Source organism: Stutzerimonas stutzeri, from assembly GCF_002890895.1.
Lineage (GTDB): Bacteria > Pseudomonadota > Gammaproteobacteria > Pseudomonadales > Pseudomonadaceae > Stutzerimonas > Stutzerimonas stutzeri_AB.
The window spans coordinates 565,532-623,202 of record NZ_POUL01000001.1 but is presented as its reverse complement, the minus strand read 5'-3'; the positions used below and the strand labels follow the sequence as shown (position 1 = coordinate 623,202).

Annotated in this window: 47 protein-coding genes (2 of these 47 running past the window's edge); 28 read left to right on the top strand and 19 right to left on the bottom strand. The window is 61.4% G+C overall.

All coding sequences use genetic code 11. The features are described 5' to 3' along the window. From CXK96_RS02895 to CXK96_RS02875, 5 genes are all read left to right on the top strand, one after another. On the top strand, positions 1-625 hold the 3' portion of the coding sequence (locus CXK96_RS02895) for an NAD(P)-dependent oxidoreductase (protein ID WP_102834980.1). 263 nt of this gene lie to the left of the window's left edge; 625 of the gene's 888 nt are visible here — the last part of the coding sequence; the start codon falls outside the window, past its left edge; its stop codon occupies positions 623-625. Next, positions 622-1,404, top strand: a complete 783-nt coding sequence (locus CXK96_RS02890) for a hydroxypyruvate isomerase family protein (protein WP_102834979.1) — start codon at positions 622-624, stop codon at positions 1,402-1,404. The genes CXK96_RS02895 and CXK96_RS02890 overlap by 4 nt, the downstream gene beginning before the upstream one ends. Before the next feature lie 126 nt (positions 1,405-1,530). Continuing rightward, positions 1,531-2,877 carry a spinster family MFS transporter gene (locus CXK96_RS02885; protein WP_102834978.1) on the top strand — a complete coding sequence of 449 codons (1,347 nt, stop codon included), beginning with the start codon at positions 1,531-1,533 and terminating at the stop codon, positions 2,875-2,877. 128 nt (positions 2,878-3,005) lie between these two features. Continuing rightward, on the top strand, positions 3,006-4,271 hold the full coding sequence (locus CXK96_RS02880; RefSeq protein WP_102834977.1) for an Hsp70 family protein: 1,266 nt from the start codon (positions 3,006-3,008) through the stop codon (positions 4,269-4,271). A 55-nt stretch (positions 4,272-4,326) separates the two neighbouring features. Beyond that, the gene (locus CXK96_RS02875) at positions 4,327-5,223 is read left to right on the top strand and encodes a CHAD domain-containing protein (RefSeq protein WP_102834976.1); all 897 of its coding nucleotides are present in this window, start codon (positions 4,327-4,329) and stop codon (positions 5,221-5,223) included. A 30-nt stretch (positions 5,224-5,253) separates the two neighbouring features. On the opposite strand, the gene CXK96_RS02870 is transcribed toward CXK96_RS02875, so the two are convergent. The 3 genes from CXK96_RS02870 to CXK96_RS02860 all read right to left on the bottom strand — a co-directional run bounded on the left by CXK96_RS02870 (position 5,254) and on the right by CXK96_RS02860 (position 7,284). Beyond that, positions 5,254-5,667 (bottom strand): DUF6306 domain-containing protein, encoded by a 414-nt coding sequence (locus tag CXK96_RS02870; RefSeq protein WP_102834975.1) that lies wholly within the window; start codon positions 5,665-5,667, stop codon positions 5,254-5,256. A gap of 69 nt (positions 5,668-5,736) precedes the next feature. Continuing rightward, a complete protein-coding gene (locus tag CXK96_RS02865) occupies positions 5,737-6,288 on the bottom strand; it encodes a peptidylprolyl isomerase (protein ID WP_102834974.1) in 552 nt (183 codons plus the stop codon). Between the two features lie 63 nt (positions 6,289-6,351). Continuing rightward, positions 6,352-7,284: a LysR family transcriptional regulator gene (locus CXK96_RS02860; protein WP_102834973.1), complete on the bottom strand. Its 933-nt coding sequence runs from the start codon at positions 7,282-7,284 to the stop codon at positions 6,352-6,354. Between the two features lie 66 nt (positions 7,285-7,350). Between CXK96_RS02860 and CXK96_RS02855 the strand changes: the two genes are divergently transcribed. Further along, the gene (locus CXK96_RS02855) at positions 7,351-7,671 is read left to right on the top strand and encodes a 3-phosphoglycerate kinase (protein ID WP_102834972.1); all 321 of its coding nucleotides are present in this window, start codon (positions 7,351-7,353) and stop codon (positions 7,669-7,671) included. 180 nt (positions 7,672-7,851) lie between these two features. Continuing rightward, positions 7,852-9,192 carry a DEAD/DEAH box helicase gene (locus tag CXK96_RS02850; RefSeq protein ID WP_102834971.1) on the top strand — a complete coding sequence of 447 codons (1,341 nt, stop codon included), beginning with the start codon at positions 7,852-7,854 and terminating at the stop codon, positions 9,190-9,192. Positions 9,193-9,237: 45 nt separating this feature from the next. Here CXK96_RS02850 and CXK96_RS02845 read toward each other — a convergent pair whose 3' ends face one another. Next, entirely contained in the window at positions 9,238-9,534 is a 297-nt protein-coding gene (locus CXK96_RS02845) for a hypothetical protein (RefSeq protein ID WP_102834970.1), read from the bottom strand. A gap of 154 nt (positions 9,535-9,688) precedes the next feature. Between CXK96_RS02845 and CXK96_RS02840 the strand changes: the two genes are divergently transcribed. Then, positions 9,689-10,069, top strand: a complete 381-nt coding sequence (locus tag CXK96_RS02840) for a transcriptional regulator (protein WP_102834969.1) — start codon at positions 9,689-9,691, stop codon at positions 10,067-10,069. A 54-nt stretch (positions 10,070-10,123) separates the two neighbouring features. Here the strand turns inward: CXK96_RS02840 and CXK96_RS02835 are convergent, their stop codons facing one another. The 6 genes from CXK96_RS02835 to CXK96_RS02810 all read right to left on the bottom strand — a co-directional run bounded on the left by CXK96_RS02835 (position 10,124) and on the right by CXK96_RS02810 (position 17,978). After that, positions 10,124-12,226 (bottom strand): glycoside hydrolase family 5 protein, encoded by a 2,103-nt coding sequence (locus CXK96_RS02835; protein WP_102834968.1) that lies wholly within the window; start codon positions 12,224-12,226, stop codon positions 10,124-10,126. A 494-nt stretch (positions 12,227-12,720) separates the two neighbouring features. Next, entirely contained in the window at positions 12,721-14,472 is a 1,752-nt protein-coding gene (locus CXK96_RS02830) for a S8/S53 family peptidase (protein ID WP_423835176.1), read from the bottom strand. Continuing rightward, positions 14,469-15,434 (bottom strand): L-histidine N(alpha)-methyltransferase, encoded by a 966-nt coding sequence (egtD, locus tag CXK96_RS02825; protein WP_102834967.1) that lies wholly within the window; start codon positions 15,432-15,434, stop codon positions 14,469-14,471. The genes CXK96_RS02830 and egtD overlap by 4 nt, the downstream gene beginning before the upstream one ends. Positions 15,435-15,437: 3 nt before the next feature. Beyond that, complete coding sequence (gene egtB / locus CXK96_RS02820) at positions 15,438-16,733, bottom strand: ergothioneine biosynthesis protein EgtB (protein ID WP_102835041.1); 1,296 nt, start codon at positions 16,731-16,733, stop codon at positions 15,438-15,440. Positions 16,734-16,946: 213 nt separating this feature from the next. Then, the gene (locus CXK96_RS02815) at positions 16,947-17,642 is read right to left on the bottom strand and encodes an SDR family oxidoreductase (protein WP_102834966.1); all 696 of its coding nucleotides are present in this window, start codon (positions 17,640-17,642) and stop codon (positions 16,947-16,949) included. Positions 17,643-17,666: 24 nt separating this feature from the next. Beyond that, the gene (locus CXK96_RS02810; protein WP_102834965.1) at positions 17,667-17,978 is read right to left on the bottom strand and encodes a hypothetical protein; all 312 of its coding nucleotides are present in this window, start codon (positions 17,976-17,978) and stop codon (positions 17,667-17,669) included. A 133-nt stretch (positions 17,979-18,111) separates the two neighbouring features. Between CXK96_RS02810 and CXK96_RS02805 the strand changes: the two genes are divergently transcribed. After that, positions 18,112-22,686, top strand: a complete 4,575-nt coding sequence (locus CXK96_RS02805; RefSeq protein WP_102834964.1) for a DEAD/DEAH box helicase — start codon at positions 18,112-18,114, stop codon at positions 22,684-22,686. A 186-nt stretch (positions 22,687-22,872) separates the two neighbouring features. Here CXK96_RS02805 and rapA read toward each other — a convergent pair whose 3' ends face one another. After that, the gene (gene rapA / locus CXK96_RS02800; RefSeq protein WP_102834963.1) at positions 22,873-25,722 is read right to left on the bottom strand and encodes an RNA polymerase-associated protein RapA; all 2,850 of its coding nucleotides are present in this window, start codon (positions 25,720-25,722) and stop codon (positions 22,873-22,875) included. A gap of 233 nt (positions 25,723-25,955) precedes the next feature. Between rapA and CXK96_RS02795 the strand changes: the two genes are divergently transcribed. The 6 genes from CXK96_RS02795 (at position 25,956) to CXK96_RS02785 (ending at position 29,918) form a co-directional block, all read left to right on the top strand. After that, positions 25,956-26,255: an aspartate-semialdehyde dehydrogenase gene (locus CXK96_RS02795; protein ID WP_102834962.1), complete on the top strand. Its 300-nt coding sequence runs from the start codon at positions 25,956-25,958 to the stop codon at positions 26,253-26,255. 7 nt (positions 26,256-26,262) lie between these two features. After that, positions 26,263-26,868, top strand: a complete 606-nt coding sequence (locus CXK96_RS02790) for an alpha-ketoglutarate-dependent dioxygenase AlkB family protein (RefSeq protein ID WP_102834961.1) — start codon at positions 26,263-26,265, stop codon at positions 26,866-26,868. After that, positions 26,865-27,026 carry a hypothetical protein gene (locus tag CXK96_RS20715; RefSeq protein ID WP_180981477.1) on the top strand — a complete coding sequence of 54 codons (162 nt, stop codon included), beginning with the start codon at positions 26,865-26,867 and terminating at the stop codon, positions 27,024-27,026. The genes CXK96_RS02790 and CXK96_RS20715 overlap by 4 nt, the downstream gene beginning before the upstream one ends. Before the next feature lie 223 nt (positions 27,027-27,249). Further along, on the top strand, positions 27,250-27,360 hold the full coding sequence (gene ccoM / locus CXK96_RS21120; protein ID WP_045425123.1) for a cytochrome c oxidase subunit CcoM: 111 nt from the start codon (positions 27,250-27,252) through the stop codon (positions 27,358-27,360). Positions 27,361-27,958: 598 nt separating this feature from the next. Beyond that, on the top strand, positions 27,959-28,384 hold the full coding sequence (locus CXK96_RS20870) for a hypothetical protein (protein ID WP_146030687.1): 426 nt from the start codon (positions 27,959-27,961) through the stop codon (positions 28,382-28,384). Between the two features lie 55 nt (positions 28,385-28,439). Further along, positions 28,440-29,918, top strand: a complete 1,479-nt coding sequence (locus CXK96_RS02785; protein ID WP_256061696.1) for a methyl-accepting chemotaxis protein — start codon at positions 28,440-28,442, stop codon at positions 29,916-29,918. 129 nt (positions 29,919-30,047) lie between these two features. Here CXK96_RS02785 and CXK96_RS02780 read toward each other — a convergent pair whose 3' ends face one another. After that, positions 30,048-30,518 carry a MaoC family dehydratase gene (locus CXK96_RS02780; RefSeq protein ID WP_102834960.1) on the bottom strand — a complete coding sequence of 157 codons (471 nt, stop codon included), beginning with the start codon at positions 30,516-30,518 and terminating at the stop codon, positions 30,048-30,050. A gap of 269 nt (positions 30,519-30,787) precedes the next feature. On the opposite strand from CXK96_RS02780, the gene fadD2 reads away from it, so the two are divergent. From fadD2 to CXK96_RS02755, 5 genes are all read left to right on the top strand, one after another. After that, entirely contained in the window at positions 30,788-32,476 is a 1,689-nt protein-coding gene (fadD2, locus tag CXK96_RS02775) for a long-chain-fatty-acid--CoA ligase FadD2 (protein WP_102834959.1), read from the top strand. 212 nt (positions 32,477-32,688) lie between these two features. Next, a complete protein-coding gene (fadD1, locus tag CXK96_RS02770) occupies positions 32,689-34,377 on the top strand; it encodes a long-chain-fatty-acid--CoA ligase FadD1 (protein ID WP_102834958.1) in 1,689 nt (562 codons plus the stop codon). Between the two features lie 180 nt (positions 34,378-34,557). Continuing rightward, complete coding sequence (locus CXK96_RS02765; RefSeq protein WP_102834957.1) at positions 34,558-36,243, top strand: methyl-accepting chemotaxis protein; 1,686 nt, start codon at positions 34,558-34,560, stop codon at positions 36,241-36,243. A 166-nt stretch (positions 36,244-36,409) separates the two neighbouring features. Next, entirely contained in the window at positions 36,410-38,095 is a 1,686-nt protein-coding gene (locus CXK96_RS02760) for a methyl-accepting chemotaxis protein (protein ID WP_102834956.1), read from the top strand. 255 nt (positions 38,096-38,350) lie between these two features. Next, complete coding sequence (locus CXK96_RS02755) at positions 38,351-39,955, top strand: M28 family metallopeptidase (RefSeq protein ID WP_102834955.1); 1,605 nt, start codon at positions 38,351-38,353, stop codon at positions 39,953-39,955. Positions 39,956-39,998: 43 nt separating this feature from the next. Here CXK96_RS02755 and CXK96_RS02750 read toward each other — a convergent pair whose 3' ends face one another. Beyond that, the gene (locus tag CXK96_RS02750) at positions 39,999-40,880 is read right to left on the bottom strand and encodes a hypothetical protein (protein ID WP_146030686.1); all 882 of its coding nucleotides are present in this window, start codon (positions 40,878-40,880) and stop codon (positions 39,999-40,001) included. Between the two features lie 8 nt (positions 40,881-40,888). Continuing rightward, entirely contained in the window at positions 40,889-41,587 is a 699-nt protein-coding gene (locus CXK96_RS02745; RefSeq protein ID WP_256061623.1) for a hypothetical protein, read from the bottom strand. A 253-nt stretch (positions 41,588-41,840) separates the two neighbouring features. Here CXK96_RS02745 and hrpA point away from each other — a divergent pair, with 253 nt between their 5' ends. Next, positions 41,841-45,980 (top strand): ATP-dependent RNA helicase HrpA, encoded by a 4,140-nt coding sequence (gene hrpA, locus CXK96_RS02740; protein WP_102834952.1) that lies wholly within the window; start codon positions 41,841-41,843, stop codon positions 45,978-45,980. A gap of 141 nt (positions 45,981-46,121) precedes the next feature. Here hrpA and CXK96_RS02735 read toward each other — a convergent pair whose 3' ends face one another. Next, complete coding sequence (locus CXK96_RS02735) at positions 46,122-48,239, bottom strand: TonB-dependent receptor (protein ID WP_102834951.1); 2,118 nt, start codon at positions 48,237-48,239, stop codon at positions 46,122-46,124. Positions 48,240-48,376: 137 nt separating this feature from the next. Further along, complete coding sequence (locus CXK96_RS02730) at positions 48,377-49,366, bottom strand: ribonuclease Z (protein ID WP_102834950.1); 990 nt, start codon at positions 49,364-49,366, stop codon at positions 48,377-48,379. A 198-nt stretch (positions 49,367-49,564) separates the two neighbouring features. Here CXK96_RS02730 and CXK96_RS02725 point away from each other — a divergent pair, with 198 nt between their 5' ends. The 3 genes from CXK96_RS02725 (at position 49,565) to CXK96_RS20710 (ending at position 51,391) form a co-directional block, all read left to right on the top strand. After that, the gene (locus CXK96_RS02725) at positions 49,565-50,347 is read left to right on the top strand and encodes a sulfite exporter TauE/SafE family protein (RefSeq protein WP_102834949.1); all 783 of its coding nucleotides are present in this window, start codon (positions 49,565-49,567) and stop codon (positions 50,345-50,347) included. A gap of 75 nt (positions 50,348-50,422) precedes the next feature. Continuing rightward, a complete protein-coding gene (locus CXK96_RS02720; RefSeq protein ID WP_102835040.1) occupies positions 50,423-51,166 on the top strand; it encodes a Mut7-C RNAse domain-containing protein in 744 nt (247 codons plus the stop codon). Between the two features lie 48 nt (positions 51,167-51,214). Next, complete coding sequence (locus CXK96_RS20710) at positions 51,215-51,391, top strand: hypothetical protein (RefSeq protein WP_180981476.1); 177 nt, start codon at positions 51,215-51,217, stop codon at positions 51,389-51,391. A gap of 28 nt (positions 51,392-51,419) precedes the next feature. Here the strand turns inward: CXK96_RS20710 and CXK96_RS02715 are convergent, their stop codons facing one another. After that, positions 51,420-52,037: a cysteine hydrolase family protein gene (locus tag CXK96_RS02715; RefSeq protein WP_102834948.1), complete on the bottom strand. Its 618-nt coding sequence runs from the start codon at positions 52,035-52,037 to the stop codon at positions 51,420-51,422. A gap of 138 nt (positions 52,038-52,175) precedes the next feature. Between CXK96_RS02715 and CXK96_RS02710 the strand changes: the two genes are divergently transcribed. After that, positions 52,176-53,129 carry a helix-turn-helix domain-containing protein gene (locus CXK96_RS02710; protein WP_102834947.1) on the top strand — a complete coding sequence of 318 codons (954 nt, stop codon included), beginning with the start codon at positions 52,176-52,178 and terminating at the stop codon, positions 53,127-53,129. Between the two features lie 54 nt (positions 53,130-53,183). Here CXK96_RS02710 and CXK96_RS02705 read toward each other — a convergent pair whose 3' ends face one another. Further along, a complete protein-coding gene (locus CXK96_RS02705; RefSeq protein WP_102834946.1) occupies positions 53,184-54,347 on the bottom strand; it encodes a DUF1624 domain-containing protein in 1,164 nt (387 codons plus the stop codon). Between the two features lie 811 nt (positions 54,348-55,158). On the opposite strand from CXK96_RS02705, the gene CXK96_RS02700 reads away from it, so the two are divergent. From CXK96_RS02700 to CXK96_RS02690, 3 genes are all read left to right on the top strand, one after another. Then, positions 55,159-55,689 carry a DUF3455 domain-containing protein gene (locus CXK96_RS02700; protein WP_102834945.1) on the top strand — a complete coding sequence of 177 codons (531 nt, stop codon included), beginning with the start codon at positions 55,159-55,161 and terminating at the stop codon, positions 55,687-55,689. A 112-nt stretch (positions 55,690-55,801) separates the two neighbouring features. Further along, positions 55,802-56,362, top strand: coding sequence for a sigma-70 family RNA polymerase sigma factor (locus CXK96_RS02695; protein WP_336442431.1), 561 nt, complete (start codon positions 55,802-55,804; stop codon positions 56,360-56,362). Further along, on the top strand, positions 56,359-57,087 hold the full coding sequence (locus tag CXK96_RS02690; RefSeq protein WP_102834943.1) for an anti-sigma factor: 729 nt from the start codon (positions 56,359-56,361) through the stop codon (positions 57,085-57,087). The genes CXK96_RS02695 and CXK96_RS02690 overlap by 4 nt, the downstream gene beginning before the upstream one ends. A 4-nt stretch (positions 57,088-57,091) precedes the next feature. Here CXK96_RS02690 and CXK96_RS02685 read toward each other — a convergent pair whose 3' ends face one another. Next, positions 57,092-57,671, bottom strand: the 3' portion of a protein-coding gene (locus CXK96_RS02685; RefSeq protein WP_102834942.1) for a glutathione S-transferase N-terminal domain-containing protein. It continues 125 nt past the right edge of the window; only the last 580 of its 705 coding nucleotides appear in the window; its start codon lies off the right edge, out of view — the gene reads right to left on this strand; its stop codon occupies positions 57,092-57,094.

Sequence of the window (57,671 nt, the reverse complement as noted above, 5' to 3'; positions counted from 1 at the left end):
TCGGACCGGGCAGCTCTTGGTCGATCATTCCAGTCTGGAGCCAGCCACTACGCGCGCCATGGCTGCCGAACTCGAGTCCCGGAGCGGCATGCGCTGGGTCGATGCGCCGGTGTCCGGCGGTACCGCAGGCGCCGAGACGGGCAGCCTGGCGATCATGGCAGGCGGGCGCAGCGAGGATATCGAGCGGGTTCGAACTGTATTGGCGCACCTCGGTCAGCGGCTGACCCACATGGGCGATGTCGGTGCCGGCCAGGTCACCAAGGCCTGTAATCAGATGATCGTCGCCTGCAATGCGCTGGTCATCGCCGAGGTGGTGGCCTTGGCCGAACGCTCAGGTGTTGATGCCAGCCTCATCGCGCCAGCCTTGGCCGGTGGTTTCGCTGATTCCAAACCGCTGCAGATCCTCGCTCCGCAGATGGCTAACAGCGCGTTCGAACCGGTGAAATGGCGGGTTCGCACCCTGCTCAAGGATCTCGACACGGCCGTGCAGCTCTCCCGCGAAGCAGGCAGCGCCACGCCCATGACAGGGCTCGCCGCACAGTTGATGCGCCTGCATGGCAGTGGGGGCGAACTTGAAAATGATCCTTCTACTCTGGTCAGGATGTTTCGGGAGCAAAAGCAATGAGGATCGCCGCCAACCTGTCCATGCTGTTCAACGAACTGCCCTTGGCAGAGCGAGTCATGGCCGCCCGTGTTGCCGGGTTCGACGGTGTGGAAATTCAGTTCCCTTATGAGCTTCCGGCGATTCGCCTGAAGGAGCTGCTTGAGCGTGCGGGTTTGCCGCTGGTGCTGATCAATCTGCCGGCCGGTGATTTCATGCAGGGCGGTGCCGGGCTGGCGGCGGTGCCGTCGCGGCAGGCTGAGTTCGACGCGGCCCTACAGGAGGCATTGACCTACGCGGCCATGGCGCGGCCGATGTGCGTCAACGTACTGCCCGGCCGGCTGGCCGAAGGCGTGACCCGTGAGCAGGCCCTGGAAACCCTGGCATGCAACCTGCGCAAAAGCGCCGAGGCGTTTGCACCTCTGGGGGTGCGAGTGGTATGCGAGGCGATCAATCCGCTGGACATGCCGGGTTTTCTGATCAACACCCCGGAGCATCTGCAAGCGCTGCTGGAGCGCGTCGATCATCCCAATTGCCAGGCACAGCTGGACCTCTATCACATGGCCCGACAGGAGCTGGATGTTGCCGCTGGGATAGCACTGCTTGGCGCCCGGACCGGGCATGTGCAGTTTGCCGACTGTCCTGGCCGCGGGGCGCCCGGCACGGGCTCGATAGCTTTCGGGCCGTTGCTCGACGCCTTGCGATCGGTGGGCTACACCGGCTGGTTGGCGGCGGAATACCGCCCCGACAGCCCGGATACTTCGACCGGCCTTGGCTGGCTGGAGGCTTGGCAGCAAAGCTGAACCGTCGCATCGACCGGCATCAGCGAAAATGATGGTGACAGACAGACGCCTGCGAGAACCCTAGAGTCAGTTTCGAGAACCGGTCGGCACACGGCCGGTGCATAACAATAAATCGAGAGCGACGTCATGCAGCCATCCACCCAAGCCGCGAACGCCTGGCGCGTCCTGTTCCTGCTGTTTCTGGCCAACCTGTTCAATTTCTTCGACCGCACCATCCCGGCGATCATTGCCGAGCCGATCCGCCTGGAGTGGGACCTCAACGATTTCCAGTTGGGCCTGATCGGCACTGCCTTCACCATCATCTATGCGATCGCCGGCGTGCCGCTGGGCCGCATGGCCGACATCGGCTCGCGGCGCAAGATCATGGGCTGGGGCCTGACCGTCTGGAGCGGCCTGACCGCCGTCAACGGCCTGGCCTGGAATTTCTGGACCTTTCTGCTGGTACGCATGGGCATCGGCATCGGTGAGGCCAGCTATGCGCCCGCTGCCAACTCGCTGATCGGCGACCTGTTCCCGGCGCACAAGCGGGCTCGGGCGATGGGCATCTTCATGCTCGGTCTGCCGCTGGGGCTGTTGCTGGCCTTTTTCACCATCGGCTCGATGGTGGAGTACTTCGGCAGCTGGCGCGCGCCATTCTTCATTGCGGCAGTGCCTGGGCTGGTGCTGGCGCTGTTCATCTTTTTCGTCAAGGAGCCACAGCGTGGTGCGGCGGAAACGGTGAAGGTTTCGCAGACGCCGGTAGAGCAGCCGATTCGCAAAGTGTTTGCGATCCGCACCTTCTGGTGGCTGGTGCTGGCAGGGCTGGCGTTCAATTTCGCCACCTACGCCTGCAACGCGTTCATGGTGCCGCTGCTGATGCGCTACCACGCGGTGCCGCTGGTGGAGGCCTCGATCGCCACTGGGGTGATCGTCGGCTTGACTGGCTTGATCGGGTTGACCCTCGGCGGTTGGGTCGCGGACAAGATCCACCAGCGCTTCGCTCGTGGCCGTCTTATCTTCGCCGCCGTGAGCATGCTCATCGCCACCGCTCTGACCGGTTACGCATTGCTCGCCGGACGGATCGAGGTTGGCGTGTTCGTCGCGGTCTTCAGTATCGGCTGGCTGTTCTCCTACAACTTCTACACCTGCGTCTACACCGCCATCCAGGACGTCGTCGAGCCGCGTCTGCGTGCGACCGCCATGGCGCTGTTCTTCGCCGGGCTCTATCTGCTGGGCGGCGGCATGGGCACAGTGGTAGTGGGGCTGCTGTCGGACCATTTCGCCGAGTCGGCAATGCTTGCCGCAGGCGCCAGTGAGATGAGTGAAGTGTTCCGGGCCGAAGGTCTGCACGGGGCCATGTACCTGATTCCAGCCTCCCTGCTGCTGACCATGGTGTTCCTGTTCCAGGCATCGCGCACCTTCTGCCATGACTCCAAGCGCATGACGGACGGCATGACTGACTCCGCAGCCGCTGCCGAGCCGGCACTCGCCTAACGGCACGCCGCTGCGACAGCACACGGCTGTCGCAGTGGTTTGCTTGGTTGAGATCGCCGACGATTGGCCTGCATTTGCCGGCCGGCTCGCATAAACTGCGCGGCCGTTTTTGGCAGTCCGGACCGCACATGCACAACTCGTCCCCCGCCCGCGCCTGCGGCATCGACTTCGGCACCTCCAACTCCACGGTCGGCTGGTGGCGTCCCGACGCTGAGCCGCTGCTGACCCTGGAAGGCGATCAGCAAACCCTGCCCTCGGTGGTGTTCTTCAACGTCGAGGAGCGTCGTCCGGTGTACGGTCGTCTGGCCCTGTCCGAATACCTTGAGGGCTACGAAGGGCGCCTGATGCGCTCGCTCAAGAGCCTGCTGGGCTCCAAATTGCTGAAGAGCGAAACCACCGTGCTGGGCAGCGCGATGCCGTTCAAGGACATCCTCGGATTGTTCCTGAGCACGCTCAAACAGCGCGCGGAAAACCAGGCCGGGCGCGCATTCGATGAGGTGGTGCTGGGCCGTCCGGTGTTTTTCGTCGACGACGATCCGCAGGCAGACAAGGAAGCGGCCGATACCCTGGCTGCGGCTGCCCGGAAGATCGGCTTCAAGGATGTCTCGTTTCAATACGAACCCATCGCCGCAGCGTTCGACTACGAGTCGCGCATCGAGCGGGAAGAGCGGGTACTGATCGTCGACATCGGCGGCGGCACCTCGGACTTCTCGCTGGTGCGGCTGGCGCCGGAACGTCGTCAGATCGATGACCGTCAGGACGATATCCTCGCCACCTCGGGCGTGCATATCGGCGGTACCGATTTCGACAAGCAGCTCAGCCTGCAGGGCGTGATGCCGCTGTTCGGATACGGCAGCCGGATGAAAAGCGACGCGCCGATGCCCACCAGCACCCACCTCAACCTGGCGACCTGGCACACGATCAACGCGGTGTATGCGCCAGCTTCGCTGCGTGCGCTACAAAGCATGCGCTACGACATCGTCGACCCCACCGGAATCGACCGGCTGTTCAGTCTGATCGAACAGCGCGCCGGGCACTGGCTGGCGATGCAGGTAGAACAGGGCAAGATCGAGCTGACTGACCATGAACGCTTCCAGATCGACTTCGCGCGAATCGAACCCGGCCTTGAAGCCACCCTCACACGTTCTGTATTCGAAACGGCGATCGACCCCCTGCTCGAACGAATCCGCGCCAATGTCAGTCAATTGCTGATGAGTGCTGGGCTCAAGCATGAGGACATCGACACGGTCTTCTTTACCGGTGGTTCCAGCGCGATCCCTGCGCTGCGCCAGAGCGTCGCCGCTTTGCTGCCGCGGGCGCGCCATGTCGAAGGCAATCGCTTCGGCAGCATCGGTAGCGGCCTGGCCATCGAGGCGCGCAAGCGCTACGGTTGAATCGCCCGTCATGCCTGCTGCCTGAGCGTGGCAGCGGGCCTGAATGGGAGTTGTCATGGTCTACAAGCTGCGTCCGCAAGACCCTGCAGCCGAGGTGCGAAAAGTCGCTCGGCAGGGCATCGACAAGGCCATTGAGGCGCTGAGCGTTGCACCTGAAGAACGCGCCGAAGGGGTGCATCAGGCGCGTAAGCGGTTCAAGGAGCTGCGGGCGCTGCTGCGTCTGGTACGCAAGCCGCTGGGGGACGAGTTCCAGCGTGAAAACCATCGTTTGCGGGATCTGGGCCGCGCCCTGGCCGAGTCGCGTGATGCGACGGCCATGCTGGAAAGTTGGGATGCCCTGGCAAAGCGATTTCCGAGCCTGTTCGCCGAGGCAGATTTCAAAAAGACCCGACGTCGCCTGCAGGCGCGGGCGAAGCAGACTGAAAGCGGCGCTACCGATCTCGATACGCGCATCGGCAAGGTCATCGATCAGCTGCAGGATGCGCGCAGCTGTGTCGACACCTGGCCGCTCCGTACGAAAGGCTTCGACTTGCTGGCTGGCGGCGTCAAGCGCACCTACGCCGACGGTTGTGCTGAGCTGGCCAAGGCCCGGCACGATCTCAGCGACGAGCAGCTCCACCAGTGGCGCAAGCGGGTCAAGGATCACTGGTACCAGACGCGCTTACTGGCGCCGAGCTGGCCGAAATTGATGCAGCTGCGCAGCGACTCGCTCAAGGAACTGGCAGATCTGCTTGGCGATGACCACGACCTGGCGATGATGACGGAACTGATGCAGGCTCAACCAGCGTTGTTCGGTGACGACACGCTGCGTGAGCGACTCGGCACAGCCGTAGCCGAGCGCCGCAGCGAGTTGCAGAGCGCCGCGCTCAAGCTGGGCGAGGAAATCTACGCGGAGGCACCGAAGGAGCTGGTGGCGCGCTGGCAGCGCTATTGGGATGGCGCCAGCGGCTGATAGACACTGGTCTGCCCAACGAGCCAGGCATCAGGCCGCCTGGCTGTTGATCTCGTGAATCTTGAGCATTTTTTCCAGCTCGGTGCGGACGAAGGCATCGTTGCAGCCAGGCAGGTATTCTCGCAGCTTGCGGATCACCCATTGCTGACCGCGGTCGACGAAGGTCAGGCGCTCATCAAGCGATTCGATAGCCATCGCCTTGCCGTAAAACGCGCCGGTCTCGCGGTTGGGCTCGATGTTCAGGTGGTTCATGCAGTTGAGCACTAGCCGGCAGCTGTCGACCTCGCCCTGGCGGATCTGCTCGAGTAATTTTTGCTGGGTTGGATCGTTGCACTGCTGCAGGCTTTCACCGGCGACTTTGGCCCCGGCACGCTCCGCGCTCAGCAGGTCCTGGAGCAGTTTTGCTTCCCCTTCCGTGGTGTTCAGCGGGTTCTGTTCACTCATGTCAGGTCTCCTGTTCAGCAAGCCGGTGCACGGCGGCTGCCGTGCACATTGTCGACCGAGGTCGAACGGTCAGAGTTTCTTCGCAGAGATGATCTTGACCGGCGTCAGCGGCACGTTCTGCATCATGCTGCGGTTGCCGGTGGGCACCTGAGCGATCTGGTCGACCACATCCATGCCGCGGACCACCTTGGCGAACACTGCATAGCCGAAGTCGCGGCTGCCATGGTCGAGAAAGTCATTGTCGCGGTGGTTGATGAAGAACTGACTCGTGGCTGAGTCGACGTTCTGCGTACGAGCCATGGCCAGCGTGCCGCGTACGTTGTGCAGTCCGTTGTCGGCTTCGTTCTTGATGGGCGCGCGGGTCTTCTTCTGGCTCAGGCCTTCGTTGAAGCCGCCTCCCTGGATCATGAAGCCTGGGATCACGCGGTGAAAGACAGTGCCGTCGTAGTAGCCGCTTTCGACGTACTCGAGAAAATTCTTCACGCTGACCGGGGCCTTTTCGGCCTCAAGTTCGATTTCAATTTCGCCCATGCTGGTGTTCAGCAGTACGTGAGGATTCTCCGCAGCGAGGAGGTTGCCGGCGAGCAGCAGTGAGCAGGCGGCAAGTACGAGTCGTTTCATGGTCTATTCCTGATATGGGTAAGCCTGGGTCTGCCCGTCTATGCAGGCCGGTAGCAAGGTGCCTCAGCCATCGTGCGAGTGATTACTTACCGGCTGAACAGGCGATTGCGCTTGTGCATCGTACGTCCTGATCAGGTCGATGAGAATCTGTGTGGCCGGGCCGAGCGGTTTGTCGGGGTTAGTGTAGAGGTAGAAAAGCGGCCGGCGAATGCTGCCCTGGACCAGTGGCAGCGGCTTCAGAGCACCTTCGGCCAGTTCGCGATGGATCATGTGGCGGGGCAGCCAGGCAAAGCCCAGGCCGCTGCTGACGAAGCCGACCGAAGTGGCCAGGCTGCCGACCGTCCAGCGCTGTTCGGCGCCCAGCCAGCCGATGTCGCGCGGTTGCCGCTGGCCGGAATCGCGCACCACCACCTGCATCTGACTTTGAAGATCCTGAACGCTGAGTTTGCGCTGCAGTTGATGCAACGAGTGGTTGGGGTGGGCGACGGCGACGAATTCGACGGTGCCCAGTTCCTGGCCAAGATAGCCAGTGATATCCAGGCCGCTTATGGCCAGATCCGCTGTGCCGTCCTTGAGTACCTCTTCAACACCGGACAGCACTTCTTCGCGCAACCGCACCCGACAGCCGCGGCTCTGCGGCATGAAGGCGGTCAACGCGCGGATCAGTTTGGCGTTGGGATAGGCGGCATCGACGACCAGCCGCACCTCCGCTTCCCAGCCTTGCTCCATGTGGTGGGCCAGTTCTTCCAGCTGACCGGCCTGGTTGACCAGTTGCCGGGAGCGGCGCAAGAGCACCTCGCCCGCATCGGTCAGCACCGCCTTGCGACCCTCGATGCGTAGCAGCGGCACCCCCAGCTGTTCCTGCATGCGGGCCACCGTATAGCTCACCGAAGATTGCGAGCGATGCAGCGTTTCAGCGGCCTGAGCGAAGCCGCCGTGGTCTACCACGGCCTGCAGGGTTCGCCATTGATCGAGGGTCACACGTGGCACTTTCATTCCATTGCTTTCCTGTTGCGTCGGTCTGGTACGCTGGCGGTCGCCAATTGGAGGAGCCCATAACAAATGAAAAGACTCTGCTTCGCTGCGCTTGTCATCTTCCCACTGAGCGCAGTTGCCGTCAGCTATCCCGTGGAGCTCGAACAAGAGCTGAACGGCGCCGAGGTGCTGGCGAGCACCGAGACCATCGACCGCGACATGGCCGGACTGGTGCTGCAGAACTTTGGTGAGGGCCCTGTGGAGTGTACCGCTGTGTTTCGCAACGGGCCTGAAATGCCGCGCACTCGACGTATCACGCTCGAGGCGGGAGAGAGCAAGCCCATGACCGCCAAATTCAAGCGCGACGTAATCAAGCTACGCGTCAAGTTGACCTGCGAGCCTCAATGACGTCCGCATGACGCGCACCCGTCACCGAGCCAGCGGTGAACGCCCGGTGGCTTTTCTCTTTCTGACCATCTGACCGTAGCGGCCGGCTAGCCTGTCGCCGCGCTGTACAAAGACGCCTCTGCGCGCGTCGAACGGGTTACTCTATGCCACGTTTTTTTCGACTTGCTTGAGGTGTCACCCTTGTTTGACCAATTCGCCCTCCACGAACGCCTGCTCAAGGCGGTCGCCGAACTCAAATTCGTCGAGCCGACCCCGGTGCAGGTGGCAGCCATTCCCCCTGCGCTGGAAGGGCGTGATCTGCGGGTGACGGCCCAGACCGGCAGCGGCAAGACCGCCGCCTTCGTCCTGCCGATGCTCAATCGGTTGATCGGCGATGCCGTGGTGCGGACCGATGTGCGTGCGTTGATCCTGCTGCCGACCCGTGAGCTGGCTCAGCAAACGCTCAAGGAAGTCGAGCGCTTCTCGCAGTTCACCTTCATCAAGTCGGCGATGATCACTGGCGGCGAGGACTTCAAGGTCCAGGCCGCCATCCTGCGCAAGGTGCCGGACATCCTCATCGGTACGCCGGGGCGGATGATCGAACACCTCAATGCCGGCACCCTGATCCTCAAGGATGTCGAACTGCTCATCCTTGACGAAGCCGACCGCATGCTCGACATGGGCTTTGCCGAAGACGTCCAGCGGCTGGTCGGTGAATGTGACAAGCGCCAACAGACACTGCTGTTCTCGGCCACCAGCGGCGGGGCGGCGCTACGCGAGATGAGTGCCGCCGTGCTGCGGGACCCGCTGCACCTGCAGCTCAACCGCGTTAGCGAGCTCAATGAAGGTACGCGCCAGCAGATCATCACGGCCGAAAACACCGAGCACAAAGAAAAACTGGTGCACTGGCTGCTGGCCAACGAGACCTACAAGAAAGCCGTGATTTTCACCAACACCCGAGTGCAGGCCGACCGTCTGTATGGCCGGTTGGTAGCCGAGGGCGTGAAGGCCTTCGTTCTGCACGGTGACAAGGATCAGAAAGACCGCAAGCTGGCCATCGACCGGGTCAAGGAAGGCGGGGTCAAGGTGCTGGTGGCAACCGATGTGGCCGCGCGCGGATTGGACATCGAAGGCCTGGATCTGGTGATCAACTTCGATATGCCCCGTTCGGGCGACGAGTATGTGCACCGTATCGGCCGCACCGGTCGCGCCGGGGCTGAAGGTCTGGCGATCTCGTTGATCTGCCATAACGACTGGAACCTGATGTCGAGCATTGAGCGCTATCTGAAGCAGCGCTTCGAGCGTCGGGTGATCAAGGGGCTGAAAGGCAGCTATGGCGGCCCGAAAAACCTCAAGGCGTCGGGTAAGGCCGCCGGCACCAAGAAGAAAAAGGACGACAAGAAAAAGACTGCTGACAAGAAGGTCGCAGCCAAGCCGGTAGCCAAGCGTCCGAAAAATGCCAAGCGCGAAGCGCCGGCTTCATCGGTCGTCAGTCAGGACGGGCTCGCCCCTCTACGGCGTAAAAAGCCCGCCGCAGAGTGATCTGCAACAGCCGGGGCGGCATCACGGCCCTGGCTCGTTCCACCCCTATCGCTCTTCTGCTGGTGCTATAGGGGCCTGCTTCTCCGCCTGCTCCACGTGCTTGATGCGTTTTTCGTAGGCTTCACACTCGCTGCCGAGCTGCTCGGCAGTCTGCTTGATCTCCATATCGCGCAACTCTTCGTTGATCTTCGCGGCACGCTTCGGATCGCTCTCGGTCAGGGCGTTGACGCGGTCGGCCAGCTCTTTGGCTTTGGCATTGATCTGGTCGGTGGTGCATTGGTCGGCGAACACTGGCTGGCTGGCCAGCAGGGCGAGGGTGAACGGGACGATGAGACGTTTCATGGTGCGCTCCTTAATTAACGACCTAACTGGTGGATCGCACCTGGCGCGCTTTAGTTCAGCCTTTTGCGGTTGCGCTGGATCGAACCATGCCGCGGCGGATGGGGTCCGAATATCGATGGCCGCCTCCCCGAAGCGGCGCAACAGGAGAACGGACATGACCTACGACTGGGACTTGATGCTACGCCTGCTGCGCGAAGCGCAGAAATCCGGAAACGAGAGCTTCACGCCACGTCAGTACGCTGACGAGCATGCGCTGGCGGCGGAAGAGGCCGGTCAGCCGATGCCCAACATGGATTCCTTGAAGGCCGAAGCGCAGAACTACGAGAGCCTGCTGTTCGAGGGCGGATACATGGTGGCGCGTCCGGAGGAGGAGGGTGGCAATGGCGAGAATTTCGTGCTCACTGATCGCGGTGTACGCCTGATGGAGATGCTCGAGGGTGGCGCGGGTCGAACCGAGAACCGTCGCCGTCTCGATGAAAAAGGTGAAGCGGCGCTGGTCCCGGAAGTATTCGACGGCATCGCGACGGCTGGCTAGTACATAAACGAAAGCCGCCCCGCAGAGGCGGGGCGCCGGTCGTGCATTCGTGCATTATCGCAGCGGGCCAACGGCCCCGCAGGATTTGTTCGCTGCGTGCTTCTGCAATATGGGTAGCTGGGGACGAGGTTTGCCGCTTTTCACGTCCAATGACAGCGCATAGTCACCCCACCAGGGGCCGGCGGCCCAGTAGGTGCTGGGAATGCAATGCTGGCCCAAATACTTGAGCATGTTGTCCATGGCAACCACGGCCGAGGGAGAGAAGTCCGGCGCCCCGTGCTCACCGATGAAGCCACGCAGGCGATACCTGTTCAGCCACTCCACAAAGGGTTTCGCACGCACCACACCAATCATGGGGTCGTATTTCTCGTAGCGGTTGGTGTAGTAGCCCGAGTAATCCTTGTCGAAGTAGAGATGCGCCTCGAACATCAGGTTGTTGTTCGGGTCGCGCATCCACGCGTCCTTGACCAACTGGGTGTTGTAAGACGGCCAGTGGAATGCGCTGGACCAGCGATCACCGGCGATGACCACCCACTTTTCGGCATCGATGCTGCGGATGCTTTTCGCCGCTGCCAGCGCGGCGGTAGGCCACTTGCCGTTGGTGGTGTGTGGCTCGTTCATCAACCCATAGCCATAAACGGCCGGATGGCTGGCAACCTTTTGCGCAATGCGTCGCCAGGCATCGGCAAATGCGCTCACCGGCACCTCGTTGGACCCGATCATCTTGCCGTGATAGCGGTAGTAGTTATGCATGTCGAGGATGACCTGCATGTTGTATTTCTTCGCATGGTCGAGCGTTGTCAGCATGCGGCGGAGTTCGACGCTGTTCAGCTCACCGTTGAGTCTTGGCTGAATTCGCTCCCAGCGAAAAGGCAGGCGGACCAGTTTCAGGTTGCGCTCGGCGTAACGCTTGAAGTCGGCTTCGCCCGGGTAGATGTACTGCTTCAAGTACACCCCTGGAAGCCCGACATCTGCCCCGAACTCTGCCCCGGCTAAGTTGATCCCGACCAGGTTGATCGGGTTTGCCGGCGCTGCGTTCCCTGCCGCTGGCGTGCTGCCGACGCTGGGGCTTGTATTGCTGAAGCCAGTGCTACTGACCGAGAGGGTGCGGGGATAGCCCACCGCCTTGCCGTTGATGGGCCCGCCATCGACCATGACGGTCATGTTGCCGCCGGAATGGTAGATAAGGTTGATGGTGCGCACCTGGCCATCGAAGAAGCGGATTTTCGCGCCCTTGTGGAAGGCCGCCTTGTTCTCGGCCGTCGCCTTGACCGAGACGCCGACGAACTTGCTGGTGTTGTAAATGCCGTTGACGAAATCGCCGCCGTTAAAGGCGTTGAGCGCAGTGGTCATGGAGGAGCCGGTCGCAGGCTGGCTAACGACCGGCTCTGGCGCCGGAGCAGCGGGCTTGCTTGGAGCAGTTGGAGAAGCCGGGGCACTGCTGCTGGCGGTGGAGAACAGCTTGTTCGGATGCCCGAGTTTGCCGTTCAGCGCCGCGCCCGCAAGCATCACGCTCATGTTCTTGCCGGACACATACACGGCGTTGATCTTGCGCACCTGCCCGTCAGCCAGTTTTACCGAGGAGCCGACCTTGAATGCCGAACGGTTCGCGCTGTTGGCGGGTATGGAGAAGCCGGCCGACTTGCGCCATACCCCGTTTAACCAGTCGCTGTTGGTGTAGTTGTTGATGGCAGTGCCGTGGGTCGAGGTGCTGCTGAGCTGGTCGCGGCTGCTAGCCGAAGGTTTTCCATCGGCCACCGCAGCCGTACCCAACGCCGCAACGGTTTTCGGGTGACCATTTTTCGACGCGTTGAGGGTGGCTCCAGAAAGCATCAGGCTCATGTGGGCGCCGGAGTAATAAATCACCTTGATGGTGCGAACCTGACCGTCGGCCGTTCTGACCTGAGCGCCTTTTCTGAACGTTGCTTTGTTGGCCGCCGTGGCCGGTATGGACAGGCCGGCCGACTTGCGCCAGCTGCCTTTGAGCCACTCTGGGCCGGTGAAGTCATTGACCTGGGCCGTGGCGACAACTTGTTGGGTAGTCACAGTGGCAGTGGCTGCTTGGGCAGGCTGGATTGGGCTTAAGCCTATAGCTGCAGCGAGCAGGGCGGCACTGAGTAGCACGTTACGTGTGCAGACCGTCGTTTTGAAGAGCATTGAAATCTCCGGAACTTAATACGACAAAGGGGCTTAACCCTTTAAAAAGTGCGGAGGCATCCAAGGACCCATGCATCGAACGAAGCACCGACCACTGACGCCACCATGCAACGCGTTTTCGCGCCGGAAGTATCGTGGCGTCGCGTGCATAGTCTTTATATAGATGCGGGATTAATTACTGAAGTTAAATTGGCGCCATTAAAAGCAACTCTTGGCGAGGTAATTAATAGTTTTACCTATATGGCCACTATTGTGTGGCAATTAAATATCAAACTGATTCTATCGATTAACTGTTTGAATTCATTGTGCTTATAGTTGCGTAGAACAATTTCGAGCGCCCAGCGGAGCCTTATCCGCCGCTTCGCTTACACGCCTCGCTTATAGCGCTCGTCTTGTTTCAGAGTGTTTCAAAACTGATGCTCATGAGCTTCTGGTCATGGAGGTGCGCTGCTGCTGAGTGTCAGCACGGCGTTCCAGCCGAGGGGAATTGGTTCTCAGTGAACGTGCTGCAAACTGTCGACGGTCAGTTCCAGTGCTTTGCGCATATCCAGACGGGCCGAACGGCCAATGTCCTGGTTGTCGAGCCGGTAGCTGCGCTCCGATGGCAGGATCGGGGCTGTCAGGTCGTCGCCTTCGACGGCTTCGAAATCGCTGTTGCGGCCGATGGTCAGCGCGCTTCGGCGCAGCAGTTCGCGCAGCTGTTCAGGCTCCAGGGCCGGGTTAATGGATAGCATCGCACCGACTACCCCGGTGACCATCGGCGTGGCGTACGAGGTGCCGCAGTGCACTTCGCCGCGCTTGCCAGGTTCCAGCGTCGCGGCGCGGGTGCAGGCCGACGCGGTGATGTCGACGCGCATATCGATGTTGGAGGACGGGCGCTTGGTGACGTAGGAAGGATGCTCGACCGGCACGTCCTTGGTGAAATCACGCTGGTGAGCACCCACTACCAGGAGTTGTTCTGTGATGAACGAGGACGGCAGGCGGTAATCGTCCTGACCGGAATGGGCCGAGCCATTGCCCGCCGAGTTCACCACCACCACATCTGGATGCTCGCGGCGCAACCAGAGAAAGAACTCTTCGAGCAGCTCTTCGTAACCGCTCATCGCGACACCAGAGCGCACCAGGGAATCGATCTCCTCACCGTCCACATCAAGTGTGCCGACGCGGTGAATACCCCAGCTCCAGTTCAATACCCTCACGCCGTCTTCGACCAGATTGACCGAGGCCGCGACGTTGGCGGTGATGCCTGCGTCCGAGTTGCGCTCGACGATGACCTCGAACCCTGAACTCGCCGGCTCCAATGCGCTGAGAAAGCCGCTGTCGCCAGGGTCGACGCTGCGTGCCGCGAGGATGCCGGTAACGCTGGTGCCATGATCGGCTGGGGAAGCCGCATCACGGGCATAGACGCAGGTTCGTGGCTTGGCAGGGTCGCAAGGGCCAAGGTAGGCGGCGAATTCGGGCGAGTCGAAGTCGACGTCGCGTTCAACAATGCCGATGCGCACCGGGTGAGTGCTGATCGGCGGTTTTTTCGCGGGCAGGCGATGCAGGTAGAAGTCCACTGCATCGAGAAAGCGGTTGGCCACCCATTCGCTGTTGCGCGGCTTGCTTTGCTGATCCTCCTCCACCGGCTCCTCGGCGCCAGATTCCTCCACGACCACGGCATCCACACTCGTCTCGCTGCCCAGGCGCAGCACCAGCGCGTCACGTTCGGTCAGATTTCTGGCCGGCAGACGCAGTTGATAGGTGTTGAGCGGGGTGATGGCGCCGACGACTTCGGCGCCGTATTTCGCCGCCAGACGCTGCGACTCCTCGAGCCCGTCGTGATCCTCTTCGATGATCAGGCTGACCAGGTTCACATAGGTGGTCAGGCCGTCCATGTTCTTGGCGACGGCATCGGGGCCGGCGGCCAGCACATGGCTGCCATTGAGCGTAAGCCAGACCGGGTTGCTGCGGCGCCCGTCCTGTTCCAGCCAGAGGGGACCGCTCTGATGACCGTCCGGGCTCAGGGTCAGGCGCAGTCGGCCGCCATCTTCCTGGCGGATATCGACTGCCTCGCCGCTCAGCCTCACTTCAAGGCTGCTTGAGTCGAGCCCTTCGCTTCGCAGGCAATAGGTCAGCTGTTCGGTGGAAAACAGATCACCGCAGCGCTGCAGATCCTTGATCCGCAGCGGTTGTTCTGCTGCCGTTGCGGTGCCGAGTCCAAAGGTTAGAGCGAGAGCGCTCAGGCGGTAGATGAATGGCCTCACGGACGGCGTTGCAGGTAATGCACGCTGAACAACGCCTGGGCATCGGTCCACTGGCCACTGCAGTCGAAACCAGCACTATTGGCCAGATCGGCAAATGATTGCAGGGTGTACTTGTAGGAGTTCTCGGTATGAAGGCTTTCGCCGGCATCGAAATGAAACCGCTGCCCCTCGATGGTCACGTCCTGCGCCTCGCGGCTGATCAGGTGCATCTCGATCCGCGAGTCCTGCTCGTTGAAGAAGGCCTGGTGGGCGAAGCGCGATGGATCGATGTCGCTGTCCAGCTCGTGACGAATGCGCTGCAGAAGATTGAGATTGAACGCGGCTGTGACATGCGCGCGATCGTTGTAGGCAGCCTCCAGTACGCTGCGCTCCTTGACCAGATCGACGCCGATCAGCACGCCACCGCCGGGCGGAAGAATCTCGTGCAGATGGCCGAGCAGCTTGCGCGCTTCCAGGGGCGTGAAGTTACCGATGCTGGAGCCCGGGAAGAACACCAGCGGATGATGCAGGGTGAAGTCGTCTGGAAGCTTCAGTTCATCGGAGAAATCAGCGCAGGCGGCGTGCACTTCGAGCCAGGGATAGTCCGCGGCCAGGCGCTGGGTGCTGGTGAGCAAAAAGTCTTCGGAAATATCGATGCCCAGGTAGCTGACCGGGCGCAGGCCTTCCAGCAGCAGGCGTACCTTGCGGCTAGCGCCGCTGCCCAGTTCGATGAGATCGGTCTGCGGGCCGGCGATCTCAAGAATGTCATTCGCCGCGTCGGCGAGGATCTTTTCCTCGGTGCGGGTCACGTAGTACTCGGGCTGCAGACAGATCTGCTCGAACAGCTCCGAGCCGCGCCGGTCGTAGAAGAACTTCGGCGAGATCCGCTTGGGCGAGGCAGCGAATCCCGCCAATGCCTCGTCACGCAATGACGTGTCGTGGGTCGGCTGGGTCTGGTCATGAAAATGGACGGCTAGTGCCATGGGTCATAGCTCCCTGGCCAGGCGCAGCCCGGCGAATTGCCAGCGCATCGCTGGTTGAAAGAAGTTGCGATAGGTCGCGCGGATGTGCGCCTCGGGTGTTGCGCAGCAGCCGCCGCGCAACACCATCTGGCCAGACATGAACTTGCCGTTGTATTCACCCAGGCTGCCTTCCAGTGGATGGAAGCCCGGGTAGGGGCGATAGGCACTGGCGGTCCATTCCCAGACGTCACCGAACAATTGCGCCGGCCCTTCATGCGGCACGCTGGCAGCAACAGGTTGCAGATAGTCGCTTTCCAGAAAATTGCCGCGCCGGGGCTGGTCGGTGGCAGCCACCTCCCATTCGGCCTCGGTCGGCAGGCGGGCGCCGGCCCAGCGCGCATAGGCATCGGCCTCATAGAAGCTGACGTGGCAGACCGGTGCCTCCAGATCCAGCGGGCGCATCCCGCCAAGTGTCATTTCATACCAGGCGCCGTCATCGCGGTGCCAGTACAGCGGCGCATTCCAGCCGTGCTGGCGAATGTGTGCCCAGCCGTCAGACAGCCAGAGCTCGCTGCGCGCGTAGCCGCCGTCGGCGATGAACGACAGGTATTCGCGATTGCTGACCAGGCGGTCGGCCAGCTGGAAGTCCTCGACGAACTGCCGATGCCGCGGCGTCTCGCAATCGAAGGCGAAGCCGTTGCCAGCATGGCCGATGTGGTGCACGCCGCCAGCGTAATCGTGCCAGCGAAGACGTTCGCTCTGCAGCGCAGGGGGCGCTTTCAGGTCGTCCCGGTAGACGGGGTGCAGCGGGTTCTGCGCAAGGATGTGCTTGATGTCCATGAGCAGCAGTTCCTGATGCTGCTGCTCATGCTGCAGCCCCAGCTCGACGCGGCGCACGATTTCGGCGGCGTGCTCTTGTGGGGGATTGACCAACAGCTCGGCCATGGCGCGGTCAACGTGGTGACGAAAACGGTAGACGTCGTCTACACCGGGGCGGGAGATCAGCCCGCGCTGGACCCTTGGAAAAGGCGTGCTGTGGGTTTCATAGTAGGAGTTGAACAGGTGATCGTAAGCGGCGTTCAGCGGTTTATAGCCTGACTGATAGGGCTTGAGCAGAAAGGCTTCGAAGAACCAGCTGATGTGCGCCAGATGCCATTTCGGCGGGCTGACATCAGGCATGCTCTGGATGACGTAATCCTCGACCTGCAACGGTGCGCAAATCGCTTCGCTGGTAGCGCGAACCTGCTGGAAGCGCCGCAGCAGATGATCCATCTCGGCCAGGGCCGGTTGCTGCTTCGGCTGTTGTGCCAGGTTACCCATGGGCATCCCCCCGATCGATGCATGGAGCGGCCAATAACCGCTTCTATAAACGACCTGAAGCGAGGCGCAAAAGTTTCTCGCAAGAGGTGCCGGTCGCCTGTCTCAGTTATTCGTCAAAGCAGCCCAACGCTAAATAACCTGGTCTCCGGCCTGTCGTTCAAGTTGCAGTCATCTGCTTTCGGGACGGTGCCTCCAGCCACTATTAAGCGCCGGTTAATCGTCTGCGAGCGGCGGGACGGGCCGAATCAGGATCTCATTCACATCCACATGGCTGGGTTGCGACAGCGCATAAACCACCGCACGGGCTATGTCTTCGGGTTGCAGGGCATAGGGTGGCGGCTGGTCGAAGAGTGGCGTATCGACCATGCCCGGCTCGATCAGCGTGACGCGCACGCCGGTGCCGCGCAGTTCTTCGCGCACGCTCAGTCCCATGCCGGTCACCGCCCACTTGCTGGCGCTGTACATCGAGCCGGGAATGACGAAGCGGCCGGCGGCCGAGCCGGTCAGCAAGACATGGCCCCTGCTGGCTTTCAGCGCTTCTAAACTGCAGCGCAGTGTCAGGCCTACCCCATACACATTGGTCAGCAGCATCTCGCGCCAGACTTCAGGGTCCGCGCCGCTGAAGCCGCCTTCGCTGCCCGGCATTCCGGCGTTGGCGTAGACCGCATCGAGCTGACCGAAGTGGTCGAGCACCCGCTGCACCATGGCCTTTTGCTCGGCGTATTCCTTCACATCACAGCGAATGGCCAACGCCCGGTCGGGACCGCCGAGTTCGTCCACCAGCTCCGTCAGCTTGTCCTCGGAGCGGGCGGCCAGGGCGATGCGATAGCCAGCCTCGGCTGCGATACGCGCGGTGGCGGCGCCAATCCCGGAGGACGCGCCTGTGATCAGCAGAACCGGATCGCTCATGCTTTCCTCTCGGAATCTAACGGATCAATAGTTCGGTGGCGTCTCGGGGATGCCGGTGTCGTCGGTTATGGCTGGCATGGTCCAGGGCTCGAGGCGTTGGTCCTTGTCTTCTACGTCCAGCCTGGCCTGTTCGATGACCCCGCCAAGGCGCTGCGGGCTGGTGTATTCCTCGCGCGACACGCTGGGCACGCGCAATATTTCGGCACCGCTTCCGGACATCACGGTAAAGCCGAAGCTGTCTTCGTCCGGGTTCGCGCTGGTCACGCAGCCACATGGAAGGAAGGCTTCGGAGACGAGTTGCATCGCTTCATCAAGGTTCAGGGGTTGGTTGCTCATAGGGTTCTCCATCGACGGGCTGTCTCAAGTGGACCTCCAAGCGGCGGCGCCGTTTCCTTCTACCTGACGGGCATGCGACGGGCTGCGGCGAGACGGCCTTGTAGATGCGCTGCGGGGACAGCATATTCAGGTGATGACACACTCCACCGTTCCCGACGCGCTGGCGACCTTCCACCCAGCAGTGGCTGGCTGGTTCGTCAGCAGTTTCCCTGCACCGACTCCGGCACAGACCCGCGCCTGGCCCTTGATTCGTGCCGGCCACTCGACCCTGGTGGCGGCGCCTACCGGTTCGGGCAAGACGCTGACCGCCTTTCTCGCCGCCATCGATCAGCTTGTGCAGGAGAGCGTCGCCGAAGGTGGCCTGCCGGACCAGACCTCGGTGCTCTACGTCTCGCCGCTCAAAGCGCTATCCAACGACATTCATGTCAATCTGGAACAGCCGCTGGCGGGCATCTCGGCGCAGCTGCAAGCGCTCGGCCTGCCACCGCTGACGATACGCACCGCGGTGCGCACGGGCGACACGCCACAGGCCGAGCGCGCCGCGATGCGCAAGCGCGTGCCGCATATTCTGGTCACGACGCCGGAATCGCTCTATGTGCTGCTCGGCTCCGAGTCCGGCCGGCAAATGCTAGCCGGTGTGCGCAGTGTGATCGTCGATGAGATTCACGCCATCGCCGGCAACAAGCGTGGCAGCCATCTGGCTTTGACGCTGGAGCGGCTGGAGGCATTGTGCGGGCACCCGTTGGTGCGCGTCGGGCTCTCGGCAACGCAAAAACCCATCGAGGCAGTGGCCGATTTTCTGGTCGGTGTCGGCCGTTATTGCGAAATCGTCGATGTGGGGCATGGCCGGTCGCGTGACCTGGCGCTGGAGGTACCGCCGGTCCCGCTGGAAGCAGTGATGAGTAACGCTGTCTGGGAGCTGGTGTACGACAGGCTGGCCGTACTGGCCGGTGAACATCGAACCACGCTGATCTTCGTCAATACGCGACGCATGGCGGAACGCGCGGCGCGACACTTGAGCGAGCGGCTAGGCAATACGGTTGTCGCGGCCCATCACGGCAGTTTGGCGCGCGAGCAGCGGCTTGATGCCGAGCAGCGACTCAAGCGCGGCGAGCTGCGGGTACTGGTGGCTACTGCGTCGCTTGAGCTTGGGATCGACATCGGGGACGTCGAGCTGGTCTGCCAGCTGGGCTCGCCGCGGTCCATCTCAGCGTTTCTGCAGCGTGTCGGACGCGCTGGTCACCAGGTGGGTGGCGTCTCCAAGGGGCGTCTGTTTCCCAGCTCACGCGATGACCTGATCGAATGCGCCGCCTTGCTCGACAGCGTGCGCCGCGGCGAGCTCGATACGTTGGTGATACCAGAAGCCCCGCTGGATGTGTTGGCGCAACAAATCGTGGCCGAAGTGTCGTGCCTGGAGTGGCAGGAGGATGCCTTGCTGGCGTTGATCCGCCGCGCCATGCCTTACGCCGGATTGAGCGAGGCGGATTATCAGGCCTTGCTGGCGATGCTCGCCGAGGGCTACACTACCCGCCACGGCGCACGCGGCGCCTATCTGCACCGCGATCTGGTCAGCCGCAGCCTGCGCGGACGACGTGGCGGTCGTCTGACCGCGCTGACGTCTGGCGGCACCATCGCCGACAACGCCGACTACTCGGTGCTGCTCGAGCCACAGGGCTTCAACATCGGCACGGTCAACGAGGACTTCGCTGTCGAGAGTCTGGCCGGCGATGTCTTCCAGCTGGGCAATACGTCCTACCGCATTATCAAGATCGAGTCTGGCCGCGTGCGGGTCGAGGATGCGCAGGGCCAACCGCCGAACATCCCGTTCTGGATAGGCGAGGCGCCGGGGCGCAGCGATGAGCTGTCCGCGGCAGTGGCGCGACTGCGCGGGGAAATCGATGAGCGCTTGGCCGAAGCCGAAGCCCGTAGGAGCGAGCTTGCTCGCGAATCCGACGCTGCAGAGGTATCGCCTTTCGCGAGCACGCTCGCTCCTATAAAAGTGGGCGACGGCGAAGCCTCCGGTGCTCCGTCACGGCCCGAAATCGGAGCCGATGAAATCGATGAGCGCCTGGACGAAGCCGAAGCCCGTAGGAGCCAGCTTGCTGGTGATGCTTTTGAGTCTGCTGGGATCGCCAGCGAGCTGACGCCTACAGAAGCGACCCACGAGGTGCGATCAAGACTGCAGTCTGCCATTGACTGGCTCACCGACACGCTCGGCCTGGCAGAAGCCGCGGCTCGCCAGATCATTGAGTACCTGGCCCGCGCGCGCTCGTCGCTGGGAGCGCTGCCGACGCAGCAGCGGTTGATCATGGAGCGCTTCTTCGACGAGTCCGGCGGCACCCAGCTGGTTATCCATTCGCCGTTCGGCAGTCGGATCAACCGTGCCTGGGGACTGGCGCTTCGCAAGCGCTTCTGCCGCACCTTCAACTTCGAGTTGCAGGCCGCGGCGACCGAGGATGCAATCATCTTTTCCCTGTCGACCAGTCATAGCTTTCCGCTCGATGAGGTTTGGCGCTATCTGCACCCCAACAGCGCCGAGGCGGTGCTGGTCCAGGCGCTGCTCGATGCGCCGCTTTTCGGGGTGCGCTGGCGCTGGAACGCGACCACCGCTCTGGCGCTGCCGCGCATGGCCGGTGGGCGTAAAGTCGCGCCTCAGCTGCAGCGAATGAAAAGCGAAGATCTACTCGCAACTGTCTTTCCGGACCAAGTCGCCTGCCTGGAGAACGTTGTCGGCGAGCGGGAGGTGCCGGATCATCCTCTGGTCGCCCAGACCCTCAACGACTGCCTGCACGAAGCCATGGACAGCAATGGCTGGCTGGCGCTGTTGCGGCGGATCGAGGCGGGGGATATCGAGCTACTGTCGCGTGATCTGCCGGCCCCGTCGCCGCTGGCCATGGAAGTGTTGGGCGCGCGGCCTTACGCCTTTCTCGACGACGCCCCACTGGAAGAGCGTCGGACCCAGGCCGTGCTGAATCGCCGTTGGACCGACCCCGAGTCCAGCGACGATCTCGGTGCGCTGGATGCCGCAGCGATCGAGGCGGTGGGGGAGGAAGCCTGGCCCCAGGCGCGCAATCCGGACGAGTTGCATGAAGCGCTCACAGGCCTGGGCTGCATCGCGGAAGCCGAAGTGCAGGCCGAGCCCCAATGGCTTGCCTGGCTGAACGAGCTGGCTCTTGGAGGGCGCGCGACGCGGATGCAGGTCGCGCAGGATCGCGCGCTCTGGTTGCCCGTCGAGCGTCTTGCACTGTTGCAGTCCATCTATCCCGAAGCGGGTTGCGAGCCGGTACTCAAGCCGCTGCCGGGCTTCGATCAGTCGTCGAGCGAAGACGACGCCTTGGTCGAGCTGATCCGCGCGCGCCTGACGGGCTTCGGCCCCTTACCGGTTCCGCTGATTGCCCGGCCGCTTGCCCTGCCGGCATCGGCGGTCGCCCTGGCGCTCACGCGTTTGGAGTCTGAGGGTTATGTGCTGCGCGGCCGCTTCACGCCTGGCGCAACAGACGATGAATGGTGCGAGCGGCATCTGCTGGCGCGCATCCACCGCTACACGGTCAAGCGCCTGCGCCGCGAAATCGAACCGGTTGAGCGCGCTGATTTCATGCGCTTCCTGTTCGACTGGCAGCACCTGTCCGAGGCGACACGAATGCAGGGCCGCGATGCGCTCGGCACGGTAGTCGAGCAACTTGAAGGCTTCCAGGCCGCGGCAGGCGCCTGGGAGAGCGACCTGCTGCCGGCGCGCCTGAAGGATTACGGCGGCACTTGGCTGGACGAGCTGTGCCGCTCCGGACGCATCGTCTGGACGCGCCTGGCCGGGCGAATCAAAGCCAGCAGCGGGCCGGTGCGCGGCACGCCTATCGTGCTGCTTCCGCGCCGGCAACTGGCGGCCTGGTATGCACTGGCCAGTGATGCGCCGCAGCCCGAGCTGACATCACGCGCGCAGCGGGTGTTCGAGACGCTGCAAGGGCAGGGCGCGTTGTTCTTCGACGAGCTGCAGCAGGACGCACGCCTGTTACGCAGCGAGCTGGAAGATGCGCTCGGTGAGCTGGTCGCGGTAGGGCTGGTCAATGCGGACAGTTTTGCCGGCTTGCGGGCATTGCTGGCGCCCGCCACGAAGCGCTCACGCAGCACCCGACAGAGCCGCGGTGGCGCATTCATCGGTGGCATGGCCGATGCCGGTCGCTGGGCGTTGGTGCGCAAAGGCGCGCCGGTACCGGCCGAAGCCCCTGCGCGCCGTCCAGTATTGGACCCCGAAGCGTTGGAACACATTGCGATGACGTTGCTGCGTCGCTACGGCGTGGTGTTCTGGCGCTTGCTGGACCGCGAGGCGGATTGGTTGCCGCCCTGGAGGGATCTTCTGCGGGTCTACCATCGGCTCGAAGCTCGTGGAGACATCCGCGGCGGGCGTTTCGTGGCGGGCGTGCCGGGTGAGCAGTTCGCATTGCCCGAGGCGGTCGGTCTGTTGCGTGAAGTGCGCAAGCGCCCACCGGCCGGCGAGATGATCGCCGTCTCGGCGGTTGACCCGTTGAATCAAGTCGGCACGCTGCTACCTGGCGAGCGCGTGCCTGCAACTTCAGGCAATCGAATCCTTTATCGCGACGGCGCACCGCTGGCACTGTTGATCGGCGGAAAACCAGAGCTGCTGGCTGAGTTGGACGAAGACGACCAGCGCAAGGCCAGGCAGATGCTGGCGGTGGCGGTGGCGCGACGCTGACGGCTGCGGTACTGCTCTTCAGAGAGATTGAGACTGATGAAGCGCACGGCGACCTACGGCGGCAATCAGTGCCGATTCGGATCGCGTGCCTATCGCGATGCCCCGAGCGTGGCGGGTCTGCTTGATAGAAATGAAAAAGGCCGGCTGCAATCGCTCGCAGCCGGCCTTTCGTAACGCGGGTGAACGTCAGCCGGCTACCAGCACTCGGATCGCCTCCAGGCGCAGACCGGCCTTCTCCAGCATCCCCAGACCTTCTTCACGCTGCTTGCGCACGGCTTCGATCTCGCTGTCGCGTACGCTCGGGTTGACTGCCTGAAGGGCGGTCAGTCGCGCCAGCTCTTCGTCGAGGCTCGCCTTCAGTTTGCGCTGCGCTTCGTCTACGCGCTCGGTGTGGCGAGGGGTAACCTTGGCTTCTGCATCGGCAATCTGCTTGGCCAGCACGTCGCGCTGAGCCTGGACGAACTTGTTCGCACTGGCGCGCGGGACGCTTTCCAGCTGATCGGTGAGCGTCTCGAACGCCACCTTGGGCGCCAGGTCGTTGCCGTTCGAATCCAGCAGGCAGCGCAGCGCCAAGGGCGGCAGGAAGCGGTTGAGCTGCAGGGCACGCGGCGCCACCACCTCGCTGACATAGAGCAGTTCGAGCAAGACGGTGCCAGGCTTGAGCGCCTTGTTCTTGATCAGCGCCACGGCGGTGTTGCCCATGGAGCCGGACAGCACCAGATCCATGCCGCCCTGGACCATGGGGTGTTCCCAGGTGAGGAATTGCATGTCTTCACGAGCAAGGGCCTGCTCGCGATCATAGGTGACGGTCACGGCTTCGTCGTCACCGAGCGGGAAGCTGGCGTCGAGCATCTTCTCGCTGGGACGCAGAATCAGCGCGTTCTCGGAATGGTCTTCGCTGTCGATGCCAAAGGCGTCGAACAGCTCTTCCATGAAGATTGGCAGGGCGAACTGGTCGTCCTGCTCTTCGATGGCCTCGACCAGTGCCTTGCCCTGTTCGCCACCGCCGGAATTGAGCTCCAGCAGACGGTCGCGGCCGGCATGCAGGTCGGCTTCCAGGCGCACGCGTTCGGCGAGAGCCTCTTCAATAAGCTTCTGAAACTCGTCGTCGTCGCCTTCTTCCAGCTGGTTCAGCAGGCGCGGCCCGAACTGATGCTGCAGAGCATTGCCGGTGGGACAGGTGTTGAGGAACGCATTCAGCGCCTCGTGGTACCACTTGAACAGGCGTTCCTGCGGGCTGGTTTCCAGATAGGGCACGTGCAGCTGGATAACGTGGGCCTGACCGATGCGGTCGAGACGGCCGATGCGCTGCTCCAGCAGGTCGGGGTGCGACGGCAGATCGAACAGCACCAGGTGATGCGCGAACTGGAAGTTGCGGCCCTCGCTGCCGATCTCGGAGCAGATCAGCACCTGCGCACCGAACTCTTCATCGGCAAAGTAGGCGGCCGCGCGGTCCCGCTCGAGAATGCTCATGCCTTCATGGAACACGGTGGCCGGGATGCCGGAGCGCACGCGCAGCGCGTCTTCCAGATCCAGCGCGGTCTCGGCGTGGGCGCAGATCACCAGCACCTTGAATTTTTTCAACATCTTCAGCGTGTCGATCAGCCACTCGACGCGCGGATCGAAACTCCACCAGCGATTCTGCGGGTCCGGCTCTTCCTGCTGGCTCTGGAAGCTGACTTCCGGATACAGCTCGGCATGCTCGCCCAGTGGCAATTCCAGATACTCGGCGGGGCAGGGCAGCGGATAGGGATGCAGCTGGCGTTCAGGGAAACCGCGCACGGCGGCGCGGGTGTTGCGGAACAACAGGCGGCCCGTGCCGTGACGGTCGAGCAGCTCACGAATCAGGCGGCTGCTGGCTTCGATGTCGCCGTCGGTGGCCGCAGCGAGCAGCGCTTCGCCTTCGGCGCCGAGGAAGTCATGGATGGTCTGGTGTGCTTCCTGTGACAGGCGGCCCTCGTCCAGCAACTCCTGCACTGCTCGGGCGACCGGTTGGTAGCTGGCGCTCTCAGCGCGGAAGGCTTCGAGATCATGGAAACGGTTCGGGTCGAGTAGGCGCAGGCGAGCGAAGTGGCTTTCCTGGCCGAGCTGCTCGGGTGTCGCCGTCAACAGCAGGACACCAGGGGTGACTTCGGCCAGTTGCTCGACCAGCTTGTATTCGGCGCTGGCGTTTTCCGGGTGCCAGACCAGGTGATGCGCTTCGTCCACCACCAGCAGATCCCAGCCGGCAGCGAAGGCCGCGTCCTGGGCGCGCTCGTCGTCCTTCAGCCAGTCCAGCGAGACCAGTGCGAGCTGGGTGTCTTCGAAGGGGTTGGTGGCATCGCTTTCGATGAAGCGTTCGTCGTCGAACAGCGCGACTTGCAGGTTGAAACGGCGGCGCATTTCCACCAGCCACTGGTGCTGGAGGTTCTCCGGAACCAGGATCAGCACGCGCTTGGCGCGGCCAGAGAGCAGCTGGCGATGGATCACCAGGCCGGCTTCGATGGTTTTGCCCAGACCTACCTCGTCCGCCAGCAGAACGCGCGGGGCGATACGGTCGGCGACTTCACGGGCGATGTGCAGCTGGTGCGCGATGGGTTGCGCACGCACGCCGCCCAGGCCCCACAGCGAGGAGGTGAGTTGTTTGCTCTGGTTTTCCAGAGTGTGATAACGCAGCTTGAACCAATTCAGCGGGTCGATCTGGCCGGCGAACAGACGGTCACTGGCGAGGCGGAACTGGATGAAGTTCGACAGCTGGGTTTCCGGCAGGGTGCGGGCTTCGCTCTGTGCGGTCAGGCCGTGATAGACCAGCAGGCCGTCGACATCGTCGACTTCGCGCACGGTCATCTTCCAGCCTTCGAAGTGGGTAATTTCATCACCCGGGACGAAACGCACGCGCGTCAGCGGAGCGCTGCGTGCAGCGTACTGGCGGGTTTCACCCGTCGCGGGGTAGAGCACGGTGAGCATGCGGCCGTCCTGCATGAGGATGGTTCCCAGACCGAGTTCCGCTTCGCTGTCGCTGATCCAGCGTTGCCCCGGTAGATACTGCTGCGCCATGCCCTGCCTCCCGCTGTAAAAAAGCCCGCTATGTTAACGGAACACTGCCCATAGATCGACGATAGATGCCACTGCATCAAGCCAGCCATCGCTCGTGTTCATCCATGACGACCCGGAAACGCACCCCGGCAGTGTAGCGTTGCTGCTAAAGTCGTCGGCAGATCCGCCGATCAACCGCTACAGGCCTGCCAGGTTGGGATAGAAAGCGATCGGTTTGCCAGGGGAGAGCGAAGATGCTGCCAGTCATTCCACCCGGTACCGTCCAGGTCACCGCGCAACAGGACGTGGTCAAGCCGCGACCCGATATCGCGCCGGTGACGCCCGTGCAGCCTAGCGCCAACGAAAGCTCGGTGGGCCTTGATCGCCGTCACCCTCAGGAAGCGGAGCAGATGCTGCGCGACGAGCAGCGCAGGCGGCAACGGCGTCGTGGCTACACCGCCCAGGAGCTCGCCGAAGGCGAAACCGCCGAGGAAGACCAGGCCGCCCTTGATGAGCTGCCGCGGCAGGGACTGTGGGTGGATGTGGAGGTTTGATCCGTTTATGTCAGACGACAGCGAGCTGATCGAGCTGGCAGATGCAGATCTGCGCTACTTCCCGCGATGGGTCGATGCGGACCTGGCTGACGAATGGTTGTCCGATCTTTCCGCACAGACACCTTGGTCCCAACCCCAGATCAAACTCTACGGCCGCAGCATTGCCGTGCCGCGACTGGTCGCCTGGTATGGCGATGCCGATGCGCATTATCGGTATTCCGGTTTCACACACGAGCCGCTTGCCTGGACGCCATTGCTGGCCGATATCCGCCAACGGGTACAGCAGCAGGTCGACCGCCATCTGAATGGCGTCCTGCTCAACTACTATCGCGATGGACAGGACGCCATGGGCTGGCACAGCGATGACGAACGAGAGCTGGGACAGCAGCCCTTGGTGGTCTCGCTCAATCTGGGCGCCACGCGGCGCTTCGATTTTCGCCGCAAGGGAACCAGCCGTATTGAGTACTCCATCTCGCTCGAACATGGATCGCTGCTGGTCATGAGCGGTCTCACCCAGCATTATTGGCAGCACCAGATCGCCAGAACACGAAAGGTTCGCGCACCGCGCCTCAACCTGACCTTCCGCCAGATCATCCACGGGCCGAGCTTATGAGCAGTGACGAAAAGCTGATCGATTTCAGTGCCGAGCGTGAAAAGCGTATTCATGACATCAAGGAAAAGCGGCTGGTCGAAATGCGTCAGGCTTTCGAACAGGTGCTGCCGCTAAGCAAGCCAAAGAAAAAGTCCAAGACCAAGCCGAAAAAGCGCTAACAGCGCTTGCTGATAGCCCGTTCCAAATTGCTCGCGACGACTTATCGCGTGGCTGCTGTCCCGTAGCGTCCCTCCTGACACCCCCATTTTTTTGATCCAGATCAGTTACCGCGGTGCCTTTATTCAAAGGCTCCGTGGTGATTGACGTCGGTCAATTTTTTTATCGCCGGGGAAGACGACTATGCAGCCATCAGACAGCGAAACAGCTTGGAGGTAGGAAATCATGTTCGTCGATAATGTGGTGCTCGCAGGGGTGGTCACGGTCGGCCTTATGGTCGCCTTCCTCGGCGGTTTCGGATATTTCATCTGGCGGGACGCGCACAAGAAGCGTTGATCCGGCTGGTGGTACAGAGCACGCAAGGCATTTGGGCGACTTAGGTCGCCCTTTTTTTTGTCTGTAATTCGCTGCAACCACGAAACACCGCTGTTTCTCGATTCGTCCGAGGGGGGCGAGACGCGCAGCGCGTATCCCCAAGTTGATTTGTCTTCCCGCCCCTTGGGTTGCTGCCGGCTGCAGGCGGTGCATACGCATCGGGATGCAGTTAAACAGTTACCCCTTAAATCTCTCTTGCTTATCACGCAGTGGCGCGGCGCAACGGCTGGAATGCCAGTCGATGCGTTCATCGTGGTGCACAGTTCGCGGGGTAGCCCCGTTTTAGAGCGCTGCTTGCTGAGTAAAACCTCTGAGCGAAAAGTCACAGCAGGCTTGGCAGCTTTTTTGATGGCTCACTGCTATCGCCGCGGGCGTTTGGGTTGGCCGGTATACATGCTGGCCAGTCAGTCAGGAAAAGCGTGGTCGTCGGTGTTGTGGGCAAGGATGTTTCAACCAGCCTCCTAAGCGCGTCCCTCCCTGGGCGCTGGAACGCCGGCTTCCTGCAGCCGGCGGTATGCAGAGGAATCCCATGTCTTTTTTCGCCCCGGTTCTGTCTCTGATGTCTAGGGCACGTTACGCCCAGAAGTTCATCATCATTCTGGCTGTGTTCATGCTGCCGTACTGTTGGTTATCCAGCGACAAGCTGTCCGCGATTCATCGCTCTATCGATGCGCTTGAGCAGGAGCAGGTCGGGCTCGAGGCGCTTGAGCGCTATCTGACTGTCCAGCAGGCGGCCTGGCGCATGGCTGCTCTACAGGTGGTCCGCCAGGCGCGCGACAAGCCTGATGTCAGCGAGGCAATAGCTCAGCAGGGCCGAATCTACGAGGCGCAGGCAACCGAATTCAATCGCTGGCTGAGCGCCAATGGCTTTAGCGAGCTGGCAGCGCATCCTACCGCCAGAGCTGAGGAGATGAAGTTTGAACGCGGCACGGCAGTTGACACCTTGTTCATGTATCACGGCGCGCCAGTGCTCGGGCATGTCTAGGCGATGAAAAGCGATTGCCGCCCGTGCACACCTGGCACAGGATCAGGATCCGCTGGTGTTCAGCGAAATGGACCGCCTGCTCAATCGCATCCTCCCGCTTCACCAAAAGCTGGCCCAGGCCGGCGCTTACAGCGCCTACTTGAAGGCTTACGGCTACCTAGAGTCGGCAACCCGGCCGTCCGTGATCAACCTTGGCAGCGAAATCGCAGCCATGGCGGTCGCCGAGCCTGGTCCCGGAGCGGTCGCGCAGCAAGTGGCTGTGGCGTCGGAAACGCTGGCGCAGACCTATGCAGCGGTCACCGAGCCTTATACCCGTTCGCGCTTCTTCGGCAGCGACAGCGTGCAGCTGTGGGCGGATGATTTCGCCCGCTACGATGACGTCGCCAGATTGCTTGACCAAGCTTCGCTCAGCCTGTTCAGCACGGTGCGCCAGCAAGTCGCCGAGCATCTTGCGAACGAGCGTACCAGCCTGTACAGCTGGGCAGCGGCGTTGCTGGTGGTGGTGCTTTTCACTCTTTATCTGTTTGCGGGTTTTTATCTGTCGGTGCGTGGTGCCATCAAAGTCATTGGTGATGGCACACGGCAGCTTTCCGAAGGTGACCTGAGGCATGACATCCAGACTCGCGCCCGCGATGAGCTGGGCGACCTGGCGCAAGACTTCAATCGCATGCAGACCCGCATTCGCGAGCTGATCAGTGAAGTGGCGCGGTTTTCTGCGTCGACCACCGGCAAGGCCGAGCGCTTGAATACCAGTGCGATCGACAGCCAGCAGGCCATCGCCCATCAGGCAGCCGAGCTCGAGCTGATGGCCAGCGCCATCAGCGAGCTTGTCAGTAGCGTCCAGGAGGTCAGCAGCAATTCGCTGACTACGGCAGAAAAAGCGAATCGGGCTGGCGACCAGTGCCGTGACGGGCAAGTGCAGATCGAGCTCGCAGTCCTTCAGATCAATCGATTGTTCGGCGAGATGGATCAGTCCCTCGTGGCGATCACCTCAGTCGAACAGGAGAGCAGCGAGATCGCCAAAGCTGTCGACGTCATCAAGACCATCGCCGAGCAGACCAATCTGTTGGCGTTGAACGCTGCCATCGAGGCGGCCAGAGCCGGCGATCAAGGACGTGGCTTCGCTGTGGTGGCCGATGAGGTGCGAAGCCTGGCGCAGCGCTCCCACGCCCTAACCGGCGAAATTTACGCCACCATCGGTCGCTTGCAGCAGCAAGTTAGCGATGCCGTGCGCATCATCCAGGCCAGCCACTGCAATGCGTCCGAAACTGTGGAGGAAGTGACCCGCACCGCGGCGATCTTTGAGGGCATCACCGAAAGCATGGGGCTTATCATCGATCACAACACTCAGATCGCCTCTGCAGCGGAACAGCAAGCGATCGTTGTGGAAAACGTCGAGCGCAACACGCTGGCTATCAAGAGTCTGAGTGAAGCCAATGCGACCGAAGCCAGCCACACCGTGGCTGTGAGCGGGGAGGTCGTCAGCATGACGCGAGAGCTGCACGGGCTGATCGGGCAGTTCAAAATGAAATGATCTGGTGGCGGCCTAAGAGGCTTCCATGCCGGAACAGTTGCCGACTGGGCCATATGTCACCGCCCGATCACGGTGACAGCATCTGGTGATGCAGGGGTGGTATTGGTCCGGGCCCGCATCGCTTCGTTCTTAGCCGATGGTGACCGGTGGCAGGGCTTTGATCTCGACGGTCTGTGCCTTGCGTGGGGCAAGAATTTCGGCCTCGCCGTCCACGACCATCTCGTCGCGCTGGTTGAACACCTGGGTCGCGATGCGAACGCGAAACTTGGGCAGCTTTTCGAGAATTTCCAAACGCACAGTCAAGGTGTCGCCAAGCTTGACCGGCAGGGCGAAGCGCATCGTCTGCCCGAGATAGATGGTGCCTGGCCCAGGCAGCTCGCATGCCACGGCTGCGCTGATCAAGGCGCCACTGAACATGCCATGGGCGATGCGCTCACGGAAGATTGTCGAAGCGGCAAATTCAGCGTCCAGGTGAACCGGGTTGTGGTCCCCCGACATGGCGGCGAACAGTTGGATGTCACGTTCTTCCACGGTCTTGCTATAGGAGGCCTTTTGGCCAACTTCCAGATCAGCGTAGGGAGTGTTGCTCAGCGTACTCATGCGTAGACCTCTGAATGCGGATATAAACGACAGAACCCGCCGCAATAGGATCCGTCGGAGCGAAAGGCACGCCGTAGAAGGCGCCCGAGTGGCTGCATTCTAGAGCTCTGCGATGGGGTTGTCCCGTGTCTGGTGGTCTGGAGCAGTGGCCGGAGATTCACATCACTGATTACACCCGCCTCGCTATTGCACCGAACAGCGGAGCTGTTAAGTTCGCCACAGCCCGCCGCGAGTGGGTCAGACACTCTCAGGTATAGAGGCCAATAACAATGCAACCTGACTTCTGGAATGACAAACGCCCCGCCGGTGTGCCTAACAACGTGGATATGGGCGGTTTTCGCTCGGTTGTGGAAGTATTCGAGCGCTCCTGCAAGACACACGCAGACCGTCCCGCATTCAGCAACATGGGCGTGACGCTGACCTATGCGGACCTGGAGCGGTACTCGGCGGCTTTCGCGGCCTGGCTGCAGAACCACACTGACCTGCAACCCGGCGATCGCATCGCGGTGCAGATGCCCAACCTGCTTCAATACCCTATTGCTGTCTTCGGTGCCCTGCGCGCCGGGCTGATCGTGGTCAACACCAACCCGCTGTACACCGCGCGGGAGATGCGCCACCAGTTCAAGGATTCCGGTGCACGGGCGCTGGTATACCTGAATACCTTCGGCAAGCTGGTACAGGAGGTCGTACCCGATACGGGCATCAAGGTCCTCATCGAGGCGCGTATCGGCGACATGTTGCCATCGCTCAAAGGGCTGCTGGTCAACGCCGCGGTCAAGCATGTGAAAAAGATGGTGCCGGCGTACAGCCTGCCCCAGTCCGTTTCGTTCAAGCACGTGCTGCGTGATGGCGCTCGACACGGGCTCAAGCCGGCGTCGCTGACGCTGGACGATGTTGCGGTCCTGCAATACACCGGCGGGACGACTGGCGTGGCTAAAGGCGCCATGCTGACTCATGGCAACCTGGTCGCCAATATGCAGCAGGTCCACGCCAACATGCAGCAGCTGGACGAGCAGGGGCACACGATCATCAAGGAAGGGCAGGAGATCATGATCGCGCCGCTGCCGCTGTATCACATCTATGCCTTCACGGTTAACTGCATGTGCATGATGGTGACCGGCAACCATAACGTGTTGATCACCAACCCTCGCGACATCGATGGCTTCGTCAAGGAGCTGCAGAAGTGGCAGTTCACCGCTTTCCTCGGACTGAACACCCTGTTCGTCGCGCTCATGTCGCACCCCCAATTCAAGAAAATCAATTTCGCCTCGCTCAAGGGCACCAACTCAGGTGGTACGGCGCTGGTTTCCGCGGTGGCCGAGCGCTGGAAAAGCATGACTGGCGTCACTGTGACCGAAGGCTATGGCTTGACTGAAACCTCACCCGTGGTCTGCGCTAATCCCCACGGCGACGGTTCACGTCTGGGCACCGTTGGCCTGCCGGTACCGGGCACGACGTTGAAAGTGATCGACGATGACGGCAGTGAGCTCCCTCTCGGTGAGCGCGGTGAGTTGTGCGTCAAAGGTCCTCAGGTAATGAAGGGCTACTGGCAGCGTCCCGACGCCACCGCCGAAGTGCTAGATGCCGAGGGCTGGCTCAAAACCGGCGATGTCGCGGTGATCGATGAGGATGGTTTTGTTCGCATCGTCGATCGCAAGAAGGACCTGATCATCGTGTCCGGTTTCAATGTCTACCCCAACGAGATCGAAGATGTGGTCATGGCGCATCCGAAGGTGGCTGCCTGCGCAGTGATCGGCGTGCCCGACGAAAAGTCCGGTGAAGCAGTGAAACTGTTCGCCGTGCGCAGCGATGCCAGCCTGACCGTCGATGAGTTGAAGGCTTATTGCAGAGAGAATTTCACGGGATACAAGGTGCCTCGCCAAATAGTATTCCGCGACTCGCTGCCAATGACTCCGGTGGGCAAGATTCTGCGCCGGGAATTGCGCGATCAGGCCTGATCTCAGCGATACCTGAGATTGCTCTCGAAGTGACCGGTAAATCCTGATCGGTCACTTTGTGCCCTTTTTGCTCTGGCTGGACACTGTTCGGCCAGTTCCAAAACTGCTAACCTCGAATCCACTTTTTGGCCGGAAGTTCCGTACAAAAATTAACAAAACACAACAAAACAGCTGCTATATGCAGTAAAGCTGTCGCTTAGGAGTGGGGTTACATGACCGATAACTTCTGGAAGGATAAGTATCCTGTCGGGGTCAACAGTGAGATCAATCCCGATGAGTACCAGAACATTCAGGCTGTGCTCAAACAGTCCTGTGAGCAATTCGCAGACAAGCCTGCCTTCAGTAATCTCGGCAAGACCCTGACCTACGGTGAGCTGTACAAACTGTCCGGTGAGTTTGCTGCCTATCTTCAGCAGTACACCGATCTGCAGCCAGGTGATCGCATCGCGGTCCAGCTGCCCAACGTCATTCAGTATCCTATCGTCGTGTTTGGCGCCATGCGGGCTGGGCTTGTGGTGGTCAATACCAACCCGCTCTACACGTCGCGCGAGATGGAGCACCAGTTCAACGACTCCGGCGCCAAGGGGCTGGTCTGCCTCGCCAATATGGCCCATCTGGCAGAAGAAGTGCTGCCGAAGACAGGCATCCGGCACGTCGTAGTGACTGAGGTTGGCGATATGCTGCCAACCGTCAAGCGCATGCTGGTTAACGCCGTGGTCAAGCATGTAAAGAAAATGGTGCCGGCTTACAACTTGCCGAAAGCGGTCAAGTTTACCGACGCCATGGCGCTGGGCCGTGGCAAGGTGGCGCGCGAAGCCAATCCGGCCGGTGATGATGTGGCGGTTCTGCAATATACCGGTGGTACTACAGGCGTGGCCAAGGGTGCGATGCTGACCCACCGCAACATCGTCGCTAACATGCTGCAGTGTCGCGCCCTGATGGGCTCGGAGCTGGGCAACGGCTGCGAAACGATGGTCGCGCCGCTGCCGCTTTACCACATCTATGCGTTTACCTTTCACTGCATGACCATGATGCTGATCGGTGCACACAACGTGCTGATCACCAACCCGCGCGACCTGCCGACCTTCGTCAAGGACCTGAGCAAATACCGTTTCACCGGTTTCGTCGGGCTGAATACCTTGTTTGTCGCCCTGTGCAACAACGAAGACTTCCGCAAGCTCGATTTCTCTTCGCTGAAAGCTACCTTCTCCGGCGGTATGGCACTGCAATTAGCCGCGGCCGAGCGTTGGCAGCAGGTCACCGGTTGCGAAATCTGTGAAGGTTTCGGTATGACCGAAACCAGCCCAGTGGTCTCGGTCAACCCGTTCGGTGGCATCCAGATCGGCACCATCGGCATTCCGATGCCATCGACATTGTGCAAAGTCATCGACGACGAGGGCAACGACCTGCCCATGGGCGCTATCGGCGAGCTCTGCGTCAAAGGTCCTCAGGTCATGAAGGGCTACTGGCAGCGCCAGGAAGCCACCGATGAAATCTTGGACGCTGAGGGTTGGTTGAAGACCGGCGACATCGGCATCATCCAGGACGACGGCTACATGCGCATCGTCGATCGCAAGAAGGACATGATTCTGGTCTCCGGTTTCAACGTCTATCCCAATGAACTGGAAGACGTGCTCGCAACCCTGCCAGGCGTGCTGCAGTGCGCGGCTATCGGGGTGCCGGACGAGAAATCGGGCGAGGCAATCAAGCTGTTTGTTGTGGTCAAGCCGGGCGAAAGCCTGACCAAGGAACAGGTCATGCAGCACATGCACGACAACGTCACCGGCTACAAACGACCCAAGACCGTCGAGTTCCGTGACAGTCTGCCGACTACCAACGTTGGCAAGATCCTGCGCCGAGAACTTCGCGACGAAGAGCTCAGAAAACTCGGAAAGAAATAACCGTTACTGGTACGCAAAAGCCCCGCTCTGACGGGGCTTTTGCGTTTCTATACGGCCACCGGTCAACGTAACAAACGGGTTTGTTAACTCATTTACATGCGACCTTTGGCTGCTGTCTGCCCCGCTTACTCCTTGTCACAATGACGGTATTAATCCATGTGAAAAGTGGGGTCAAAGCGCATGATTGCCAATCTTCGATTACGAGTGAAGCTGCTGCTGTTGGGAGTGGTGCCGACACTGGTGCTGGCCGTGATGCTAAGCGGCATCGCCGTCTACGAATTACGCGACCTGGCACGGCAGCAGGAGAGCAACGTCCGTGAAAGCCTGACGCAAGATCGTCGCGCCGAGCTCAAGCATTATGTCGAAGTGGCGCGCAACGCCATTGGTGCGCTCTACGACCGATCTGCCGACGGGGACATGGCGGCGAGAGCCGAAGCAGTCAGGCTTCTCGAACGACTTTCTTATGGCACCGAGGGCTATTTCTGGGGCTATGACGATCAGTCAATGAGGGTTTTCCAAGGCGATACTCGCGAAAAGATCGGTCAGAGCTTCGCTGGTTACAAGGACCCCAACGGCGTCTTTGCGATTCGCGAGCTGGTCCAGGCTGCTCAGGATGGCTCTCATTTCGTCGACTACAGCTTTGAGATGCCAGATAGCAAGGCCGTAGTGCCAAAGATCGGCTATGCCGAATACCTGCCGAAATGGAACCTGGCGTTCGGGACCTCGTTGAACCTCGATGGTGTCGAGCGGGACGTGCAGGCGGCGCGCATGGCTTTCCAACAACGCATTGATCGCATGACGACCATCATGCTGGGCTCAGCTGCCGCACTGCTGGTATTGATTGCCGGGCTGGCGCTGTTCCTGAGCAACGCCATTTTGAGGCCTCTGCTGTTTGTCAAGCGCAATCTGGATGATATGGCCGCCGGAGACGGCGATCTAACCCATCGCTTACCCATCACGAGCCGCGACGAGCTGGGCGAGCTGGCTGGGTCCTTCAATCGTTTCGTTGAGAAAATCCATACGCTGGTTCAGCAGGTTGCAGGCACCACTACTCAGCTGACCGGGCTGGTAGGCGCGGTGGCCAGCCAGGCGCAGCGCTCGGAACAAGCGATGGCAGACCAACGGCATGAGACCGACCAAGTAGCCACAGCGATCAACGAAATGTCGGCTGCGGCACACGAAGTAGCGATGAGCGCGCAGCGGGCGGCGGAAGCTGCGCAGGAGACCGACCAGCAAGGCCTGGCCGCCAAGCAGGTGGTCGACCGCAGCATTGAACAGATTCACGAGCTGGTGGGCGAGCTGCGGGACAGTGGTTCTTCGCTGGAAGGACTCCAGCGGGACGTAGAGGGCATCGTCGGTGTGCTGGATGTGATCCGTGCGATTGCCGAGCAAACCAACCTGCTGGCGCTGAACGCGGCGATCGAAGCGGCCCGTGCCGGGGAAGCCGGTCGAGGTTTCGCCGTGGTCGCAGACGAAGTGCGGGCCCTCGCCAGCCGCACCCAGCAGAGCACCGGTGAAATCCAGAGCATGATCGACCGTCTGCAGAGCGCAACTTCGCACACCGTAGGCACCATGCGACGCGCCAGTGAGAAGGGCGAGGCAACGCAAGTGCAGGCCAACCAGGCCGGCGAGTCACTGGACGCCATCGCCGCGCTGATCGGCACCATCAACTCGATGAACGCTCAGATCGCCAGCGCGGCTGAAGAGCAGACAGCGGTGGCTGAAGAGATCAACCGCAGCGTGCACCACATTGCCGATGCGGTGGATGGGGTGGCCAGCGATGCAACCGAAGGTGCTCAGACCGCACGTGAGCTTGATGGGCTAGGCGGACGCCTGCAGGGACTGGTTGGACAGTTCCGCGTTTAATTGCCGTCGCGACCACCTGCCTTGACTGGGGGTAAAGCTTCCACGTTTACGGTCCGTAACAAAAAAGGAGTCAAGAAATTTAAGCTCAAGCCGAAAGTGGTCGTAACGATAAATTGACGCCTTAATCACGGCGATTTATGTTTTCGACTGACTTGGTGACCAAAAAATGCTTTCTAATTTGCGCCTGCGTGTGAAGTTGCTACTGCTTGCACTTGGGCCGATTCTTCTTCTGGCCATGCTGTTCAGCGGCCTCGCAGTCCACGAATTACGTAGTCTCGCTGAACAGCAGGAACAACAGACCCGCCAGAGCTTGATCAATGACCGCCGCGCCGAGTTGCAACATTATGTCCAGCTGGCCCGTAATGCGTTGAAGCCTATATATGATGCCTCCGCTGACGGTGATCTAGAGGCGCGCGACAGGGCAGTGGCCGTTCTAGAGCAACTGTCCTATGGCAAAGACGGCTATTTCTGGGGTTATGACAGCCAGGCCGTGCGGATCTTGCAGGGTAATACCCGAGACAAGATTGGCCAGAGCTTTTATGACTTCCGTGATCCCAACGGCGTGTACGCCATCCGCGAGTTGGTCGAGGCTGGGCAGAACGGTACGCACTATGTGGATTACAGCTTTGTGCTCGGGGGCAGCAGTACGGTGGTGCCGAAGATCGGCTACGCCGATTACCTGCCGAAATGGAAGCTGGTCTTCGGTACCTCTTTGAACCTCGACGGTGTAGAGCGAGATGTGCAAGCTGCGCGTGCCGAGTTCCAGCAGCGCATCGATGCGCTAGTCGGCATTATGCTGGGTTCTTCCGCAGCGTTGTTGGCACTGATTGCAGTCTTGGCGGTGTTCATGAGCAACGCACTGCTGCGTCCTCTGTTGCTGATCAAGACCAAGCTGGACGATATGGCCGCCGGAGACGGCGATCTAACCCATCGCTTGCCCATCACGAGCCGCGACGAGCTGGGCGAGCTGGCCGGCTCCTTCAATCGTTTCGTAGAAAAGATCCATACCCTGGTTCAGCAGGTTGCTGGCACCACGACTCAGCTGACCGGGCTGGTTGGCGCGGTGGCCAGCCAGGCGCAGCGCTCGGAACAGGCGATGGCAGACCAGCGACATGAGACCGATCAGGTAGCCACGGCGATCAACGAAATGTCGGCTGCTGCACACGAGGTTGCGATGAGCGCGCAGCGGGCGGCAGAAGCTGCGCAGGAGACCGACCAGCAAGGCCTGGCTGCCAAGCAGGTGGTCGACCGCAGCATTGAACAGATTCACGAGCTGGTGGGCGAGCTGCGGGACAGTGGTTCTTCACTGGAAGGACTCCAGCGGGACGTCGAGGGCATCGTCGGTGTGCTGGATGTGATCCGTGCGATCGCCGAGCAAACCAACCTGCTGGCGCTGAACGCGGCGATCGAAGCGGCCCGCGCCGGGGAAGCCGGTCGAGGTTTCGCCGTGGTCGCAGACGAAGTGCGGGCCCTCGCCAGCCGCACCCAGCAGAGCACCGGTGAAATCCAGAGCATGATCGACCGTCTGCAGAGCGCAACTTCGCACACCGTAGGCACCATGCGACGCGCCAGTGAGAAGGGCGAGGCAACGCAAGTGCAGGCCAACCAGGCCGGCGAATCACTGGACGCCATCGCCGCGCTGATCGGCACCATCAACTCGATGAACGCCCAAATCGCCAGTGCCGCGGAAGAACAGACCGCGGTGGCTGAAGAGATCAACCGCAGCGTGCACCACATCGCCGATGCGGTGGACGGTGTTGCCAGCGACGCGGCCGAAGGTGCTCAGACCGCACGTGAGCTCGATGGCCTAGGCGGACGCCTGCAGGGACTGGTTGGACAGTTCCGCGTTTAAGGGCAGCAGGCAAATGATTCCGCGCCGGCTGCGCTGCTGCACTCCACACCCGTAGGCATGGCCTGCGCATGGCCCAGACGAGGCAGGTTCAAGCGAGGCGACAGAAGGTAGCGCCGTCCGGCGCGAGAGTAAGAACCGGGACATAAGCGTCCCGGTCTAGTCCCCTATGGCCGCGTCCACTTAATGCCGTAGGGGACGATGGCGCATGCCATTTTGCGGCCTGCCCATCAATCTCGTTGCAAGGATGAGTTACCCATGCAAAAGAAAAACAATGCACGTCGGGTAGTTGCTTCTTTCGCTTTACTGGCTTCCACCGCAGCACTCGCCGCGCCCACTTCGGACATCGCTGCGTTCGATGATTACTGGAGCCCTGGCAAGCCCGACTCACGGGTTTGCCGCTCGCCGCTGCTGGTAGGTTCGCCGCTCGGGCTGCCTCGCTGTATGCAGGCGAGTAACGTCATGACGCACCTGCAGCAGCTGCAGGACATCGCCTCCCTGAACAATGGCAATCGCGCGTCCGGTCAGCCTGGTTATCAGGCATCGGTCGATTACGTACGCACCACGCTCGAGCGCGCCGGTTACCGGGTACGGGTGCAGACCTTCCCCTTCCTCGCGTTCTACCCCGAGGGGCCAGGTTCACTCGCTGCGGTCGCGCCGCAGGCTGTGCAGTACACCTGGGAGGAAGACTTCACCTATGCCGATCAGACCGACCCCGGGACCGTAACCGCGCCGGTCGTTCCGGTGGACCTCTCCCTCGGCCTCGGTAATACCTCTACCAGCGGATGTGAACCGGAAGACTTTGCAGGCTTCCCAGCTGGCGCCATTGCACTGATGCAACGCGGCGCTTGCGCGTTCGGCCAGAAGGCAACCAATGCCGCTTCGGCCGGGGCAGCGGGTGCGATCATCTTCAATCAGGGCGATACCGAGGACCGCAAGGGGCTTTTGGTTGCCACACTGGGTGAGGACTATGAGGGTGGCATCCCGGTGCTGTTCTCCACCTATGAAAATGGCGTGACCTGGGCTGAGACCGATGGGTTGCAGCTGAGCATGAACGTCGACGTGGTCCGCGAGCGGACCGAAACCTACAACGTGCTGGCCGAGACCCGGCGGGGCGATCCTGACAATGTCGTGATGGTCGGTGCGCATCTGGATTCGGTGTTCGAAGGGCCAGGGATCAACGACAACGGCTCCGGCAGTGCCGCGCTACTGGAAATGGCAACGCTGATGAGCAGGGCCTATCCGCTGAACAAGGTGCGCTTCGCCTGGTGGGGTGCCGAGGAGTCGGGGCTGGTCGGCTCGACTTACTACGTCAACCAATTGCCGGAGGAGGAGAAGGAGCAGATCAAGGCCTATCTGAACGTCGACATGATCGGCTCGCCGAATTACGCGAACTTCATCTATGACGGCGATGGCTCTGACTTTGGCCTGCAAGGTCCTCCTGGCTCGGGAGCCATCGAGCGTCTGTTCCGCTCCTACTTCCAGTTGCGCAACGCGCCATCCGAAGGCACCGAGATCGACTTCCGCTCCGACTATGCCCAGTTCTTCGATGACGGTATCGCCTTTGGCGGGCTGTTTACCGGTGCTGAAGACATCAAGACCGAGGAGCAGGCGCAGCGTTACGGAGGTGCGGCCGGACAAGCGTACGATCCGTGTTACCACAACGAATGCGACGACCTCAGCAACCTCTCGACCGAGGCGCTGGAGCTGCACGGCGATGCTTTGGCCTTCGCGACCAGCTGGCTGTCCCTGTCGACCAAGATGATCGACGACGAGATAGCGGCGGCGGCCGAGCAGAGCATCGGCGCCATGCGCATCCAGCAGGTGCAGGAGAAGTCTCGTTGGGGTCATTGGATCCGCTGACGGTTTGAAAGACCGCGCCGGCTGCCCGGCGCGGTCTTTCACATCAGCGAGCGGCGGTCTGAAGCGGTACCGATTTCAGCCAGCCCCGAAGATCCATGAACAAGGCGCGCTGACCGTCGTCGGCGAGCAGTCGTCCGCGTTCCACGAAGCGCCCCGTGCCAAGTGCGTACCTGAGCGTCTGTTCTACAGCCGTAGCACCGGCAAAGTGCTGCGACTCAAGGTCGAGAGCGAGCACGCGAAGCATCTCGCTGACTCCAGCCTGCAGTGCGTTTCGGTAAGGCTGTCCCTGGTCAGCCAGCCAGGGCTCCAGACCGACGGAAGCTGTCGAGTCGGGCTTCCAGGCTGCTGCGTCTAATACTTCTATTCGACCCCTGTAAAGCACTTCGCGACCGAAGCTGAGCGTGACCTCGGTGATCAGCCGTATGCTGTCGAGTGCTTGGCCAAGTTCGGCCTGGGGCTCGAAGCGCATCAGATAGGGGCTGTCGTGCACGACCTTGCCGAGAGATGCACACGCCAGTTCGTCACGCAACTGCTGCTCGAACCATTGGCCCAGCCCCGTTCCGGCTGTAGCCAGGCGTAACGGTGCGATTAGCTGGTCGGCCTCGTTTTGCGCATGGCTTTGTACTCGGGTCTTGTTCAGCTGACTGACCAATAGACCGCCGATCATCACGCCTGCGGCCGACGCTCCCATCGAGTTGCTCGCGCCCGAGGCTTGTACCATCGGGGCCGAGGTGCGTGAGTGATCGAGCATTCTTTGGCCATCGACCAGTACATCGCCCTGTACCAGTCGTGCGTCGCTGACCTCAACCTCGATTCGGTAGCCGTTAGCCTTGAGCAGCGCGGCGGGGTCTTGGTCGATATGTGGGCGCAATGTGTCGGGCGTGCTGCAGGCTGCAAGCGCCAGAAGTAGTACCAGTAACGGCACTCGCTCGATCATTGGGCGCTGAGCGTTTGGGCACGGAAGGGTGCCAGGATGCTCTGCTCGCTCTCGTCCAGTGCCTGGTAGAACGCGTTGGTCAGGTTCGGATAGTCCGGGCCCTCGTCCCATTCGCCATCAGCAGCACGAACCGAAGCGAAGCTCTGGTAGAACGCCAGGCGGTTGTCCGTCAGGTCGATGACCTGAGTCAGGCCGCCAACCTGAGTCAGCGGGTCGCTTGTCGGGATGACTGAATAGTAGCTGCGCTGTGTGCCCGCGACATGCAGGGTGATCAGGATCAGCTTGTCCAGCTGCTGCTGGCGTAGCGGGGTGAAGTCGTACTTGGCGTAGCCGAGCTTGGCACTGTTTTCCTTGAATTCGGAAAGCTTGATTGGTGAGAGCACCTTTGCTTTGTAGCCGCGGGTACTCAGTTCATCTACCAGCTGCTGCGGAACGGTTTCCATACCAACGAGCTCCCACGTTTCGACCTTGCTACGCAGGCCGGCCGCCAGTCCGGTGTTGATCGCCAGGTCCAGCAAACCCTGGTTGCCAGTGAGCTGAGCCGTAGGTTTGGGCAGTTCAACGATGGCGACGCCAATCGTCTTATCGCGCTCGCTCCACAAGGTGTCTTCAAGCGCGATGGGAAGCTGAGGAGAGGCACAGCCAGTAAGCCAGGCAGCGGTCAGGAGCAGGAACAAGGGTCTGAGCAATTTCACGGTACAAATCCTTTTGAGGGCGTTTTGAGGCGGCGATTCTATGAATCAGTGCTGGCATACGGCTATTTGTTAACGACGGGTGGGCAGTAAAAAGCTTGCGCCGCTTCTACTTTGAGATATTGTTCGCATTTTTGGCGCCAGAAATAAGAGGCCTCAAGGGAACAGGAGGGTTTGGTTGCGGTCCGCGTGGCGTGTCGGCTCCTATACCAATCTGCGACAATGTCCACTTTCCAGACGATCACCATGGCTGTTCATGACCGACGCAACACCAGTATTTGAACAACTCCTGAAAAATCTTGACCAGGCGATGTACGCCGACCGTCATCGCTTGCGTCGTCAGCTGCACGACCTGCGCAAAAAAGCCGGTGCCGCCCCGATTGACGAGGAACGCCTCGCTCAGTGGCTTGAGCGCTTTCAAGCTTCAGCGGCCAAGGTCGAGGCGCGGCGCCAGAGTGTGCCGGTCATGCGCTACGACGACAGCCTGCCGATTGCCGCTAAGCGCGACGAGATCAAGGCTGCGCTGGAAAAGCATCAGGTGCTGGTGATTGCGGGTGAAACCGGCTCAGGCAAGACCACTCAGCTGCCGAAGATCTGTCTGGAGATCGGACGGGGTGTGCATGGCCTGATCGGGCATACTCAACCGCGTCGGTTGGCTGCGCGCAGCGTTGCCACACGGGTTGCCGAGGAGATCGGCACGCCGCTGGGTGAGCTGGTGGGTTATCAGGTGCGCTTCGAGGATCAGAGCAAGGACAGCTCGCTGATCAAGCTGATGACCGACGGCATCCTCCTGGCCGAAACCCAGCACGATCGCTTCCTCGAACGCTACGACACCATCATCGTCGACGAGGCCCATGAACGCAGCCTCAATATCGACTTCTTGCTTGGCTACCTCAAGACGCTGCTGCCGCGCCGGCCCGACCTGAAGGTCATCATCACCTCGGCGACCATCGACCTTGAGCGCTTCTCCGAGCATTTCAATGGTGCGCCGATCGTTGAAGTCTCGGGGCGCACCTTTCCGGTCGACACCTGGTATCGCCCGCTGGCCGCCGAAACCGATGAGGACGGCAACCGCGTTGAGGATGACCTCACCGTCGACCAAGGCATTCTGGCCGCGCTGGACGAGATCGACGCCCACGAGCGCAGCATCGGCAAGCGCCCCGGCGACGTGCTGGTGTTCCTGCCGGGTGAGCGGGAAATCCGCGATGCGGCGGAGGTGCTGCGCAAGGCCAACCTGAAATTCACTGAGGTGCTGCCCCTGTATGCACGGCTGACGCCCGCCGAGCAGCAGAAGATTTTCCGGCCCGCGGCCGGCCGCAAAATCGTGCTGGCGACCAACGTTGCTGAAACCTCGTTGACCGTGCCCGGCATCCGCTACGTGATCGATTCGGGTACGGCGCGCATCAGTCGTTACAGCTACCGCGCCAAGGTGCAGCGGCTACCGATCGAGGCGGTGTCCCAGGCCAGCGCCAACCAGCGCAAGGGTCGATGCGGTCGGGTCGAGCCGGGGATCTGCATCCGGTTGTACGGCGAGGAGGATTTTCTCAGCCGGCCGGAATTCACCGATCCGGAGATTCTGCGCACCAACCTTGCGGCCGTCATCTTGCAGATGCTTCATCTGCGCCTCGGCCAGATCGAGGATTTCCCCTTTATCGAGCCGCCGGACGGCAAAGCCATCAGCGATGGCTTCAACCTGTTGCAGGAGCTGTCGGCGGTCAATCGCGAGAACCAGCTGACCCCCTTGGGCCGGCAGCTGGCGCGCCTGCCCATCGACCCACGGCTTGGGCGCATGCTGCTGGAAGCGGCGAAGATGGGCAGCGTCGCCGAGGTGCTGATCGTCGCCAGCGCACTGTCGGTACAGGACGTGCGCGAGCGCCCGGCTGATCGTCAGCAACAGGCCGACCAGGCCCACGCGCAGTGGAAGGATCCGGACTCGGATTTCGCGGCACTGATCAATCTCTGGCGCGGTTTCGAGGAGCAGCGCCAAGCGCTCGGTTCCAACCCGCTGCGCACCTGGTGTCGGAAGAACTTTCTCAACTATCTGCGGCTTCGCGAGTGGCGGGATGCGCATCGCCAGCTGACGTTGATCGTGCGGGAGCTGAAGCTCAACGATAGCGCGCAGAACCGTGGCAGCCAGCCCGCGGATGAGCGGTTACCACAGCGTCAGGATCGCCAGCACGCCGAGTCTCGCAATGCGAAGTCCGCTCAAGCTGCGGATCTCAGTAGGGTGGAAGACGGCGAAGCCTCTTCCACCGACAGACCCGCTCTGACGAAGGACAAAAAGGTCAACGTCAAGCTGGCCCAGCAAGCCGAAGCCAGCGAGGCCGCGCAGAAAGCCAAAAGCTACGCGGCGGTGCACAAGGCGATCCTGTCCGGGCTGCTCAGCCAGGTCGGGCACAAGACCGAGGAGGGCGATTTTCTCGGTGCCCGCCAGCGACGTTTTTGGGTGCATCCCTCCAGCGTTATAGGCCGCAAGAAGCCCAACTGGATCATGGCGGCCGAGCTGGTCGAAACCACCAAGCTGTTCGCGCGCATGGTCGCGAAGATCGAGCCTGACTGGATCGAGCCGCTGGCCAAGCACCTGATCAAGACCAACCACTTCGAGCCGCACTGGGAGAAGAAGCGCGGGCAGGTGGTCGCCTTTGAACAGGTCACCCTGTACGGCATGATCGTCGTGGCGCGGCGGCCGGTGCATTTCGGTCCCATCGATCCGGCCGCTGCGCGTGAACTGTTTATACGCGAGGGCCTAGTGCGCGGCGAGATGCACAGCCGCGCCAAGGCGCTCACCGCCAATCGCGAGCTGCTGGAGCTGTTTGACGAGCTGGAAGCCAAGGCCCGTCGCCGCGACATCATTGCCGACGAGGACACGCTGTTCGCCTATTACGACGCGCGCGTGCCGCAAGACATCTACCAGACCGCGAGCTTCGAGACCTGGTACAAGCGTGAAAGTCAGAAGAACCCGCAGCTCTTGGTCATGCGCGATGAGGATGTCCTGGCGCGTGACGCCAGCGAAGTCACCGCGGCGCAGTACCCGGACCATCTGCGTATTGGCGAACTGCAGCTGCCGCTGGAGTACCATTTCGAACCCAACCACCCGCGCGATGGCGTGACGCTGCGTGTGCCTGCGCCGCTGCTGCCGCAACTGCGTGCCGAGCGGCTCGACTGGCTGGTGCCGGGGTTGATCGAGGCCAAGGCCGTGGCACTGGTGCGCAACTTGCCCAAGGCGATCCGCAAGAACTTCGTCCCGGTGCCGGACTTCGTTAAGGCCGCGCTGTCGAAAATCACCTTCGCCGACGGCGCACTGCCGGATGCGCTGGGCCGCGAGCTGCTGCGCATGACCGGTGCCCGGGTGTCGGACGATGCCTGGGCGGAAGCGGCCGTGGGGCTCGAAAGCCATCTGAAGATGAACATCGAGGTGGTCGACGCCCGTGGGAAGTTCCTCGGAGAAGGCCGTGATCTGGCCGAACTGACGGCACGCTTCAGCGAAGCCAGCCAGGCCGCATTGGTGCCGCCGCAGCAGAAGGCCGAACAGAAACCGGTCGAGGCCAAAGGGTTCGCTCAGGTGGCCGAGAAGGCTCAGGCGAAGATGGCCGGCTTGTCGATGACGGTCTATCCCGCACTGGTCGAGGAGGGTGGGGTGGTCAAGGAAGGCCGTTTCCCGACCCAGGCCGAGGCCGATTATCAGCATCGCCGCGCTCTGCAGCGTTTGTTGCTGCAACAACTGGCCGAGCCGGCGAAGTACCTGCGCAACAAACTGCCAGGCCTCACCGAGCTGGCGCTGCTCTATCGCGACATGGGCAAAATCGATGCACTGGTCGAGGACATCCTGCTGGCCAGCCTCGATAGCTGCATCCTCGACGGCGAAGCCCAGCTGCCACGCGATGGCGCTGCGCTGGCGTCACTGGCCGAGCGCAAGCGCGGTGACTGGGCGACGCATGCCGAACGGCTGGCGCGCCTAACACTGGACATTCTCAAGCTCTGGCACGGGCTGCAGAAACGCTTCAAAGGCAAGATCGACCTGGCTCAGGCGGTGGCGCTGAACGACATCAAGGCGCAGCTGGCCAATTTGGTCTGTCCGGGCTTCGTGCGCGAAACACCGGGTGAGTGGTTGAAGGAATATCCACGCTACCTCAAGGCTGGCGAGCAACGCTTCGAGAAGATCGGTTCTCAGCTTCAGCGTGACCGCGTGTGGTCCGGCGAGTTGGCCGGCTACTGGGAGCAGTACCAGGCGCGACTGAAGAAGCACCAGCAGGAAGGCAAACGCGACCCCGAACTGACGGCTTACCGCTGGATGCTGGAGGAATACCGCGTATCGCTCTGGGCGCAGCAGCTGGGGACAAAGATGGCGGTGTCGGACAAGCGATTGAACAAGCAGTGGAGTCAGGTGGAGGCTTGACTGTTGAGTGTTACAGCTTCAGTTGTTCTTCAGAATCGCCGTCGTGAGCTGGCCGGGTAGGGCAGGCGGTAATACAGGCGACGAAATGAAACGAGGCGCTTATCGATAAGCGTCTCGCTAATTTCAGCTACTCGAAACCACTTAGAACCGGTAGTTGGCGCTCAGCTCTAGAGTGCGTGGCGCGCCGGGGGTGAACAGGTCGACAGAGCCGTGCGCCGAGGCGTAATACTCCTTGTCGAACACGTTGAACAGACGCAGTGCCGCATCCCACTTGGGTTGCTCATAGAACAGCGCCGCGTCGACGGTGGTGTAGCCGGGTAGCTCGGTATCGTTGTCCAGCGCGGTGTATCGGCTGCCGACGTAGTTGGCGCCCATGCCGACGCGCCAGTTGGTGTCGAGTGAGCGCACCGCCCACAGGTTGGCGCTGTGGCGTGGCGTGAGCGTCGGGACCTGACCTTCGTTGTCGACACCGTTGGTATTGCTGTTCGACTTGGTGATTTCGGCATCCAGGAAGGCGTAGCCACCATACAGCTGCCACTTGTCCGAGACCTGACCCATGAAGGTGGCTTCGAAGCCGTCGGTGCGCTGCTCACCCGCCAGTACCAGCTTGGCCGGGTTGACCGGATCGGTAGTTTTGATCTGGGTACGCTCTAGACGGAATACCGCTGCGGTCAGCGTGAGCCGGTCCTGCAACAGGTTCCATTTGGCGCCGATCTCGTAGTTCGTGGTTTCTTCCGGGTCCAGCTCAACGTTGGTCGTACTGACCTGGAACATCTCGCCCGACGGCTGATAGGAACGGCTGACCGACAGGTAGTAGGACTGCATGTCATCCGGCTGCCAGACCAGACCCGCGCGCGGGCTGAGGGTGTAATCGGTACGTTCCAGTTCGGCCTTGTTATCGAGGTCATTGCGGAAGGACTGGTCGAACTCGTCGTAGCGCACGCCCAGCAGCGCTTTCCAGTGTGGCGACAGTTCGATCAGGTCCTGGATGTAGATGCCCGTGGTTTCCTGAGTATTGAGGCCGTCCCCCGTCTTCTGATTGGCCTGGGAAGGCACCGGCAGCAGCGTATCGCCATACACCGGCACCCGCGCGACGTCGTTCTGGTTGTAGAACTGCTGATCCTTTTCCTGGCGGCCAAACTCAACGCCGTAGAGCAGTTGATGGTTCATGCCGGCAAAGACCGCGTTCTGCTTGAGCTCGGTCTGGTTGAACCAGCCATCTTCCTTACGCTGGACGTTGCCACGCTTGAGCTTGACCAGCAGGCTGCCGTCCGGAGCGGTAACGAAGCGGTTGGCATCGGTGTGTGCCAGGGTGTTGTTACGGTCCAGATCGTAGTGGTAGTAGCGGCTGGTATTGCTCAACGTGAAGGCGTCATTGATGCGGTAATCGATGCCCGCTGTCAGCGAGAAGACTTCGCTGCGGGTATAGTCCTGGCTCGCATCGGCAGAACCGAAGCGCTTGTCGCGGTCCACATCGACGGGGCGGCCGTTGAGTGCGGGAATACCGAAGTCGATCAGACGTTTGTCATACAGATACGACGCGCCGAGGTTGATTTCGAGGTCATCGGAAAGGCGGAAATAGGCCGATGGCGCCAGGGCCTTGCGTTCCAGAAAGGCATCCTCGCGGAAGGTGTCGCTGTCTTCCAGCGCGCCGGTCACCCGAAACGCCTTGTTTTGCTGTTCTTGATCCGCCCAGCCAGCATCGAATTGTGTGCGCCGCTTTCCTTCGCTGTCGAAGCTGACGCCCACTTCCTGCTCTGGCGAGAAGGTCGGCTTCTTCGTCACGCTGTTGATCAGGCCGCCGGAGGAGCCGCGACCGTAGAGCACAGCGGCCGGGCCCTTGAGCACCTCCACTCGCTCGATATTCGACATGTCCCGGTAGTAAAGCGCGTCATCGCGGATGCCATCGATGTACTGGTCGCCAATCGCACTGAAGCCTCGGATAGTGACCTGGTCGCGTTGCCCGTCGCCGTTGCTCAGGCCGATGCCCGGAACATTCTTCAGCGCGTCTTCCAGAGAATCGGCGCCCTGATCCCTGAGCACGCTTTGCGGCACCACGTTGATCGACTGCGGAATGTCGCGCAGCGGGGCGTCGATCTTCAGAGCAGTCGTGCTCGCTTCCGGCTTATAGCTTGCTTCTTCGCGGGCACCGGTTACTGCGGTAGCGGGAAGTTCAAGCGGGGAGGCGGATTGAGCATACACAGCCGGAGCGGCGAGCAGGCTGAGCAATGGCAATAGACGGGTTGCGTTTGATGGCACGGTGTCATCTCCAGTGGAAGAGGAGGCGACAATAGCGATATGTAAACTGAATGTAAATGATAGGGTTTATCATTCAGCGGGATTGCTTCTACATTTACTCGGTGGCGGTGATTCCAGGGTAAACGCAGGTGGCTGGCTCATTGGTGCTTCGCGCTCGTCCTGGCCGTACCTTCCACCCGTTGCAGCTGCCCGTGCTTGTCTAGGCTGATTCGCAACAGATCCTCAGCCAAAATCAGGTTCGCGCCAAAATGTCCTGCGGCTTCCTCTCGAATGTCTTCAATCGATAAGCCTCGACTCGGAGCGCCTTGATACCGCGCACTGAAGTGCGTCAGCACCAGATGCGGCAGCTTGACCGAGGCTGCGAAAGCGGCGACCTGCGCGGCTGTGCTATGGCCAAAATCAGCCTTGCCGGCTTCGGCAATCGCCTGGGTATAGGTAGCTTCGTGAACCAGTAGTTGCGCGCCTTGGCAGGCGTCGCGGAGCAGTTCGGGTCGGTCGTTATCGCCTGCGATAACCACACGACGCGGCGCACGGTTGAAGAGGAGATAGTCCTCGCTTAGCAGCGTACGGCCTTCGTACGCGACCTCGCGACCATGCATCAGCTCTCCCCATAGTGGGCCGCGCGGGATGCCGTCGCGGTCGAGCTTGTCGATATCGAGGCTCGGGTCCGGGCGGGTTTCGGTAAAGCTGTATCCCCAGCTCGGGACGCGATGTGAAAGGGCGGTAGCCTCGACCCGCATCTGGGAACTGGACCAGCCATCGAGCGCCTCGGTGGCATTAAATTGCAGTTCATAGGGCAACCAGCTCTGGCTCATTTCCAGCGTTGCCCTGATCCAGCCTTCGATTGCCTTCGGAGCGATGATCTCCAGTGGTTCCTGCCGCCGCGCCATTCCAGCACTGGCGAGCAGGCCCGGTAAACCGTAGCAGTGATCGCCGTGCACATGGGTGATGAACACTGCACGCAGGCCGTGAAGCGTCAGGGGTGTGTGCAGCAGTTGATGCTGGGTGGCCTCGCCACAGTCGATCAGATACCAGCCCTTGCCCTGATCTTCCAGTAGGGCTACACCGCTGACATTGCGGGACTTGGTCGGCGTGCCGGAAGAGGTACCGAGGAAGATCAGATCCATGAGGATGCTCGTGCATTTTTGTAACGCCAGTATGGCGGCTGGGTGCTGCAGGAGAAACCGGCGCCAACCGCAGCGGTGCCGTGCATATATCTTTTAGCTACTAAGAAAGCACCAACTTATATTAAGGATTGCTAGTCTCGACCGTTATGCTGCTGGCCTTTGACACGGCCCCCGCGGGCCTTAATCGGACAGCACGTGATGGAATTCGGTGTAATCGGCTTCATTGTGGCCGGCCTGCTGGTTGGCTTTATCGTTGGCATGACCGGCGTTGGCGGCGGCTCGCTGATGACGCCGATCCTGTTGTGGTTCGGCGTCAATCCGGCTGCGGCTGTTGGTACTGATTTGCTTTATGCCGCGATCACCAAAGCGGGAGGCGTCTGGGTCCATCAGAAGCATCGAAACATCGACTGGCGCCTGACCGGCTGGCTAGCGTTGGGCAGTGTTCCGGCGGCAGCGTTGATGCTCTGGCTACTCAAGGGCCTGCACGGCGATCAGGACGTGCTCAATGCTGTGATCAAGCAGTCATTGGGTGTGGTGCTGGTGCTCACGGCGCTGGCAGTGCTGTTCAAGAAACGCCTGATGTCCTTTGCGGCGCGTCTCTCAGGTCCAACCCCACGGCTCTCGCCGCGTGGCCTCAACATCCTGACCGTGGTGGTGGGCGTGTTGCTCGGCGCAATGGTCACGCTGACCTCCATCGGAGCTGGCGCGTTGGGCACCGTGGCGCTGTTCTTCCTTTACCCTTTGCTGGCCACCCGCCGACTGGTGGGCACCGAGATCGCTCACGCGGTGCCTTTGACCTTGGTAGCCGGGCTGGGCCACGCCAGCATGGGTAACATGGACTGGACCATCCTGACCTACTTGCTGATGGGGTCGTTACCGGGCATCTACCTGGGCAGCAATCTGGCCGGCCGAGTGCCTGAAGCAGTACTGCGGCCTTGTCTGGCAGTCATGCTGGCGATGATCGGGTATAAGCTGATCTGACCTATCGCAATCTTCGGGAGCGGAGCGCGCTGCGCGTGCGTAGTACAGCAGGCTCGCTTGGCGTTGCCAGACACCATGACCAATGCAACGTTTCGCTTCTATGCCAGGTTGAACGCATTCCTCCCAGTCGAGCGCCGCGGGCAGGCGTTCCGCTGTACCTGCGCCGAATCCGCCACCACCAAACATATAATCGAAGCCCTCGGCGTACCCCATACCGAAGTGGCGTTGGTCCTGGTGAACGGCGCGCCAGCTGGCCTTGATTGGCCCATCGAAAACGGTGACCGCATTGCCGTATATCCCAAGTTCGAAAAGCTGGACGTCAGTGCTTTGGCCACCGCTCAACCTTTGCCGCCCGGCCCGCCGCGTTTTGTGGCGGATGCTCACCTCGGCGGTCTGGCGCGACTGCTGCGTATGGCCGGGTTCGACACGCTGTACGACAACCACTTCGAAGATGCGGCCATGGCAGAGCTGGCCAACCGTGAACGGCGTGTCCTGCTGACCCGCGACCGTGCACTGCTGATGCACCGAGTAGTGCTGCACGGCTGTTATGTGCATGCGGTCAAACCACAAGGTCAGCTACGCGAGCTCTATCATCGGCTCGATCTGGCCAGCCATGCCCGACCCTTCAGCTTGTGTTTGAGCTGCAATGTGCGACTGCATGAAGTGGACAGGCAGGCGATACACGACCGCGTCCCGCCGCGCGTACTGGCGCGCCATGAGCGCTTCCTAGGCTGCAGTGAGTGCGACAAGATCTTCTGGGAGGGCACGCACTGGCAAGACATGCGCGCCTTGCTCGAATCCCTGACGCTCGTTGACTAGCGATCGGTTCGTATTGGTTAATGGCGTCTCAGTGCTCTGGAGCTGCCCATGCAACGCCTCAAGATGTCCTATCTCACGCCCGCCATCCCGCTGCTTGTTTCAGGAGTTGCCTGCCTGGCGATTGGTCTTGCATCGGAAGCGAAGACCTTCGTCTGGATGGCGCCCGGCTTCATGGCGACCGGTGGCGTGCTTTTATGGCTGGGCCTCCGCCGTCGGGCCGGCTGACCGGTTCGGCGGAGCTTTGCTCAATCCTTCAGCGCTGCACGGCTCGTTGATTGGACAGGTAGATATTGTCGGGTGAAAGCGCTTGCTCATCCCGCACGGCCTGTAGCCATTCGTCCGTGGTTACCACTGCCGCGAAGCCGGTGTTCATCACCACAGTGAAGGCGCGATGAATTTCCTCGGCGCTAGCTGCGCCCACCGAATTCTCGTAGGGCAACGAGCCACTGGCGTCATGCAGCAGCTCCACCTTCCAGCCTTCATGATGTGCCTGAAGCACGGTAGAAACATCGCAGTTGTGGGTCATGTAGCCCACCACCGTCAGGGTGTCGATCTGCCGTTCGCGCAGCCAGCCGCCAAGGTCGGTATTGGTCAGGGCGCTGGCCACGGATTTCTCGATGCGAAAATCGAATGGACGCTCTGCAACGGTCGGGTGCAACTCTGCCTGCTGGCTGCCGCGGGCAAACAACGGTGAACTCGCCGGCGCCAGGTGTTGCACCACTACAATCGGAATTCCTGCGTCGCGCGCCGCATCCATGGCGCGTGCGATATTGCCGAGCGACAACTGCACGTCCGGGTATTCGATGCGCAGGTTGCCTGTGACGTATTCGTTCTGTACGTCTATCACGATCAATGCACGCTTCTGGCTCATGTGAGGTGTCCTTGCTCGAGGAGGGGAAGCGCCATTGTGTCGCGGCTCGGTTGGTATCGTGAGTGGCCCGCACGACGGCTTGCGCTAAGATCGGGCCAATTTTCCCATCTCTGCGTTCTTTGACGCCAAGGGTCAATCATGCAGCCGCATCGAATCGCAGTTATTGCCTTTGACCAGATCAGCCCGTTCCACCTGTCTGTGCCGTGCCTGGTATTCAGTGAGGAAGGCTCGCGAGAGCAGGGATACTGTGTCGAGGTGTGCGCAGCCGAGCCAGGACTCCTGCGCACCACAGCGGGGTTTGCGTTGCAGGTCGACTACGGACTGGAAGCGCTGGAGCAGGCGCAGACGGTGATCATGCCGAGCTGGCGTCACGCCGATGAGCCACCGCCAGCCGCACTGCTCGATGCGCTGGTGGCCGCCCACGCCCGCGGCGCCACGCTTGTTGGGCTTTGTCTGGGCGCTTATGTGCTGGCCGCGACCGGCCTGCTCGATGGTCGTTGCGCTACGACCCATTGGGCATCGGTCGAGCATTTCAAAACACGATTTCCCTCGGTTGAGGTCAACGCTGATGTGCTCTACCTGGATGACCACGGCCTGCTGACGTCCGCAGGCACAGCCGCCGCGCTGGATTGTTGTCTCTATCTGTTGCGTAAGCACTGGGGCGCGGAGATTGCCAACCGGGTCGCTCGGCGGCTGGTCATGTCGCCCCATCGTCAAGGGGGCCAAGCGCAGTTCATCGAACAGCCCGTGCCTGCAAATCGCCGCGACACACGCCTAGGCGAATTGCTGGATTGGACACGGGCAACGCTGCATCTACCTCATACGTTGGACAGCTTGGCAGACAAGGCGATGATGAGCCGGCGTACCTTCACCCGGCATTTTCGACTGCTCACTGGTACAACCGTCAGTGGCTGGCTACTGACCGAGCGGCTGGCCCTGAGCCAGCGGCTACTGGAAACCACCGACCACCCTATCGCTGCCATTGCCTCGCTGGCCGGGTTCGGCTCCCAGGTCTCGCTACGCCAGCATTTCAGCAAAGCTCTCGGGGTTTCACCGATGCACTACCGCCAGGCCTTCCGCGGCCAGGCTTGAGCTTTCCCCCGGCTAGGCGTAACGGTCAGGCTTTCGGAGCGCGTTGCGTGTGGCTCAGAGGTACTTGAGCCACTGAATGTCCCGTCGGCGTGCCTTCAGCTCGGCAAACCAACGCACCGCCGGAAACAGTGCTACTGCCAGAACGAGCGTGCTGAGCCAGATCGGCCATACGGCGTCAAAGCCGAAATAACGCCCCTGGTTGAGCCCCCAGATGGCCGCCGCGGCGAGATAGAGCAATTTGAGTGCGTACAGGTGCAGCAGATAGAAAAACATCGGTGCGGACCCGAATACCGATAGCGGTCGCAACCAACGCCGCGTCTGGCTGCGCTCGAAGGCCAACAACAGTAGCAGGCCGCTTCCCAGCGTCAGACAGAGAAACAGCAGCGACGGCGGATACTTGGTGATGTTGAGCAGGCTCATCAGGGTTTGCGTCCCGGTCTCGCCGGCACTCCACGGCTGCTCACCGTAGCCGTTGATCAGACGCAGACCCACGAAGGCCAGCAGCGCACCCAAGCCATAGCTGCGCAACCGACTCTGCCGCGCGACCGGGTCCGCTTCACGGGCAAACCACGGACCGATGAAGTAGCCGATGGCGATTACGCCGATCCACGGCAGCAGCGGGTAAGAAGTGCGTAGGCGCAGGCTTTCAGAAATATCGATCCAGCCACGGTCATGCAGGACCGCCCACGGAATATGCATCAGCGAGTCGCTGGCGAAGTGCAGCGGGTCGAGCAGGTTGTGGCCTGCGATGATTGCCAGACCCAGAGCCGCCAGCAGTCCGCGCGGCAGCCAGAGCAATGCGGCCAGGGCAATCATGCTCAGACCGATTGCCCAGATAACCTGCAGGTAAATCACGCTCGGCGGGACCTGGAACGTCCAGGCGAAGTTGACCAGGGTGAACTCCAGCACCACCAGAAAAAGTCCGCGCTTGAGCAGAAAGTTCGAAACGGCCGCCCGCCCTGCATGTTTCTCCCCGTACAGAAACGCCGATAGACCGGTGAGCAGGATGAATACCGGCGCGCAGAGATGGGCCAGCGTCCGGCTGAAGAACAGCGCAGGTTCGGTGACCGCGACATCCATCGGATCCGGGACCTGCAGATGCAGCAGAAAGGTTTCGCGAACGTGGTCGAGCAGCATGAACAGGATGACCAGACCACGTAGCGCATCGATAGATTGCAGACGCGCCGAGGCAGGTGAGGTTGCGGTAGAGGCGGACATGGAGCACTCGCGACTGTAGACATCACGCGAATGCAGGACGCATCGCGATTTGGGCGCGATACGTTATAACAAAAGTTTGGGCGCGCCAAATGCGTCTGTTCAGGACCGTCCCCCGTTCCTTCACAGTGGGTACGACGCACTGGGTGAGGGTTCTTAAAACGGTAGCAATTACCGAGTATGGGCACGCCGACAGTCGCGAAGCCCCGGTATCTTTGGCGTCCGTGATGTTATCCACAAAACCTGTGGATAACACTGTGCACATAACTTGGATGACTCGACCAAACGCCCAGCTCACGCGGGCTACGAACAGATCGACGAGTTTTTACTCAGTATCATTAATTCCTTTTAAATCAGTTAGTTACTAGATAGTGACGCTGCGGTGGAAGGTACGTGCAGAACACGTCCAGAACGGATGCATCGAATGTGCATAAAAAAACCTGTCAACGACTTTTTTAGAAAAATTCGTTGCTATATAGCTGGACAAAACCATCGAAATGGTTAGATGAGATGGCTGAATGCTAGCTCATGCAGTTCGTCATCCTAGCCACGCTGACGCTGACGCTGACGCTGACGCTGACGCTGACGCAGTCGGCTCGGCTCGGCTCAGGAAATGTTTGTCAGAGGGGTATCACCACCTTTTCGCATTCTGATGGCGCCGCGAGCAGCCTTTCACCCTCGGCGATGGGTTCAAGGTGCAGGACAAGGCTCGCAACTTTTTTTCAAACTCACTGCATCCAATCGTCTGCCTGCTGGGTAGTACAGGTAGTGGCCGCTTGGCCGCGCAATCCGATCACTACCCGGAGATACGAAAATGGACGCAAAAAAGATCCTCTGCCTGACCGGTCTGACACTGGCCCTCGGCTGCTCTACCAGCGCTTTTGCCCAGATGGATGTACCTGAAGCCGTGCGCGTACCGGATGGCCATAAGGTCGCCATGGAAACTGTTGGCGTCGGCCAGATCACCTACGAATGTCAGGCCAAGACCGACATGCCCGGCCAGATGGCCTGGGTCTTCTTGGGGCCGAAGGCAGCGCTCAACGACCGCAGCGGCAAGCAGGTCGGCAAATACTACGGCCCGCCTGCAACCTGGGAATCGATGGACGGCTCCAAGGTGACCGGCACTCAGGTCGCCATCGCGCCGGCTGGCGAGGGCAACATCCCGCACCAGTTGGTCAAGGCCAACCCAGCTGAAGGCAAGGGCGCGATGACCGGCGTTACCTACATTCAGCGTGTCGCGACGAGAGGCGGCGTAGCGCCGGCCAAGGCGTGCGCAGCGGCTAATGAAGGGGAGCAGCAGATTGTCGATTACCAGGCCGACTATCTGTTCTGGGCCAGCAAGTGAGTAAAGCGCAGCGGGTGAAAAGCCGCTCGATATGAGCGGTGATCGCCTCTATGCTCTGACTCCCCGGCCCACATGCGCCGGGGGTGTCGATAACCAGCCAATGGCAGATACCGTGTCGCAACCCCCCTTGTTCGATTACGAAGCGGCACTGCGCGCCTGCGCGCGTGGCGAGCGCTCAGCGTTGCAGCAGCTTTACGAGCAGGAAAGTCCGCGCCTGCTCGGCGTGGTGCAGCGCATCGTGCGCGACCTGGCCCTGGCCGAAGACATCGTCCATGACGCCTTCATCCGTATCTGGAACAAGGCCGGGACCTATGATCAAACGCGTGGGTCGGCCCGCGGCTGGATTTTCAGCCTGACCCGCCATCTGGCCCTAAACGCCGTACGTAACAATGCCCGCCACGTCCAGATGGAACCGGACGAGGAGGGCGACATGGAGCACGCCGCCATCGATGGCTGGCAGGAACAGATCGACGTCTTCGATTGGCGGGTAAACCCCGGCAGGATCGAAGCCTGTCTCGAACAACTCGAACCGGTGCGCCGCAACTGCGTGTTTCACGCTTACGTCGACGGCTATTCGCATCAGGAAATTGCCCAGCGCCTTGGTGCGCCACTGGGCACGGTGAAAGCCTGGATCCGCCGCAGCCTGACCGCCCTTCGTGAGTGCATCGGATGAACAACGAACCCAACGATCCGCACGAGACCCTGCACGAATTCGCCGGGGAATATGTGCTCGGTACCCTTTCTGCGGGCGACCGTGAGGCGGTCGAAAAGCGCCTGACCGTCGAGCCTGAGCTGCGAGCAGCGGTCGATTACTGGGAAGCGCGGCTGCTGCACCTGACCGACTTGGTCGAACCGCAAACACCTTCGCCGCGTTTGTGGAGTCGCATCCAACGCACGCTGGACGAGGCGAATCGTCAGGCTGTTCCGGTAGCACCAGCGCGCCGGTCCAGCTGGTGGGACAGCCTGTCGCTGTGGCGTGGTTTTGCTGCAGCCGGCATGGCCGCTACGTTGGTACTTGGGGCCTTGTTGGTGACGCGTATTTCGCCTGACCCCTCGCCGACCTGGCTCGTGGTGCTCGCTGCTCCGCAGGACCTGTCGCCAGGTTGGGTCGTGCAGGCCAGCAATCGGACGCAGGAGATCGAGCTGATTCCGTTGGGCGTCACCGAGTTGCCGCCGGATAAAGCACTTCAGCTCTGGACCAAGGCCGAAGGCTGGCAGGCGCCTGTCTCCCTCGGGCTGGTCAAGCCTGGCGAGCCGGTAAGGATTCGTCTCGACGATCTGCCTCCGTTGCAGCCCAACCAGCTGTTCGAGCTGACGCTGGAACAGCCCACCGGCTCACCGACCGGTCTGCCGACCGGACCGATCCAGTTCATCGGGCGGGCGGCAAAGGTGATCTGACGGGTCAGCCGCGAGCTGGAATGTTCAGCCCCTTGGCCACTGCGGGTCGCGCGACGAAGGCATCCAATACCCGCTGTACGTTGACGAAGCGTTCGAACTCCACCAGTTCGCGCGCTTCGTAGAAGCCCACCAGGTTGCGCAACCACGGGAAAGTGGCGATATCAGCAATGCTGTAACGGCCGCCCATGAGCCACTCGCGGCCCTCCAGACGCTTGTCCATTACGCCCAGCAAGCGCTGGGCCTCGGCGACGTAACGGTCGCGTGGGCGCTTGTCCTCGTAGTCCTTGCCTGCGAACTTATGGAAGAAGCCGAGCTGACCAAACATCGGCCCGACGCCGCCCATCTGGAACATCAACCACTGAATCGTCTCGTAGCGGGCTGCGGCGTCTTCGGGCATGAGCTGGCCGGTCTTGTCCGCCAGGTACAGCAGAATCGCACCGGACTCGAACAACGCCAGCGGCTCGCCATCCGGCCCGTTGGGATCGAGGATCGCCGGGATCTTGTTGTTCGGGTTCAGCGAAAGAAATTCTTCCGAGCGCTGGTCACCACTTTCAAAGCTGACCAGATGCGCCTCGTAGGGCAGG

Bases quoted from the DNA above. Each gene is read 5' to 3' on its own strand.
- fadD1 (WP_102834958.1), top strand. From the start codon at position 32,689: ATGACCGATAACTTCTGGAAGGATAAGTATCCTGTCGGGGTCAACAGT.
- CXK96_RS02715 (WP_102834948.1), bottom strand. From the start codon at position 52,037: ATGAGCCAGAAGCGTGCATTGATCGTGATAGACGTACAGAACGAATAC.
- CXK96_RS02840 (WP_102834969.1), top strand. From the start codon at position 9,689: ATGACCTACGACTGGGACTTGATGCTACGCCTGCTGCGCGAAGCGCAG.
- ccoM (WP_045425123.1), top strand. From the start codon at position 27,250: ATGTTCGTCGATAATGTGGTGCTCGCAGGGGTGGTCACGGTCGGCCTT.
- rapA (WP_102834963.1), bottom strand. From the start codon at position 25,722: ATGGCGCAGCAGTATCTACCGGGGCAACGCTGGATCAGCGACAGCGAA.
- CXK96_RS02790 (WP_102834961.1), top strand. From the start codon at position 26,263: ATGTCAGACGACAGCGAGCTGATCGAGCTGGCAGATGCAGATCTGCGC.
- CXK96_RS02760 (WP_102834956.1), top strand. From the start codon at position 36,410: ATGCTTTCTAATTTGCGCCTGCGTGTGAAGTTGCTACTGCTTGCACTT.
- CXK96_RS02730 (WP_102834950.1), bottom strand. From the start codon at position 49,366: ATGGATCTGATCTTCCTCGGTACCTCTTCCGGCACGCCGACCAAGTCC.
- CXK96_RS20870 (WP_146030687.1), top strand. From the start codon at position 27,959: ATGTCTAGGGCACGTTACGCCCAGAAGTTCATCATCATTCTGGCTGTG.
- CXK96_RS02795 (WP_102834962.1), top strand. From the start codon at position 25,956: ATGCTGCCAGTCATTCCACCCGGTACCGTCCAGGTCACCGCGCAACAG.
- CXK96_RS02765 (WP_102834957.1), top strand. From the start codon at position 34,558: ATGATTGCCAATCTTCGATTACGAGTGAAGCTGCTGCTGTTGGGAGTG.
- CXK96_RS02885 (WP_102834978.1), top strand. From the start codon at position 1,531: ATGCAGCCATCCACCCAAGCCGCGAACGCCTGGCGCGTCCTGTTCCTG.
- CXK96_RS02725 (WP_102834949.1), top strand. From the start codon at position 49,565: ATGGAATTCGGTGTAATCGGCTTCATTGTGGCCGGCCTGCTGGTTGGC.
- CXK96_RS02875 (WP_102834976.1), top strand. From the start codon at position 4,327: ATGGTCTACAAGCTGCGTCCGCAAGACCCTGCAGCCGAGGTGCGAAAA.
- CXK96_RS02890 (WP_102834979.1), top strand. From the start codon at position 622: ATGAGGATCGCCGCCAACCTGTCCATGCTGTTCAACGAACTGCCCTTG.
- CXK96_RS02690 (WP_102834943.1), top strand. From the start codon at position 56,359: ATGAACAACGAACCCAACGATCCGCACGAGACCCTGCACGAATTCGCC.
- CXK96_RS02835 (WP_102834968.1), bottom strand. From the start codon at position 12,226: ATGCTCTTCAAAACGACGGTCTGCACACGTAACGTGCTACTCAGTGCC.
- CXK96_RS02780 (WP_102834960.1), bottom strand. From the start codon at position 30,518: ATGAGTACGCTGAGCAACACTCCCTACGCTGATCTGGAAGTTGGCCAA.
- CXK96_RS02845 (WP_102834970.1), bottom strand. From the start codon at position 9,534: ATGAAACGTCTCATCGTCCCGTTCACCCTCGCCCTGCTGGCCAGCCAG.
- CXK96_RS02805 (WP_102834964.1), top strand. From the start codon at position 18,112: ATGACACACTCCACCGTTCCCGACGCGCTGGCGACCTTCCACCCAGCA.
- CXK96_RS02865 (WP_102834974.1), bottom strand. From the start codon at position 6,288: ATGAAACGACTCGTACTTGCCGCCTGCTCACTGCTGCTCGCCGGCAAC.
- egtB (WP_102835041.1), bottom strand. From the start codon at position 16,733: ATGGGTAACCTGGCACAACAGCCGAAGCAGCAACCGGCCCTGGCCGAG.
- egtD (WP_102834967.1), bottom strand. From the start codon at position 15,434: ATGGCACTAGCCGTCCATTTTCATGACCAGACCCAGCCGACCCACGAC.
- fadD2 (WP_102834959.1), top strand. From the start codon at position 30,788: ATGCAACCTGACTTCTGGAATGACAAACGCCCCGCCGGTGTGCCTAAC.
- CXK96_RS20710 (WP_180981476.1), top strand. From the start codon at position 51,215: ATGCAACGCCTCAAGATGTCCTATCTCACGCCCGCCATCCCGCTGCTT.
- hrpA (WP_102834952.1), top strand. From the start codon at position 41,841: ATGACCGACGCAACACCAGTATTTGAACAACTCCTGAAAAATCTTGAC.
- CXK96_RS02855 (WP_102834972.1), top strand. From the start codon at position 7,351: ATGAAAAGACTCTGCTTCGCTGCGCTTGTCATCTTCCCACTGAGCGCA.
- CXK96_RS02880 (WP_102834977.1), top strand. From the start codon at position 3,006: ATGCACAACTCGTCCCCCGCCCGCGCCTGCGGCATCGACTTCGGCACC.
- CXK96_RS02870 (WP_102834975.1), bottom strand. From the start codon at position 5,667: ATGAGTGAACAGAACCCGCTGAACACCACGGAAGGGGAAGCAAAACTG.
- CXK96_RS02720 (WP_102835040.1), top strand. From the start codon at position 50,423: ATGACCAATGCAACGTTTCGCTTCTATGCCAGGTTGAACGCATTCCTC.
- CXK96_RS02815 (WP_102834966.1), bottom strand. From the start codon at position 17,642: ATGAGCGATCCGGTTCTGCTGATCACAGGCGCGTCCTCCGGGATTGGC.
- CXK96_RS02710 (WP_102834947.1), top strand. From the start codon at position 52,176: ATGCAGCCGCATCGAATCGCAGTTATTGCCTTTGACCAGATCAGCCCG.
- CXK96_RS20715 (WP_180981477.1), top strand. From the start codon at position 26,865: ATGAGCAGTGACGAAAAGCTGATCGATTTCAGTGCCGAGCGTGAAAAG.
- CXK96_RS02705 (WP_102834946.1), bottom strand. From the start codon at position 54,347: ATGTCCGCCTCTACCGCAACCTCACCTGCCTCGGCGCGTCTGCAATCT.
- CXK96_RS02700 (WP_102834945.1), top strand. From the start codon at position 55,159: ATGGACGCAAAAAAGATCCTCTGCCTGACCGGTCTGACACTGGCCCTC.
- CXK96_RS02755 (WP_102834955.1), top strand. From the start codon at position 38,351: ATGCAAAAGAAAAACAATGCACGTCGGGTAGTTGCTTCTTTCGCTTTA.
- CXK96_RS02810 (WP_102834965.1), bottom strand. From the start codon at position 17,978: ATGAGCAACCAACCCCTGAACCTTGATGAAGCGATGCAACTCGTCTCC.
- CXK96_RS02860 (WP_102834973.1), bottom strand. From the start codon at position 7,284: ATGAAAGTGCCACGTGTGACCCTCGATCAATGGCGAACCCTGCAGGCC.